The following is a 57,671-nucleotide window of genomic DNA, read 5'->3' on the forward strand; positions in this document are numbered from 1 at the left end:
GGAACCACGATGAGAGCGCGTTCGGATGGGTGTTCGAGCGCGGACGACAGCGACACGAAACACGATCATGGCGCTCGGACGGATGTCCGGCCCGCGCACGAACTCAGGTGGAGGTTGGCATGGCGGCCATGCTCGAACATCCGGAATCGGCCAGGCGAGCCATCGAGCCCGGCGATCTGTCCTCGCGGGCAGCCGCCGAGGCCTATGTCGGCGGCGTCTGCTTCAAACTTGGACCACCGACGCTGATCGGCGCCGAGCTCGAATGGCTCACCGTGCAGGGTGAGTGTTCGGCGTCCGGGCCCGCGGCAGGGCCTCGCCCGCAGCTGTCTGCCTTCGCAGCCGCCCTCGGACCGTACGCTCCGCGGTCCATCGCCCCCGATTCACCCGCACTACCGCTGCCGGGGGGAAGCCGGGTCACTCTCGAACCCGGCGGTCAGATCGAGCTCTCCAGCGCACCGTATGCCGCCGCCGCCGAACTGTGCGAACGCCTTGTCGGTGATGCCCGCTACCTGCGCGAGTTGCTCGAAACCCGGTGCATCCGAATCCTTTCCCTCGCCGCCGACGCGGACCGCCGCCCGAAACGGGTGTTGCAGCTTCCTCGCTATCGCGCCATGGAGCAGTCCTTCGGCGGCATCGGCCCCTTCGGCAAGCTGATGATGTGCAACACCGCGGCCGCCCAGGTCAGCGTCGACGCGGGCGCCGACCGCGCCGAGGTCACCGCCCGGTGGACCGCGCTGTACGCCATGGGCCCGGCCCTTGTCGCCGCCTTCGCCTGTTCCCCCACGCTCCGCGGCGCACCCGACGGCGCCTGGGCCTCGCAGCGGATGCGCGCGTGGCTCCGCCTCGACAATGCCAGGACCCGCCCGCCGGTGCAGGAATGGTCAGACCCCGTAACCGCTTACGGTCGCTGGGCGCTCGATGTCCCCCTGCTGTGCGTGCGCAGACCCGATGCGCCCGCGAACGGAAACGGTCTCGGATGGACGGCACCGCCGGGCGCGACGTTCGCGGACTGGTTGTCCGGCGCGTTGGACGACGAAATCGGCCGCCGCCCCGACACCGCCGATCTCGACTATCACCTGACCACCCTGTTCCCGCCGGTCCGCGCCTCCGGACACCTGGAGGTCCGTTACCTGGACGCGCAGCCGGGCGACACCTGGACGGTCCCGATCCACGCCATCGACGCGCTGCTGTCCGCGCCCGCCGTCGTCGCCGAGGCGACCGCGCTGGCCGCGCCCGTGGCAGGCCGGTGGTTGCAGGCCGCCCGCTACGGTCTGGCCGACGCCGAGATCGGGAGGGTGGCCGTCGACCTGCTGGCCCTCGCCGCCGACCACGCCCGCGGGCCGTCGGCAGCCCGCGAACTCGACGACGCCTCGCAACGATGTCGTCGCGGCCGCACTCCGACCGATGCCAGGGTGGAGGCCGCGTCGTGAACCCAACCGCAGCGCGTGACAGTCACGCGCACAGCATCATTCGACGAGGCCGCGGCATGTCCGGTCCGTCCTGCCGCACTACCGCCCGGAGAGCGTTCCCGTGACCACTTCTGCTGTCCCCACCGACCATTCCGGCACCGAGCGACTCCGCGACCGGATCGCCGAGGTGCTCACCACCGCCCGCACCAGGACCCTCGGCCTGACCGACGTCGTCGACGAGGCCGAACTCGTCGCCCAGCATTCCCGGCTGATGAGCCCGCTGGTCTGGGATCTCGCGCACATCGGCAACCAGGAAGAGCTGTGGCTGGTGCGCGACGTGGGCGGGCGCGAAGCCGTCCGCGCCGACATCGACGAGCTCTACGACGCCTTCAAACACAAGCGGGTCAATCGCCCCGAACTGCCGCTGCTGAATCCGACCGAGGCCCGCGGCTACGTCGGCACCGTCCGCGACAAGGTGCTCGACGTGCTCGACAGCAGCGCGTTGCGCGGAAACCCGTTGGTGGACGGCGGTTTCGCGTTCGGCATGATTGCCCAGCACGAGCAGCAGCACGACGAGACCATGCTGGCCACCCATCAGCTGCGGACGGGGGCCGCGGTGCTCGCCGCGCCGAGCGCTCCCGCGGCCGCCGTTCCGGTCTCCGGCGAGGTGATCATCCCGGCGGGCGAGTTCATGATGGGCACCTCCACCGATCCGTGGGCGCTGGACAACGAACGCCCCGCGCACCCGGTGCATGTGCCTGCCTTCGCGATCGACGCCGCGCCGATCACCAACGAGCAGTATGTGGCCTTCGTCGAGGACGGCGGCTACGAGCGCCCCGAGCTGTGGTCCGAGCGCGGTTGGGCGCATCGCGTCGAGGCCGGTCTGGTCGCGCCCCAGTTCTGGGACCGGGATCCGGCCGGGCACTGGTGGCGGCGGGTTTTCGGCGTGATGACCCCGCTGCGGCCGCAACAGCCGGTGCTGCACGTCTGCTGGTTCGAGGCCGAGGCGTACGCCAACTGGGCGGGCAAGCGACTGCCCACCGAGGCCGAGTGGGAGAAGGCCGCGCGGTACGACCCGGACACCGGCGCCGCCCGCCGCTACCCCTGGGGCGACGCCGAACCCGCTACCGCCACCGCCAATCTCGGTCAGCGCCATCTCGAACCGGCCGAGGTCGGCGCGTACCCGGCGGGCGCCTCGCCCGCGGGCGTTCACCAGCTGATCGGTGACGTCTGGGAATGGACGTCTTCCGGTTTCGAGCCCTATCCCGGCTTCCGCGCGTTCCCATACCGGGAGTACTCCGAGGTGTTCTTCGGCGGCGACTACCGAGTGCTGCGTGGCGGTTCGTTCGGCACCGATCCGGTGGCCTGCCGCGGCACCTTCCGTAACTGGGATCACCCGATTCGCCGCCAGATCTTCTCCGGCTTCCGCCTCGCCCGCGACCTGGGCCGGGACGAGATCTGATGTGCCGTCACCTGGGGTATGTCGGCCCGCCCGCGTCGGTCGGCGAATTGCTCACCCGTGGTACGCATTCCCTGCGCACCCAGGCGTGGGCACCGAAGGACATGCGCGGCGGCGGCACCATCAACGCCGACGGCTTCGGTGTCGCGTGGTGGCGCGACGGCGCGGGGGGCGCGCCGGAGGCGAGCCGCTATCGCAACGCCGACCCGATCTGGACCGATCCGGCCGTGGAAGAGGTACTGCCCCAATTGGTGTCGGGCGCGGTGCTCGGCTCGATCAGATCGGCCACGGTGGGGATGCCCATCGAACGGGCCGCGTGCGCGCCGTTCACCGACGGACGCTGGGCGTTCAGCCACAACGGCGCGGTCCCGGAATGGCGGAAGGTGCTCACCGCGGTGATCTCGGATCTGGACGTGGCCGCGACCAGGGCGGGCGCCACCCGCCTTTTCGAAACCGCTCGGCTGCTCGAGGCCGAATCGCCCACCGACGCCGCAGCGCTGTGGGTGCTGCTGCGAGACCTGTTGCGCTCCGCGGAATCCGGTGGTTTCGCGAGTTCTCCGGCGACCGCGCTGCGCCTGCTGGTCGCCGCCGTGCTGCGGCACATGCCGACGGCCCGGCTCAACCTGCTGATCGGTGACGGCGAACAGGTGTGGGCCACCACGGTGCACCACGCGCTGTCCGCGCTGGTCACCGACGACGTGGCGATCCTGTCCTCCGAACCGTACGACGACGACCCGCGCTGGCAGCCGATTGCCGACCGAAAACTGGTGTACGCCAAGCCCGGCGTGCTCTCGATCGAAGAGCTGACCCCGCCCGACGACTCCGTCTGACCGACCGCGAAGCCGCGAGAGCCACCGCACCCAGTCCGGCCCGCGCTTCCGACCCCATCCGAGCCATACCGAAAGGCCTACGCAATGACCGCACCGACGCTGGATGTGTACCTATCCGACGAGGACCTCACCGCGGCACTGCGGTCCGACGCCAGGCGCGGACTGACCGCCGACCCGAAGTGGCTGCCGCCCAAATGGTTCTACGACGCCCGCGGCAGCGAACTGTTCGAACGCATCACCGAGCTCCCCGAGTACTACCCGACGCGCACCGAACGCGCGCTGCTGGAACGGGTGGTGGGCGACATCGCGCGGACAGCGCAGGCCGAGGTCCTCGTCGAACTGGGCGCGGGCTCGGCGGCCAAGACCCGCCTGCTGCTCTCCGCGTTGACCGCCGAAGGGCCGTTGAAGACCTATGTGCCGCAGGATGTCTCGTCGGCGGCGCTGCGGGACGCGGCCGAGCAGGTCGCCGCGGAGTTCCCCGCGTTGGCCGTACACGGCGTGGTCAGCGACTTCACCGACACCCTGCACAACCTGCCGCGCGGCGGCCGCCGCATGATCGCCTTCCTCGGCGGCACCATCGGCAATCTGGTGCCCGACGAGCGCGCCGCTTTCCTCGCCGGCATACGGGACGTGCTCGAGCCGGGCGAGCGGTTGCTGCTCGGCGCGGGGCTGGTCATCGAACCCGAGGTGCTCGTGCCCGCCTACGACGACGCCGCCGGGGTCACCGCCGAGTTCAATCGGAACGTCCTGCACGTGCTCAACCAGCGGCTGCGCGCGAACTTCGAGCCCGAGAAGTTCACGCACGTCGCGCTGTGGGACGCCGAGCGCGAGTGGATCGAGATGCGGCTGGCGGCGACCGAGGACATGACCGTCACCGTCGCCGACCTCGACCTCACGGTGCGCTTCGCGCGCGGCGAGCAGTTGCGCACGGAGATCTCTGCGAAGTTCCGCGTCGACGGCCTGGACGGCGAACTCGCCGCCGCGGGTTTCCGCACCGAGCGGGTGTGGACCGATCCCGGCGATCGCTTCGCGTTGGTTCTCGCGGCGCGCGTCTGAACCCGCGGCCTACGCGTTCGCCGGGCCGACGATCGCGGTCATTCGATCGATGAACGGCCGCATCGTCTCCCATGCCTTGCGCACTTCCTTCGCGGCGCGCGGCGTCTCCAGCCATTCGGGGGCGCCGAATTCGCGGCTGCTGGTCAGGGACTTGTGGCGCAGCAGATCGAGACGCGGGTGGTCCGCGTCGTAGCCCTTGGGCTTGGTCTTGAGCTTCTCGCCGCCGATGGTGAAGCCCGCCTTGGTCAGCTTGGCGAGGATCTTCTCCAGCTCCGGGCCGCGCACGTCGTCGTCGATCGCGGTGCGCAACTGCGCGACCTGCGCGGACGACCCGGAGTAGAAGCCGCCGCCGACGAACAGCCCGGCAGCGCTGATCTGCACGTACCAGCCGACGCCCGGCGCGGTGCCGACCACCGCGCCCTGCGCCGTCTTGTACGGGGACTTGTCCTTGGCGAAGCGCACGTCGCGGTAGGGGCGGAAGATCTTGGCGGATCCGAAATCGGCTTCCAGCTCCGCGGTGAGCGCGACCATCGGCGCGCGCACCGACTCCTCGTACACCGACTTGTGCGCGTTCCAGAACGTCTTGGAGTTGTCGGCCTCCAGGTCCTCGTAGAAATCCAGCCCGGCCAATGGAAACCCACCGAAACCACTCATAGCCGAGAACTTACGACGGGCCACCGACTCAATTCTGGTCGGGGACCATCTCGGTGTTCAGCACCAGGAAGCTCAGGACGAGTCCGGCGACCAGCGCGACACCTGAGGCGATGGCTGCCCAGCGGCCCAGCGGCTCGCCCTTGTTGTGGCCGAGGATGCCGAACACGATCCCGGCCGGGCCGAACAGGATCGGACACAGGACCAGTGCGAGCGCGGCACACACGAAGCCGAGAATCGACATGGTCTGGGTGCCTGGCTTGCGCGGCTGCCCGGTGTCGCCGAAGGGCTGGCCCTGCTGCGGATAGGAAGGGTAGCCGCCTCCATATGGCGGCTGCGCCCCGTACGGAGGTGGCGGCTGCGCCGACGGGTAATCGGCCTGTCCGCCGGACGGATAGCCGGACTGGCCGCCCGGGTACGGCTGCCCACCACCGGGATAGGGGGGCTGTTCGCCGGGCTTCTCACCTGACGGGTAGCCGGGCTGTCCGCCGGAGGGATACTCGGGCTGCCCGCCGCCGGGCGAGCCAGGCTGGCCGCCACCGGGATACGGGGGCTGTTCGCCAGGCTTCTCACCCGAGGGGTAGCCGGGCTGACCGCCACCGGGCGAGCCGGGCTGACCACCGCCGGAGTCGCCGGGCTGGTCACCCGAGGAAGACCCGGACTGTCCCGCTGCGGGGTATCCCGCCTGATAGCTGGGCTGTCCGCCGGGCGGATACTCGGGCTGACCCGCCCCCGGCTGATTCCAACCCTCCGGGCCGGTCGACTGTGGCGCCGCGCCCGTTACGGGCGGTTCCGACGCGCTGCCGGACGACGAGGACTCGCCGCCGCCCGGGGACGACATCGACGGCTGAGTCGTCTCGCCGGGGAACTGCTCGGCCGATGCGGGCGTCGCCCATTCGGTGCCCGTCGGCTCGGGTTCCTCCGCCTTCTTCGGCTGCGAGGACGAGGCCGCGGACTCCTGCCCCGACTGCGGTGCGCTACCGGTCAGCGGTGTCTCGGACGACTCGTCGGGATTCTTCGGTGTGGTCATCAGCGGCCTCCTGGTCGTGTTCGCCTCGCCAACCCCCGGGTACCACGTGATTCGAGCCTGTATCACCATAGGCGCAGCTGCGCCTGACGGGCGCTGCCGGACGTAGTCCGTTCTCAGGCCCGTGCTCGGCCGGAGCGAAACCTAGGAATCCGAATCTTCCAATTCGGAGTCGTCGATGATCGCCATCGCCGCCTCTTCGGCGGGCAAGGTGGATTCGGCCGCGTCCTCGGCGCGCTGACGGCGACGCGTCCAGCGCTGGTCGAGGTCCTCGCCGATGCCGAGCCTGCCGTCGTCCTCGCTCTCCCGATCTCGGATCGTGAGGTTCTGGGGCGGGTTCTCGATGTAGCGCTCGTATGCGCGGATCTCGTCTTCCTGGTTGTCGTCTCCCATGTCCATGTCCAATCGGTCACGGTTCATGGGTCCCAGTATCGTCCCGCCGGTGCCTGGACGGGGCCAACCGAGTCCAGGAATTCGCGGATCGGTCGAGCACGCGACTAAGAGGAGACGCTCGCTATTCCGACCACGAACACGACCAGCAAGATCGCCAGTACCAACACCACGGCGTTCGCGATGGCCGCCCATTTGCCGAGCGATTCACCCTTCGAGTGACCGACGAAGCCGAGAATGATGCCCGCCGGTCCGGTGAGCAGGATGGGGAAGAAGCAGAACCCGGCGCCGACCACACTGAGCCCGAGGCAGACGAAGCTGATGATCGACAGCGTCTGCGTCTGCGTTGGCGTGTAGGGCCCATACGGCGCGTAACCGCCGGACTGCGGTGCGGCCGGATACGCCGGTGCCGCCGGATAACCCGGTGCGGCCGGATAACTTGGTGCGGCCGGATAGCCAGGTGCGGCGGCGGGATACGCGGGCGCGGCCGGATAGGCGGGCGGCGCGTCGTACGGGCTCGGCTGCTGCGGATAACCCGTGGGCGGCGTGCCCGCCGGAGCGCCGTCGAGCGGCGGATACCCGTAGACGCCACCGGCCGGATACTGCGGGGGCGGGGGAGCGGCGGGGTAGGCGGACGGCTCCGGCGGCTGATAGACCGGCGCCGCGGGGACGCTCGCCGAACCGTGTTGGTACACCTGCGTTTCCGGCGCGGTGCTCGACCCGTACACCTGCCCCGGCTGGTATACCTGCGTCTCCGGCGCCGTGCTCGGCGGCTGGTAGACCTGAGTCTCCGCCGACCGGCTGTCGTCCTGCTGCCCCGACTTGCCGAAGTCGATGCCGGGTCGCGGTTCCTGCGGCATGGTCACGGCGACGCCCCCCTCTACGTGTTCGATTGCCCCACATGGGTATCACGTTCGCCCGGCCAACTCCAGCGCGGGCCCAGGAGGCGCTGCCGGATACAGTCCGTCAGACCTGCGCATGGCCGGAGCGAAGGCGGAGTACGCCCTAGGGGGTAGTCCGTCTACAGACCTGCGCATGGCCGGAGCGAAGGCGGAGGTACGCCCACCCGAACGCGCACCGGCCGACGAAACGACGGCGGCCCGGGCAGTAAGCCCGGGCCGCCGTCGGTAGCTATGCGATCGTCACGCGTTGCCGTTGAACAGGCCGGTGACCGAACCGTTCTCGAAGACCTCGCGGATGGTGCGGGCCAGCAGCGGCGCGATGGACAGCACCGTCAGCTGCGGGAACTTCTTGTCCTCGGTGATCGGCAGGGTGTTGGTCACCACGACCTCGCGCGCGCCGCACGCGGTGAGGCGCTCGGCGGCGGGGTTGGAGAGCACGCCGTGCGTCGCCGCGATGACGACGTCGCCTGCGCCTGCCTCGCGCAGCACGCGCACGGCCTCGGCGATGGTGCCACCGGTGTCGATCATGTCGTCGATCAGGATGCAGGTGCGGCCGTCCACGTCACCGACCGGACGGTGCGACTTCACCTGGTTGGGCACCAGCGGGTCGCGGGTCTTGTGGATGAACGCCACCGGCGCGCCGCCCAGCGCGTCGGCCCACTTCTCGGCGACCTTCACGCGGCCCGCGTCGGGCGAGACCACGGTGATGTTGTCCAGGCTGTAGTTGGCGCGCACGTGCTCGGAGAGCTGGAACAGCGCGTGCATGTGGTCGACCGGACCGTCGAAGAAGCCCTGGATCTGGTCGGTGTGCAGGTCGACGGTGATGATGCGGTCGGCGCCCGCGGTCTTCAGCATGTCGGCGACCAGGCGAGCCGAGATCGGCTCGCGGCCGCGGTGCTTCTTGTCCTGGCGCGCGTACGGGTAGAACGGCAGCACCGCGGTGATCCGCTTGGCCGAACCGCGCTTGAGCGCGTCGATCATGATGAGCTGTTCCATCAGCCACTGGTTCACCGGCGCCGGGAAGCTCTGCAGCACGAACGCGTCCGAACCGCGGACGGATTCCTCGAAGCGAACGAAGGTCTCGCCGTTGGCGAAGTCGCGGGCGATCTGGGGCGTGACGTGGACGTCGAGTTCCTTGGCGACCTGCTCGGCCAGCTCAGGATGGGAGCGTCCCGCGAAGAGCATCAGGTTCTTCTGGTTATCGATCCATGACGCGGTCACTGCTGTTTGCCATCCTTTTGCTCGATTGCCTGACCCGACATCTCGTCGGCCGCGATCGCCGCCGCCGCCGCGATCGCCGCCGCGGTCCCCGGCCGGTACCGCTGCACCCAGTTCTCAATATTGCGCTGTGCGCCACCGGACACCGCGAGCGCGCCCGGTGGAACGTCTCTGCGCAGTACAGTACCCGCCGCCGTATACGCGCCGTCACCCACGGTCACCGGCGCGACGAACATGGTGTCGCTGCCGGTGCGCACGTGTGAACCGACCACGGTGTGATGCTTGCGCACGCCGTCGTAGTTGACGAAGACGCTGGAAGCGCCGATGTTGCTGTGCTCGCCGATCGTCGCGTCCCCGACGTAGGTGAGGTGCGGCACCTTGGAATGCGCGCCGATGGTGGCGTTCTTGGTCTCGACGAAGGCGCCGAGCTTGCCGGAATCGCCGACCACGGTGCCCGGCCGCAGATAGCTGAACGGTCCGATGGCCGCGCCGGGCCCGATGGTGGACTGCTCGCCGTGCGTGCGTATCACCTTCGCGCCGTCGCCGACCACCACGTCGGTGAGCGTGCTGTCGGGTCCGATCTCGGCATCCTCGCCGATCACGGTCGCCCCGAGCAGCTGGACGCCCGGCCGGAGCACGGCGTCCCTGCCGATCCGCACGCTCGCGTCCACCCAGGTGGTTGCCGGGTCGACGATGGTCACGCCCGCGCGCATGTGGCGTTCCAGGATGTAGCGGTTCAGGGTGCGGGTGGCCAGCGAGAGCTGCACCCGGTCGTTGACCCCGGTCACCTTGGCCGCGTCGATCAGGCGGGCGCCGTGCACCGGGTGCCCTGCCTCGCGGGCCAAGCGCAGCACGTCGGTGAGGTACAGCTCGTGCTGGGCGTTGGCGGTCGACAGCCTGCCGATCATGGTGCGCAGCACCACGGCGTCGAACGCGTACACGCCGGAATTGACCTCGTTGATCGAGGCCTGCTCGGGGGTCGCGTCGGCGTGTTCGACGATCTCGACGACCTGACCGTCCGCGTCGCGGATGATCCGGCCGTACCCGTTCGGGTCCTCGGGGACGAACGTCAGCACCGTGACGCCGGGACGTTCCGGGTAGCTGCGGTGCTCGTCGAGCAGCGCGGCCAGCGTGTGCCCGTCCAGCAGCGGCACGTCGGCGGAGGTGACCAGCAGGTCGCCGGTGAAGTCGTCGGGCAGCGAGCGCAGCGCGCACTGGACGGCGTGGCCGGTGCCGAGTTGCTCCTCTTGGAGCGCGGGGGTGATGTCGCGGCCGAGCTCGGCGGCCACTTCGGCGACCGCGGCGCCGACTTGTTCTCTGTCGTGGCCCACCACCGTGATGAGGTGCGCGGGGTCGATCTCGTTCGCCGCATGCAGCGCGTGTGCGAGCATGCTTCGGCCGGCCAGCGAATGCAGAACTTTGGGGGTCTTCGACCGCATTCGCGTCCCGGCTCCGGCGGCGAGAACGACGACGGCGGTCTGCTGTGGCATGGATCTCCCTCGGCTGCCTGTCATCGTGCTGGCTGTAACGTGCTTGGTCAGCGATGTGCGGGGCCAACGATAGTCACCGTGCCGGTGTGCTCCGCCGCCAGGACTCGAACCTGAACTATCTGAACCAAAATCAGAGGTGCTGCCATTACACTACGGCGGATCGCCACACCGGCGGACCAATGAACCGCCGCTGTGCCTCGGCACGGGTTGAATCCTCGCACGAAGACCCGTCTCACGTCGAACCGATACCACCTCCGCGCGCGTTGCCCGGACCGCAGGGCGGCCGACGGCTGCGGAGGCACTCGCTGTCTGGAACAGTCGTCCTCGCGCGGTAAGGTTCTGCGCGAGGGCGCGGTACCCCACAGACGCCCCAGGCAAACGACTGATTTCGCAAGCACATGGACAACTCGCCAGGAACGCCAGAAACCCGGCACGGCCAGCTCGGTGGCCAGGCGCGGAACCGGCGAGCCACGCACGACCGGCGACCTGACACGGAGAGGCGGAACAGCGTGTCTCGTCCGCGGATGACGGGAACCCAACGGCGCCAGCAGTTGATCGAGATCGGCAGGGCGCTGTTCGCCGAACGCGGGTACGACGCGACCTCGATCGAGGAGATCGCGCAGCGCGCCCAGGTCTCCAAACCCGTGGTGTACGAACACTTCGGCGGCAAAGAGGGTCTCTACGCGGTGGTCGTCGACCGCGAGATGTCGATGCTTTTGGACATGATCACCTCCTCGCTCACCCAGAATCGTTCCCGGGTGCGGCTCGAGCAGGTGGCGCTCGCGCTGCTCACCTACATCGAGGAGCGCACCGACGGCTTCCGGATCCTGGTGCGCGACCAGGTCGCGACCACCGACGACGGCCGCTACTCCAGCCTGCTCAACGAGGCCGTGAACCAGGTCGCGCACATCCTGGCAGGCGACTTCGAGCGGCGCCATCTCGACACCAGCCTGGCTACGCTGTACGCGCAGGGTTTGGTGGGTATGGTCTCCACGGCCGCGACGTGGTGGCTGGACGTGCGCGAACCATCCAAAGAGGTTGTGGCAGCGCATCTGGTGAATCTCTGCTGGAACGGTCTGAGCCACTTGGAGGCCGATCCGCAGCTGAGTTCGGAATGGCCCGCGGGCGCGCCGGACTGACCGTTGTTAACCAGCGAATTGCGATGGAGGCTCGGCCGAATGCTCGAATTGACTGTCGTGCGCCCACCTGGTGGTACGGTTCACCCATCCTCTGGGTGCTGTTCGGGCGGTATGTCGGTCTTACTTCGGGATGTCGGTCTACTTCAGGATGGCTGGTTTTAGGGATGACAGGCGGATCTGATGGCTAGGCAAGCGCGCGCGGAGATCACCCGCGATTCCGTCCTTGCGGGCGCTGCCGATGTCTTTCTGCGCTTGGGATATGCGAACGCGAGCCTGAGCGAGATCATCGCGCAGTCCAATGTGACCAAGGGCGCCTTGTACTTTCACTTCGGTTCGAAGGAAGAACTGGCGCGCGCCGTCGTCGATCAGGGCAACGAGCGACTGATCAGCTCGTGCCAGGGCTTCTTCGATCCCCGGGTGCCCGCGCTGGAGGCGTGTATCGGCATCACGTACGTGGTCGCCGACCTGTCGATGAACGACCCGATGGTCGGCGCGATGCTCAAGCTGACCCACCAGATCGGCGACTACCGCGGCGCCCAGGGCGACAACATCGCCAAGACCTGGGGCGATACGTATCGCCTTCTGGCCGAACGGGCCATCGCCCAGGGCGATTTGGAATCCGACCTCGATCCCGAGGTCGTCGGCCTGCTGCTGCAAGAGGTCACCGCGGGCGTGCACATCGTCGCGGTCGGCACCGAGTCGATGGACCAGATGGCCACCCGCATGGAACGTGCTTGGTACTTCCTGCTCCCGTCCATCGTCCCGACGGAAAAGCTTTCGTACTTCCGCGAATTCGCCGCCCGCCGCCTGCGCCGCTACGTGCCGTAGCGCCGGAAGCGCAGGTGCGCAACGGGTTAGGTGCGCTGGAAACTCAATGATCCCGTGCGCCAACGGGTGTGGTGAGGAGGAGCAGCGGGAGGTATCCAGGCCGAAGTCGGCTCGAATGCAGTCTCCGATTCGCTGCCCCTATGCTCGTCGTGCGCCGGTCGTCGATGCCTCATGCGCACGCGATCGTCGGTGCCGTCAGGGTCTGTGCGGGCCGTGACCCGCTCCCGCACCGCACCGCGGATGGCCGCCCGCCATCGTTGGCCCGCCTGAGCCGAACCGCGCGATACACGCCATCCCAGCCACCTCGAGGGCGAGTCTTACGAGCCCGTTCGCGGCCGTCTCGCTTCCCAGCGGTCGAAGCGCATGCGACGAAGTCGCGAGTCTCGACCGCTGGGAAGCGAGACAAAAGGGGCCGCGAACCCGCGCGCCCCGGCGCGCCGTAAACTCAGCTCGCCGCTCGAAATGCCCGCTTGAGCTCAGGAGTTGTCGATGTCCACCCACCGTCCACCACTGGCAGGACTGGTCGCGGCGGCCGGAGCGGATGCCGCGCTGCGGACGGTCGCCGAGCTGATCGGGAAGTCGTCGGTCGAGTTGGTGGCGCCTTCCGCGGTGCGCCCGTTCGTGGCCGCGACGGTGGCGGCCGCGCGGCCGCTGGTGGTGGTGACCGCGACGGGCCGCGAGGCCGACGATCTGACGGTCGAGTTGCAGGAGATCCTCGGCGAGGCGGTCGCGCAGTTCCCGTCCTGGGAGACCCTGCCGCACGAGCGGCTGTCGCCGGGCGCGGACACGGTCGGGCGCAGGCTGGAGGTGCTACGCAGACTCGCGCTGGATTACGGCACCGCGAAGCGGTTCGATGAGGGGCGGTGGTCGGGCGACGGGCGGGCGGACCCGGTGTTCCCCGAGCCGCTGCACGTCGTGGTGACCACCGTGCGTTCGCTGATGCAGCCGATGGCGGCCGGGCTCGGCGATATCGAGCCGATCGTGCTGCGGGTGGGCGCTGAGTTCGATTTCGACGAATTGCTCGTTCGCCTGGTCGAATTCGCTTACACCCGGGTGGACATGGTGGGTAAGCGCGGCGAGTTCGCGGTGCGCGGCGGCATCCTCGACCTGTTCCCGCCGACGGCCGACCATCCGGTGCGCGTCGAGTTCTGGGGTGACGAGGTGACCGAGCTGCGGCCCTTCGCGGTCGCCGACCAGCGGTCGCTCGGCGATCTCCAGGTGGACGTCGTGGTCGCGCCGCCGTGCCGTGAGCTGCTGCTCACCACGGAGGTGCGGGCGCGTGCGGCGGAGGTGGCCGAGGCGAACGCGGCCGACGCGGCACTGGTCGAGATGTTGGAGAAGCTGGCCGAGGGCATCCCGGTGGACGGCATGGAGGCGCTGCTTCCGGTGTTGCAGCCCGGTGAGCTGCGGCTGCTCACCGAACAGCTGGCCGAGGGCACGCACGTGCTGCTGTGCGATCCGGAGAAGATCCGCACCCGCGCCGCCGACCTGGTGCGCACCGGGGAGGAGTTCCTGGAGGCGTCCTGGACCGCGGCCTCGTTCGGCGGCGCCGCGCCGCTCGGCGGGCACGGCCTCGACTTGGCGGCCTCCTCGTACCGGGCGCTGCCGGAGATCCAGGAGAGCGCCGACCGGCACGGCCTGCCGTGGTGGAGCCTGAGCCCGTTGGAATCGGGCGATCCCGCGGAGGTCGTGCTTCCGGTGCTCGCCGGTCCGGCGGCCCGCGGCTCCGACGAACTGGTGGCGACGATCTTCGCCTCGCTGCGCGCGCACGTGGCCACCGGCGGGCGGGCCGTGGTGGTCGTGGCCGGTCACGGCACCGCGCAACGCGTGCTGGAGCGGCTCGCCGACGCGGACGTGCCCGCCGCGGCACTGGACACCGGCGCGGAGCCGACCTCGGGTGTCGTCGGCGTGCTGTGCGGTTCGTTGCACGACGGCTTGGTGTTCGAGGACGCCGGGCTGGTCGTGGTCGCCGAGTCCGACCTGACCGGTAACCGGGTCACCGCGCCCGCCGAGGGCAAGCGGCTGCCGGCCAAGCGGCGCAACCAGGTGGACCCGCTCGCCCTCAACGCGGGCGACATGGTGGTGCACGACCAGCACGGCATCGGCCGGTTCGTGGAGATGATCGAGCGCACCGTGGGCGGCGCGCGGCGGGAATACCTGGTCATCGAGTACGCGCCGAGCAAGCGTGGCCAGCCCGGCGACCGGTTGTTCGTGCCGATGGAGTCGCTGGACCAGCTCTCCCGCTACGTCGGCGGCGAGATGCCCAGCCTCTCCAAGCTGGGCGGCTCCGACTGGGCGAACACGAAACGCAAGGCGCGCAAGGCCGTTCGCGAGATCGCGGGCGAGCTGGTGCAGCTCTACGCGGCCAGGCAGGCGGCGCCGGGGCACGCCTTCGCGCCGGACACACCGTGGCAGCAGGAGATGGAGGACGCGTTCGCGTTCACCGAGACGGTCGATCAGATGACCGCCATCGCCGAGGTCAAGTCGGACATGGAGAAGCCGGTTCCGATGGACCGCGTGGTCTGCGGCGACGTCGGCTACGGCAAGACCGAGATCGCGGTGCGCGCCGCGTTCAAGGCGGTGCAGGACGGCAAGCAGGTGGTCGTGCTGGTGCCGACGACGCTGCTGGCCCAGCAGCATCTGCAGACGTTCACCGAGCGCGTCGCCGGGTTCCCGGTCACCGTGAAGGGCCTGTCCCGCTTCACCGATCCCGCCGAATCGCGGGCGGTGCTGGAGGGCATGGCCGACGGCGCGGTCGACATCGTGGTCGGCACCCATCGCCTGCTCCAGACGGGCGTGCGGTGGAAGAATCTCGGCTTGGTCGTCGTCGACGAGGAGCAGCGCTTCGGCGTCGAGCACAAGGAGCACATCAAGGCGCTGCGCACGCACGTCGATGTGCTGACCATGTCGGCGACCCCGATCCCGCGCACCTTGGAGATGAGCCTGGCGGGCATCCGCGAGATGTCGACCATCCTCACCCCGCCGGAAGAGCGGCACCCGGTGCTCACCTACGTCGGCGCGTACAACGACAAGCAGGTCACCGCCGCCATCCGCCGCGAGCTGCTGCGTGACGGCCAGGTGTTCTACGTGCACAACCGGGTCTCCTCGATCGACAAGGCGGCCAAGCGGATTCGCGATCTGGTGCCGGAGGCGCGAGTGGTGGTCGCGCACGGTCAGATGAACGAGGACATGCTCGAGCAGACCGTGCAGGGCTTCTGGCAGCGCGAGTTCGACGTGCTGGTGTGCACCACCATCATCGAGACCGGCCTGGACATCTCGAATGCCAACACCCTGCTCGTGGAACGCGCCGACGCGCTCGGTCTTTCGCAGCTGCACCAGCTGCGCGGCCGGGTCGGGCGCAGCAGGGAGCGCGGCTACGCCTATTTCCTGTATCCGCCGGAGAAGCCGCTCACCGAGACCGCCTACGACCGGCTCGCCACCATCGCGCAGAACTCCGACCTCGGTGCCGGCATGGCGGTGGCCATGAAGGACTTGGAGATTCGCGGCGCGGGCAACGTGCTCGGCGCCGAGCAGTCCGGCCATGTCGCGGGCGTCGGCTTCGACCTGTACGTGCGCCTGGTCGGCGAGGCCGTCGAGGCGTATCGCGCCGCGGCGGACGGGAAGCCGATCAGCACCGAGGAGGTCAAGGAGGTCCGCATCGACCTGCCGGTCGACGCGCACATCCCGCCCGATTACATCGCCAGCGATCGGCTGCGCTTGGAGGCGTACCGCAAACTGGCTGCCGCCCAAGACGATCCGGCTCTCGCCGCGGTGGTGGAGGAGCTGGTCGACCGCTACGGACCGCTGCCGGTCGAGGTGGGACGCCTGGTGTCGGTGGCGAAGCTGCGGCTGGTGGCGCGCGAGTACGGTGTCACCGAGATCGCCGTCACCGGAACGACTTTGAAGGTCTCGCCGCTGCTGAATCTGCCCGACTCCAAGCAGTTGCGGTTGAAGCGGCTCTACCCGAGCGCTGGCTACAAGGCGGCCAGTGGCGTCGTGCAGCTGCCGCTGCCCAGGGTCGAGGACAGCGTCGGCGCGGAGCGGGTCCGCGACGTTCGGCTGTTGCAGTTCGTCGCCGACCTGCTGCTCGCGCTGGACGGAAAGGCCAAGGGGGCAGTGGATCTCACGGTGGACACCGAGGCGACGGCGGCTCGATGAGTACTCCGGACGCCGCCGCAGGAGCGGAGCCAGGGCGATCCGAGGGTTCCGCCGCGGGTAACGGCACATCGGAGAGCCGAGGCGCGTCAGCCGGTGCCGGAGAATCCGCTGTCGAGGACCGGGTCGCGTCGTCGGGGAGCCGAGGTGCGCGGTCCGGGGCAGACGTAGCCCTGGTTGCCGCGGGTTTGGCGGGTGCCGTCGAGGTCATGGACCGGCTGTGGAACTTCGGTGGCTGGGAGGTCACCCAGACCCACGACTCCCTGCGGCCCTACCTGCTCGAGGAGACCTACGAACTCCTCGACGCCATTCAGCACACCGACGCCGAGACCATCAAGGAAGAACTCGGCGATCTGCTGCTCCAGGTGCTCTTCCACTCCCGAATTGCCGAAGCCGCAGGCGAATTCACCGTCGATGACGTGGCGGCCGCCCTGGTCGCCAAGCTCGTCAACCGCAGCCCGCACCTGATCGACTCCGGCATCGCGCCCGACGCCACCGTCGAAGAGAAGATCGCCGCCCAGGAGCGGGCCTGGGAAGAGCGCAAGTCCGCCGAGAAATCCCGCCGATCCTGCCTCGACGGCATCGCCATGGCTCAGCCCGCGCTCGCGCTCGCCGAGAAGATCATCGCCCGCAGCACCAAAGCCGGACTTCCGGACGACCTGATCCCACCCGACCTGCGTGTCGTCCACCTCGGTGGTCCCGACAGCGCCGAAGAACGCCTCCGCAAGGCCACCCTCTCCTTCGCCACCGCCATCCGCGCTGCCGAAGACGCCGCCGAGTCCGCCCGCGGCACCCGCGGCCAACTCGACTCGGCGGATTGGCGCCACCACTGGCCGCACTGACGAACGCGCGAATCGCTGGAATCGGCGGTTCGGGCGAATCCGACCGGTGGCATTGCCGCCGAGTCGGCCGCTCGATGCCCGGGTAGACGAACTCGACTGCCTGATGGGCTCCGGAAACCTGGATCTGCCAGGCGCCGTGAACTGGTACATGCCGGACCTGGCCGTTATTCCGACCCGCACGATCTCGGCTACGGCGAGGTGCACGGTCCTTACTCGTTCGGCACCGCCATCGCGTTGCCCGCGCCGTTCGATCTGAGGCTGGACACCATCGGGTTCTGAGGCCGCATCGCGGTCCACGGGCGGCGCCTCCGGGCGGGGGTGTGAATCGACGGTGCTCCGCGGGCGCGGGCGCGTAGCGTTGGTGGCAAGTCGATGGCGGACAGCTGGGGTGCGCTGGGGAATCGGTGCCCCTCGAGTTGGGAGGTGCCGGATGATGCTGAGTGTGTTCTCGTCGCCGGGGCACTATGTGCAGGGGCGCGATGCGACGACGGCGTTGGGGCAGGAGCTGCGCCGGCTGGGGATCAGGGGGCCGGTCTTGATCGTGGCGGGGAAGAGTGCGCGGCGGCTGCTCGCCGCGACGTGGGAGCGGTCCTTGGGTGCGGCGAGTATCGAGTATTCGGTGCATCCCTCGGGTGGAGAGTGCAGCAGGGCGGAGCTCACGCGGATCACCGAGGCCGTGCGGGCGAGCGGCAGCGCCGCGGTGCTCGGTGCCGGCGGCGGGAAGGTGATCGATTCGGCGCGGGCGGTGGCCGACGATCTCGGGCTGCCGATGGTCAGCTGTCCGACCACCGCCTCCAGCGATGCGCCGTGCAGCGCGCTCTCGGTGATCTACACGGAGGAAGGCGAATTCGAGGCGTACCAGCTGGTGCGTCGCAATCCCGCGCTGGTGCTGGTGGACACCTCGACCATCGCGCAAGCTCCCGCGCGGCTGCTCACGTCGGGCATGGGCGACGCGCTCGCCACCTGGTTCGAGGCGCGCACCTGCCTCGACGGGCACGTGCGCAATATGCGCGGCGGCGCGTCCACCCACGGCGCCGCGGCGCTCGCCGAATTGTGTTACCGCACTTTGCTCGCCGACGGTCAGCAGGCGTTGGCGGCGGTCCATACCCAGACCGTCACCCCGGCTCTCGAACGTATCGTCGAGGCCAACACCCTGCTGTCCGGGCTCGGATTCGAGTCCTCCGGCCTGGCGGCCGCGCACGCGGTGCACAACGGTCTCACCGCCGTTCCGCAGACCCACCCGTACCTGCACGGCGAGAAGGTCGCGTTCGGCGTGCTCACCCAGCTGGTGCTCGAAGGCGCACCCGACGACGAGATCGGCGCCGTCCTGGATTTCTGCGACCGCGTCAGCCTGCCGACCTCGCTGGCCGACCTCGGACTTGCCGACGCAGACCAGAAAACGCTGACCGCCATAGCAACCCGCGCCACCGCCCCCGGCGAGACGATCCACAACGAACCGTTCCCGGTGGACGCCGCGATGCTCCGCGACGCCCTGCGCGCCGCCGACTCACTCGGCGGCCGCTGACCTGATCCGCGCGCACGGTGAGTGCCGCAACGTTCGGTCCGACCGACGAGCGTTTGCGAAAGCTCGCTGCTCCGCGTGGCTCCGCAGGCAGACCGACCTGCGCGGGGCACCCCTCGGCGCGGGGATGTATCGCTAGGCGCGCCCGGAACTCACCGTTTGCGCCCGCAGACGCGCAGACAGACCGACCCGCGTGGGGTCAGCCGCTCCGGCGCGGGACGCAGCGTGCGATGTAACGCTCGGTGGGACGCATCGCTTCGGGCCGGACGCATCGCTTCGAGTGGGATGTGTCGTTCGGCGCGTGACGCGTCGCTCAGTGTTGGGTGAATCACTCGATGCCGGACGCATCGCCCCCTGTTGTACACACCGCCTCGCGCACCGATCCCGCGATCCCGCGCACCCTCAGAACCGGTCGAAACCCCGCTGGAACGCCGGTGTGCACCACTGGTCCGCGGCTGCGCGGAGAGGCGTCTCGTACACCGAAACCTCACCTTCCCGCAAGCTTGCCGTCACAGCTTGGCGGGAAAGCTGTCAGTAGAGGTTCGCTATCCTGGCGGGAACCCGAAGCCGATGGCGGGCCATCCGCCGGGAGGGACGTTCGGTCCGGTGCGCATCACCAGAGTCGCGGAGCATCCGCGACCGGATCACGTGTTGTTCCATTTCAGTGACACCCACCTCATCGCCGGTGACGGCGAGCTGTACGGGGATGTCGACGCCGAGCAGCGGTTGCGTAAGCTGCTCGGTCACGCCGCGGCCAGTCGCATCCGCCCGACAGCGCTGGTATTCACCGGCGACCTCGCCGACCGTGGCGAGCCGGCGGCGTACGAGAAGCTGCGCGCGCTGGTCGAGCCGTTCGCGCGGCACATCGGCGCGCCGGTGGTGTGGGTTATGGGCAATCACGACGATCGCGGTGTGCTGCGCCACATGCTGCTCGACGAGCCGCCATCGACCAAGCCGTTCGACCGCGTGCACATGATCGATGGACTGCGCATCATCGCCCTGGACACCTCGGTCCCCGGCTATCACCACGGCGAGATCTCCGACGAACAGCTGGCTTGGCTGCGCGACGTGCTGGCCGAGCCCGCGCCGTTCGGCACCATCCTGGCCATGCACCACCCGCCGGTGCCGTGCGTGATGGATCTGGCCGTCACGGTCGAGCTGCGCGACCAGCGCAGGCTCGCCGACGTGCTGGACGGCACCGATGTGCGCGCGATCCTCGCGGGTCACGTGCACTTCTCCACCTACGCGACGTTCGCCGGCATCCCGGTCTCCGTCGCCTCGTCCACCTGTTACACCCAGGATCTCGCCGTCGCGACGGGCGGCCTGCGCGGCCGCGACGGCGCGCAGGCCTTCAACTTCGTGCACGTCTACCCGGACACGGTGGTGCATTCGGTGGTGCCGATCGATGCGGGCGCGACCGTCGGCGAGCCCGCCACCCCGGAGGAGGCGGCGGCGAAGCTCGCCGAGGCGGGCATCGCCATCCCGCCTGCCGGTCGCATCCCGCACGTCATGCAGCGCCGGGAGCCGACTCCGGAAGTGGACGACGAGGCGGTGTACTGAACCGCTCCCACGGCGCCGGGACCGGGAACCAGTCCGCGAGGAACTCCGAAACTCGCTGCACCCGTTCGGATTCCGGTGCCTCGGGGAAGCTGCCGTCGTTGAGGCAGAAGAAGTCGACGTCCCGCCGCGCGGTCAGTTCGTCGAGCAGCGCGAGCCCGGCGCGAGTCGTGGTGTCGACGTAGCGCATTCGCCCGGTCTCTTGCGGCACCGCGCGCCCGGTCAGCAGCGCGTAGTAGTGGTACAGCGAGTTGGTGACGGAAATGTCGGTGGCCGAACGGAATCGGCTCGCCATGGTGCGGCCGAAGTCGGCGCCGAACTCCGCCTCCATCTCCAGCAGCACGCTGCGCCGCAGCGGCGCGGGCGTGTGCTCCAGGTGCCGGGTGATGACGTGCCCGAAGTGCTCGGCGAGCAGCGCCCGATTCACCCGCGCCGCGTTCTCGAAACCGCTGCGGCGCTCGTTGTTCCGGCCCGGCCCGATCCGCGTGTCCGCCTCGATGAACCGGCTGATGCCGCCGGGGGTGAAGAACATCGAGGGACGCACCGGCCTGGCGAAGAACATGTCGTCGTTCGAGTACAGGAAGTGCTCGCTGAGCCCCTCGATGTGCTGCAACTGCGATTCCACCGCGTGCGAGTTGAAGGTGGGCAGCGCCGCCGGGTCGCCGAAGTGGTCGCTCGCCCGCACCACCGTGACCTGGGGGTGTTCGTCGAGCCAGTCGGGCACCGCGGAATCGGTGGCGACGAAGATGCGCCGAATCCACGGCGCGTTCTTGTGCACCGAGCGCAGGGCGTATCGCAGTTCGTCGATCTGGCGGATTCTGGCGTCCGCGTCGTCGCCCTCGCCGACGACCACCTGCGCCATCAGTCCCGCGCGCCGAGCCCGGAATTCCGGATCCGTGCCGTCCACCCAGGAGAAGACGATGTCGATGTCGAAGCCGACATCGGTGACGTGCGGCGCGAACATGTCGGTCAGCGTCGGCCAGCCGCGGTCGAACAGCCTGACCTGGGTGAATTCCACGTCGGCCAGGTCGAAGACCGCGCGGGTCAGCGCGTTGGGGCGCGGGCATTCGACGGTGTCGCCGTGGTACTCCCACAGCTCGAGCTCGACGTGGTGTGCCGGATCGGCGTCGCGGCCCAACCGCAGAACGTGGTGGCCTGCTTCAGCGACGGCGAAGCCCGCGGCGCGCGCGGCATCCGTCACGCGTCGCACCATCGCGAGGTGCGCGGCGTCGGCGGCCAGGATCAACCGGTGCCCGCAGTCCCTGACCAGCAGGAACGGCACCTCCGCCGCGGCGAGCTGGCCGCGCAGGTAGCCGAGGTCGTCGATCATCGCCGCCGAGACCGCCAGATTGCCCGCCGCGATCGCGACGGTGTCGTATCCGATCCGGGCCGTGTTCGTCTCCCAGCCCCCTGGATTCACTGCCCCCATGTCCATGTTCGCCTCCCGTTTCGTCGTTCCGGCCATCGCCCGCGCTCGCACCGCACCGGGTATCGGCCGGTCCAGCAGACGCCGCATTCGTCGCCGCGGGACCCGCCCGGTGCGGTGCGGATTCAGAAATGGGGTGTGCTGCCGTAGTGCAGGAACGCGGTGATCCGCGGAAGTCCTGACGATCGGTACACCATCGTTCTCACCTCACTCACGGCCGGACGCGAGAAGCGTCATGGGGAAAGTGCTGACCGGAGCCACGGGAAATGTGAACCGGGCGCGGCCGGGAGCAGCACGCACGGCCGGACAGACGTCGGCCGGCTGCTTGGAGAACCCCTGCTGAACAGGGTCGTCACTGAATGATGCATCCGCGGCGAGCGTCCGTCAATCGGAAACCGCGCCGGTGTCCCGGACGCGGGGAGCGTCACAACCCGGCGTCGCAAATTAGGGTAGCCTTTCCAAAGAATGGCGAGAACTTCGGTGCACGCTGAAGCGGTGAGGGAAAGGAGCGGGCGCGGTGCGCGTAGTCATTCTGTTCGGGTCGGAGATGGGGACTTCGGAAGCCGCGGCCGAGTGCGTCGCGGACGAGCTGACCGGCGCGCACGATGTCTCGGTCTACGACATGGCCGACTTCGATGTCGACGATCTGGACGCCGCGGACTTCCACGTCGTCGTCTGCTCGACCTACGGCGACGGTGACCTGCCGACCGGCGCCGAGCCGTTCTTCGACGCACTCGACGCGCGCACGCCAGATCTGACCGGACTGCGATTCGCGGTGTTCGGCCTCGGCGATTCCGTCTACGGCGACACGTTCAACCGAGGCGGTGAGATCGCGGCCGAGAAGCTGACCGCCCGCGGTGCGGTCCAGGTCGGCGAGCACGCGCGCCACGACGCGTCCACCGAGGTCCGCGTCCGCGACATGGCGCGCGAATGGGCCCGGTCCCTGTCGATTCCCGAATTCGCTTCGGCCTGAACGATCCCCCCGTAGCACCGCCCGGGCGGACAAGTGTCACAGCGTCAGCGGGTGAGTAGCACAGCGTCAGCGAACAAGTGCCACAGCGCCAGCGCGCAAGTGTCCCAGCACCTTAGACTGCTATCAGCGCGACACAGCCCGTCGCGCGCGACGATCCATGAGGTGACGAAGATGGCAGCCGGAGCGAGCCCCGCGCAACATCGCGACCACTCGACCGATCATCCCGAGCTGGACGCGCTACCGGAATGGCCGCGGGACACGATCGCGGTGCTGGTGACCACAGACCCAGCGCCGCATGCGATTCCGGTGTCCTGGCCGGTGCGCGCCGGTGATCGGCGCATCCTGATCAGCCTGAAGTTCGACCGCGGTTCGCTGGCCAGACTGCGGGAACGTCCCGAGGTCGCGCTGCTGATCCTCGGCGGCGGCAATGTCGCGCTGTGCGCGCGCGGCACCGCGAAGGTGATCGCCGAACAGATGCCGGACGCCGAGGATTACGCCGCGGTGCAGATCGACGTCGCGGTGATCGACGACCACCGCCAGTCGGCGTTCGCGGTGGACAAGGGCATTCAGCGCACCGTGCTCGATGCGAGCGAATTGCACGCGTTGCAGGGCCGCGTGGAGACCCTGCGCGGCTGGTCCGACGACCAGAACTGAACCGGTACAACGAGAAAGGCGGCGCCCGCGCGCCGTACGGGAAGGGATCATGAGCGTCACACTCGCCAAAGGCGGAAACGTTTCGCTGTCCAAGCAGGCGCCGAACCTGACCAAGGTCGCGGTGGGACTCGGCTGGGACGTGCGCACCACCACCGGTGCGGATTACGACCTCGACGCGAGCGCACTGGCCACCGGCCCGAACCTGAAGGTGCTCTCCGATCAGCACTTCGTGTTCTACAACAATCTGCGTTCGCCGGAGGGCACCATCGAGCACACCGGTGACAACCTCACCGGTGAGGGCGAGGGCGACGACGAGGTGATCAACGTCGATCTCGCGGCGACGCCGCCGACGATCACCAACATCTTCTTCCCGGTGTCCATTCACGACGCCGACGCCCGCGGGCAGTCGTTCGGCCAGATCCGCAACGCCTTCATCCGCGTCGTCGACGCCAACACCGGCGCCGAACTGGCCCGCTACGACCTCACCGAGGACGCGTCCACCGAGACCGCCATGGTGTTCGGCGAGCTGTACCGGCACAGCGGCGAGTGGAAGTTCCGCGCCATCGGCCAGGGCTACGCGTCCGGTCTCGCTGGCATCGCCCGCGATTACGGCGTCAACCTCTGAAATCGGTCGGCCCCGGCGATCAGCCGGGGCTCGACAGGGTCTCCGGCAGGCGCCGCGGGTACGTGTGCGCCATGCCGTCGAGCAAAGCGAAGTACCGCCGCACCATGAGGACCGCGGTGGTGGCCAACCCTGCCGTCAGTCCCCACCAGACGCCCGCGGCGCCGAGGTGGAGCGGGAAAGCGAATAGCAGGGCGGTGGGCAGGCCGACGAGCCAGTAGCCGATCAGTGACAGCCGGAAGCCCGCGTTGGTCTCCTTCAGCCCGCGCAACAGCCCGGTGCCGATGTTCTGCGCGGCGTCGAAGAATTGCAGCACGATGCCGATGAGCAGCAGGGTGCGCGCGATCTCGATGGTCGCGGTGTCACCGGGCTCCAGGAAAGGCCGCAGCACCGCGTCCGGCGCGAGCACGTACACCGCGCCCGTGATCGCGGCGACGACCGCGGCGTACCGCAGCGCCAGCCAGGCGAGCGCCTTGGCGTGCTGGTATTCGTCGCGCGCGGTCGCGTGACTGACCAGGATGGACGCGCCGTGCGAAAGCCCGATCGCCACCTGGAAGACGATGTAGATGATCTGGTAGACGACGTTGTGGGCGGCCAGCGCGGCGGGGCCGATGCTGCCCATGACGAGCGCGAGCACCGAGAACATGCCCGCCTCCGACCCGTAGGTGAGCGCGATCGGAGTGCCTAGCTTCAGTTCGGAGACGACGGTCGAACGGTGGATCGGCCACGGCCGGATCGACAGCGTGGGACCCAGTCGCGGATCGTGGTGCACCATCGCCCAGAACACCCCGAAGGTGATCAGGAAGACCAGCGAGGTGGCCACGCCGATACCGGTGAGGCCGAGCGCGGGCAGCCCGGCCCAGCCGTGGATGAACGCAAGGGCCAGCGCCAGATTCAGCGCGACAGAGCCGAGCGTCACCAGCAACAGGGCCTGCGGACGTTGCATGCCGACGGTGTACTGCCGCAGCACCTGGAACCACAGGCAGGGCAGCAGCCCGGGAGCCAGCGCGACCATGAGCGGGCGCGCGTCGGCGAGCACACCGGCGTCCTGGCCGAGCCACTGCAACGACCAGCCGAGCCCGATCAGCACGGCGCCGCCGAGCAGGCCGGAGATCGTCGCGATGAGGAAACTCGACCGGACCACCTCGCGCACCTCGCGGTCGGCGGAATCGCCCCGCTTGTCCGCGGCGCTGACCGCCGAGGCGATCTGGTTGCCGGTGCCGGTGATCAACCCGACGCACATGGTGCGGATCTGGTTGAACAGCACGATCGCCAGGCCGCCCGCCGCGACCTGGCGCACCCCGAGCGTGCCCATCAGCGCGATATTGGTCGTGGACACCGCGATCTGAGCCAGCTGGGTCAGCGCGATCGGCGTCGCCAGCGCGGCGAGCCTGCGTCCGTCGGCGCGAAATTCGCCCAGGTTCACCGCGCCTCCACCAACTGCTTTCGGCGGGCGGGCGAGTAGCGGTCGAGCAGACCGAGCACCTCGCGCTCGGTGTCGCCGTCGAGCAGGTCGCGGTCGTTCATCCAGTCGTCGTCGAAAACGGTGTCCAGGTACTTCTCGCCGCCATCGCAGACGATGGTGACCACCGTCGAGCCAGGCGGGAACTCCTCGAGTCTGGTCAGCCCCGCGTACACCGAGCCGCCCGCCGAGCCGCCCAGCATCAGGCCGAGCTTTGCCGCGATGGCGCGGGCGGTGGCGAAGGCCGCCACATCGGACACCTTCACGCCCTCATCGAGCAGCGAGTAGTCGACGGCGGTGCCTATGGTGGCGCCCGGCGGTGTGCCGGTGCCGGATTGCCAGTACGGCCCGCCAGGCCCGCCGAAGGCGATGGAGCCCACCGGCTCGACACCGATCACGTAAGGCGGGCAGCCCAGCTGCCGCAGCCTGGTCGCGGTGCCGAACAGCGAACCGCCGGTTCCGACCGACGAGAGCAGGATGTCGACCCGATCGACGTCCTCCAGCAATTCCTCGGCCACCGCGTAGTAGCCGACCGCGTTGGCATCGTTGTTGTGCTGTTCGGTGAAGTAGGCGTCGGCCTGCGCCGCGGCCATCGCCTCGGCGAGGTCTTCTCGCGCCGAAGTGGCCAGGTTGTCGTCGCCCTCGTCGGCGACGTACACCAACTCCGCACCCATCGCTCGCATCGCGCGCAGCTTGTCCTTACATGCGTGGTGGTCGACCACGGCGGTGAAGCGATACCCGCGTTCGGCGGCAACTACCGCGAGGCCGAGCCCGGTGTTACCGGACGTGGATTCGATGATATGCCCGCCACTGGGCAGCAAACCGCGGCGCTCGGCGTCGAGCACCATCTCGCGGGCCATCCGGATCTTGGCCGCGCCCGTCGGATTGAACTGTTCGAGTTTCAGCAGTAGTCGGGTGCCGGTCGCGGTGGTGGCCAGTTCGAAGAGCGGGGTGCGACCGATCAGGTCCGTCACGCGCGTGACGACAGGCATGCGAGTCTCCTATCCATGGGCGATCCCGCCTCGGGTGTCGCCTGCCCCGCGCTGCTGATTCGCGGTGAGTGCGGGGCGATGCTGAGTTGTGGTCGTCGTTGTTGATTACCCGGCGTCGAGCGTCCAGCGCAGTCGATCTCCGTGACCGTCGAAGAGCACGACCTTCGGTGGTATCGGCAATTCGTGGAAGGCCGATTCGTTCGAATCCATTTGGTACCCGGCGGTGTTCGGATAGACGAGCAGATCGCCCTGCTCGGCCCGCCGCGGCAGCGGGACGCGCCGCCAGCTGAGCATGTCCGATTCCAGACAGCTGGCCGCGCCCACGCTGGTCGGCGTCGGTGCGCCCGAATGCCGCGCCGATTCGCGCTCTGGCCACAGCACCGGGTCGGGCAGGTACTCGCTGTCGAACCACTGCTCGGACAGGCTGAGGCTGGTGCCGTCCACGGTGAGCAGCTGGTACGGCTGTCCGTCCGCGTGCCTGGTCTTGCTGCCCTGCACGCGGAAGACGGTGCTGCCCGCGCGGTCGAGCAGGGCGCGGCCCGGTTCGACGGCCAGGCGAATGTCGTTGTCGCGCAGGCGCCGAGCCAGTTCGCCGTGGGCCAGGATCCCCGACAGCATGGCCGCTCCCGGCACCGGGAAGTGGTACGGGTAGTAGGAGCCGAACGATTTCCCGGCGTGGAACCAGGAGTGGTCGACGCCCTCGGTGAACTCCCGCCACGCCGCTTCCGGCACGTAGTCCACGCCGAATCCGCCGCCGATCGAGATGATCCGGGCCGGATGCCCGAGCTCGCGCGCCGCCGTGCAGCGGGCGATCAGGTCGGCGGCCTGCTCGGCGCGGGTGATCGCGTCGTAGCCGGGCAGGTGAAAGCTGAAGCCCTCCAGCTGAACTGGCTCCGGTCCGCGCGGTCCGGACGCGGCGATCACCGACTGCGCCCTGGCCAGCTCGTCGTCGGTCATCCCGAACCGGCTGGCCGAGCCCGCGGGCAGCACCCGCAGCAGCGCCCTTGCCGGGGCGGCCGCGGAGGTGATCGCGCCGAGGCGGTCGAGCTCGTCGAGGCTGTCCACCGCGATCAGCGCACCGTGGCGCACGGCGAGCCACAGCAGATCGTCCGACTTCGCGGGGCCGGTGACCATCAGTTCGCCGCCGCGCACACCGGCGGCCAGCGCGGCCGTCAGCTCGCCGACACTGGAGACGTCGATGCCCGCGCCGTTCTCCGCGCAGGCGCGCGCCACACACGCCGACTTGTTCGCCTTCTTGCCGTAGTAGACGACCCCGTCGACCCCCGCCCGCGTGAACGCGTCGCGGAATTCGCGGATGTTGTGCGCCACCCGAGCGGGATACATCAGGTGGAAAGGGCCGCCGATCGCGAACGCGATGTCGGCGAGCAGATGCGGGTCCGCCAGCACCCGCCGCTCCCACTCGTCGGTGTGCGCGGGCATGGGGGAGGCGGCGATGCTGGAGGTCCGGCCCGCCGGGTCCTCGATGATTTCTTCGATGAGCAGTTCGGCGACTTCCTCCACGAGAAGCTCGATGAAGACGTCGTCGGAATCGGTGTCGTCCCAGCCTGATTCGAGGTAGTCGTCTACGTCGTTCTCGTTTGCGATGTGCCCGTTGGTGGGATCGGTGTACGGCTCGGAGGACGCCGCCGCTTCGACCTGCGGTGGAACGGTGTGGTCGACGTCGAGTGCCTCCGGCTCGGTGTCCTCACTGAGGCCCGCCCACGGGCTGCCCTCCGTCGCTGGTTCGTCGAAATCGGAAGTCGGCAGCGCCCCACCGTCTTCGGGCGAAGGAGCTGCTGCGTGGAGCGACGGCGCGGCGGGGGCCGGTGGCGCAGGCACTAGCGGCGTCGCGTCGATCGTATGTAGTTCGTCGCCGAGCAGCGGCCGGTCCGCCTCGTGTGCTATCGGTTCGGCGTTGAGTCGCATCGGGTTCGTATCGGGCGTCGCCGGTTGGGCGTCGAGTGGCGGCGAGTCGGCATCGAACCGTGACGTGTCCGGCTCGAACGTCTCCGCGCCGGTGTCGAGCGGTGATCTCCCGGTCTCGTGCGCCGGCGAAGCGGTGGCGAGGGTGTCGGCGGTTTCGGATGCGGGATGTTCAGGCCCGGTTCGGCTCACGCGCGCACCGGCTTTCGTCTTCCGGGGCGCGGCGATGTCGAACAGCACCATGGCTGCCGGATCGGCGAGCTCCGGTTCGGGGTCGACGGCGGCCTCTAATCCCACAGGGGCACCTCCGTGCCGCGGCCCTCGGCGATGGCGCGTTCGGCGAGCGCGTGCGCGACGGCGACGTCGGTGAGCACAAGGCCGCTGTTGTAGACGAAGATCTTCTCCTCGTCCGAGCGGCGCGCCACGGCCCTGCGATTGAGGATCTGCGGCAGTTCGGCGTCGACGGTGCGCAGCGTGCCGTCCGGGCCGACCATGTCGGTGCCGGTGAGCTGCATCTGTTCTGCGCTCGTCGCCACCACCCGGTCGGCCTGCACCAGCGTCGACGGCGCGAGGCCGTAGCCGACCAGCACCGCGGTCGAGCCGGGCGCGAGATCCTCTGCCTCCAAGGCGACTTCGGTGCCGGGGCCGGCCGTCGCCAGCACCACGTCGGCGGCGGCCGCGGCGGCGCGCGGGTCGGCGACGGTCTCCAGCAGCGCCTGCGGATGGTGCTCGGCCAGGTGCCGGTGCACCGCGGCGAGGCCGTCCGGGTGGGTGCCGTACACCATCAGCTTGCGCAACTGCGGATTCGCGGCGAGCAGGTGCGGGAGCGCGTTGCGCCCCTGGGTGCCGGTGCCGATCAGCAGCACGCTCTCCGCCCCGCGGCGCATCGTCTCGCGCACCAGCAGCGCGGACACGGCCGGCGTGCGCAGCGCGCCGACCCGTGCGCAATCCATCATGGCGATGGGCGCGCCCGTGGCGTCGTCGTAGAGCGTGATGGTCGTGTAGTAGCGCTTGGTGCTGCGATCGTGGCCCGGATCGAACTTGTACGAGGTCTTCATGGCGACCACGCGGCGTCTGCCGTCGCGGCCGAGCATGGCATAGGCCACCGACCAGCCGTCCGGATTGGCAACGCTCAGCTTGCGCGGATTGTCCGAATCTCCCGCCGCGAACGCCAGATACGCGTCTTCGACCGCACGCACCACATCGCCCGGCGTGATGGGGACGTCGGCGAGGTCGCTACGGCTCAGCACGCGCAGCGGCGTGCTCCGATCACGAGTGTTCAACGGTTCCTCGTTCATCTGGTGTTGTGTCCCGCTCTGCATCCGCTCGGCCAGTTCCCATTCGGAACGGGGCGACTGTTCGCTGCCCGTAACCATTCTCGTCGGCCTCAGCGGTTCGGCGCCGACGTTCGGGCAGGCGGATGTTGACCCGCTTGAGCCAGCGGTCGGTGCCGTCGTAACGCGCGGTGAACGGTACCCGACCGTGCACGGCCACGTCATTGTCCACCAGCAATAGCTCGCCGGGCGCCAGCGCGGCGGTGTGGCACACCCGCTCGAGTTCCGCGGTGAGCCGGGCGTAGGCGTGCCTGAACTCGGCGTCGGCGGTGTCGAGCGGTGTGTAGGCCGGGTCATAGCGCAGTGTCGGATTCGTTGTGCCGGACAATGATTCGGCCGCGTCCCAGATCGTCGGCAGCGGTGGCGGGGTGAAGCGCTCGTGGCCGTCGCCGTAGGAGACGTCGGGCAAGATCGGCAGCGTGGGGGTGCTCAGCAGCCGGTACTCGTCGTCGGTCAGCTCGACCTGCCGGATCGAGGACACCGTGGTGCCCACCAGATCCGGATTGCGCAGGCAGGCCAGCATCAGCAGGTTCGCGCGGTCCGGGTGGAAGGCGTCTTCGGTGTGCGGGCTGAGCAGGGTCTTGCTGCTGGCTCCCGACTGCTCGTGCTCGTGGCCCGGCGTTGGCACGATGTTGTTGACCAAGCGTCCGTCCTGTTGGCCGTACCAGCCGAACGGCTCCCCCGCGCAGCGCGCCAGCAGCAGCATGACGACGTCGAGCTCGAATGAGTTGCCGCGCTTGGGATCACCGCTCCACCGGGCGGCTTCGCGCCAGCTCGGCGGCGTCGGCCCGAACTCGTCGTCGGTCAACGGCAGCCTGCTCACGATGGTCGCGCCCGTTGGTCCCGCGGGCGGGCGCACGGCCAGCCGCACCGCTTCGGGGAGTTCACCTGCGCGTTCCTCGATCGACGCGATGAGCGCCGGATCGGTCAGCGTCGGTGTCACGGGCGTCGCGCCGCGGAGGCTGCGGTGGACCGAGGTACATATCTCACGGGCGAGCTCGCGTACCGCTCGCCCGGCGTCCGGGGGCAGCTCACGTCGTTCGACATCCTGTGGGTGAAGCGTCTTACGTTCGGGGAGAACGCTTTTCACCGGGGATTCCCTTCTTCGCATCGGGTCGAAAAGCGGGTGGGGACGATTCGATCTGCGAAGCTAGTGCCTCGGACGCTGTTAAGCAAGGCTTACCTAAGCGAGTCGCGAAAAAGAGTTGGACGCATCGAAAAGATTAAGTCCCGTCCGGACCGGACGGTGTGTATTCGTCGGCTACGGGTCCCGATGGGGAACGCGCGGATTCGCCATTCGGTGGATCCGCACAGGTGGACAGCCTATTTAGGCTAGCCTGTCCTAGCCTTGTAGTGTCGGGTCTCTGGCCCGCAGCGAACGATGAGGGAAGGCGGCACCTATGGGTTTCAACCGACGGCAGCTTCTGCGCTCGAGCGTCGGAGTCGGCGCGATTCTGGTCGCCGCCGCGTGTACCGACGGCGCCGATCCGGGCGGCCCCGCACGGCGCGGCGGCACCCTGCGGGTCGGCGCGCTCGGCACCGCGGCGCGCATCGAACGCGATCCGCACGCGAACCTCACCAACGAGAGCGATTTCCTCGTCACGTCGCTGGTCTACGACGCGCTGACGGTACCGGGCTCCGCGCCGAATACCGCTGCGCGCCTTGCGAGTTCGTGGGAATCGGACACGACGCAGCGCCGCTGGGCCTTCACGATCGCCGAGGGCGCCACCTTCCACGACGGCGCGCCGGTGACCGCCGACGACGTGGTGTGGTCGTTGCGCAGGCTGCGCTCGGTGGGCGGCGCGTCGAAGATGCCCGCGGCGGCCGAGGACATCACCGCGGACGGTCCGAACCGCGTGGTGCTCACCGTTCCGGAGCCGAATACCCAACTGCCGCTGTTGGTTCGGCTGATGACCTTCACTGTGAAAAAAGACACAACCGACTTCTCCTCGGCCATCGGCACCGGACCGTTCCGGCTCGAGTCCTATCAGGGCGGCAATGCGAGGCTGGTGCGCAACGACAACTGGCACGGGGCGGGAGCGGACCCGCGGTTGCCGTTGCTCGACGCCATCGAGGTCACGATGTTCGAAAGCGTGACGGCACTGGGCAATGCGGTGCTGAGCGGGCAGATCGATCTGGCGTCCAACGTCGGCGCGATCGCAGGCCGCACCGCGGAGGGTCGCGGCGACCTGCGAGTGGTGCGGCGCGCCAACGACACGATGCTCGGCGTGGCGATGCGCACCGCCGACGGGCCGTTCGCCGATCCCAGGGTGCGTACCGCTGTGCGGCTCGGTGTGGACCGCAAGGCGCTCGTCGATCAGGTTCACTCGGGCTACGGCACGATCGCCAACGACATCCTCGGCACCGCCGACCCGCGCTACGACGCGAGCATCCCGCAGCGCACCCGCGATGTCGAACGCGCGAAAACCCTGCTGCGCGAGGCGGGTTTCGACGCCGCGCGCAGCTACCCGCTGGTGACCAAGCCGGAGGCGCCCGGCGAGGTGGAGTCGGCGAAGGTGATCGCCACCCAGCTCGCGGACATCGGCCTCCGGCTGGAGGTCGTCGAGCAGGAATCGAACGCCTTCTACGACCGGACCTGGTTGCAGGCCCCGCTCTACACCGTCTCCTGGGGCACCAACGATTCGACGATGTTCTACGCGAGCAGACTCATGGCGAGCGGCTCCAATCGCAACGAAACCGCTTTCCGCGATGCGGAGTTCGACGCCGCGACGGCCGCGGCGCTGGCCGCCTCCAACCCGGCGGAGGTCGAAAAGGCGAGCCGGCGTGTGCAAGCCATCGAGCACGAGCGCGGCGGCTACCTGGTGTGGGGCATGGCCGACGGCGTCGACATCGCCACGACCGCGGTGCGCGACCTGCCGACCCTCGGCGGTTTCGGACGGGTGCAGCTCGAGCGGGCCTGGTTGGCGTGACGACCTTCGCCCGGCTCCTGCTCCGGCGCGTCACGCTGCTGATCGCGCTGCTGGCGGCGGTCTTCGTAGCCGTGGATCTGCTGCCAGGCAACACCGCCCGCGCGGTGCTCGGCCGCGAGGCTACGCCGGAGCAGGTGGCGGCGAAGGAACGCGAGCTCGGACTGGACCGCCCCGTCGCCGTGCGGTTCATCGATTGGATCTCGGGCGTGGCGACCGGCGATTTCGGCCGCACCGCGCGCGGCAGGTCGATCGACGAACTACTCGCGGACAAGTTTCCGCCGACGCTGCTGCTCGGCGGCCTCGCGCTCGCGGTGACGGTGCTGGCCTCGGTGCTGCTCGGTGCTTGGTGGGCGACGCGCTCGCGTGGCGCGGCGGCGCGGGTGTTGCAGCCGGGCACCACGGTCGCGGCGGCCGTTCCGGAGTTCGTGCTGGCGACGCTGCTGATCATGGTGTTCTCGCTGGCCACGGGCTGGCTGCCCGCGGTCGCCATCACCGGCCGCTCCGGCTTCCCGGTGAGCGCGGACATGCTCGTGCTCCCCGTTCTCGCGCTGGCCATTCCGCAGATCGGCTGGAACACCCGGGTGGTGCGCGCCGCGCTCGCCGACGCCGCGCGTGCGCCGCATGTGGAAAGCGCGGTGCTGGACGGACTTTCGACGCCGCACGTGCTGGCCCGCTACCTGGTGCCGTTTGCCGCGCCCACCATCGTGGCCAGCTTCGCCACCACCGTCGGCATGCTGCTCGGTGGCGCGCTGGTGGTCGAAACCATCTTCAACTACCCGGGTCTCGGCGCGGTGCTGGCCGGATCGGTGGCCGACCGCGACACGTCGGTGGTGGCGGCGGTGGTCGCCCTCTCGGGACTGGTCATCATGCTGATGCTCGCCGTGGCCGACGGCATTCGGGCGTGGTCGTTGCGGGGGCGTCGATGAGATCGCCAACGGCGCCGCATCGCTCGGTCCGGTCGGGTCGGCGGCGCCGCGTCGTTTCCGCTCGGTGCGGGACCGCTGCCCGCGCGGCGATATCTGCTGCGACGGAGTGGAAGACGTGGCGGTGGGACACAGCGCAGTGGCAGGGGACGCGATGAATCGACTGCGAGTGCTCGCCCTGTTTCCCGCGCTGGTGGTGATCGTTCTCGCCGCGCTCGGGCCGACCTTGGCGCCGCGGCCCGCGGAAAGAGCCGTCGGAATACCGTTCGCGGACCCGGGCGGTGAGGCCTGGCTCGGCACCGATCGGCTGGGCCGAGACGTGCTGAGCCACTTGCTGTACGGCGGCTGGGGTCTGCTCCTGCTCGCCGCCGTCATCGCGGTGCTGGTGACGGTGACGGCGTGCCTGCTCGGCGCGGTCGTCGCACTGCGCCCGCGGATGGGCGCGCTGATCGAGACCGCGACCGATTTCGCCATGCTGGTCCCCGTCGTACTCGGCATCCTGCTCGTGCTCACCAGCTGGCCGGACGCGGGCGTATACGGCTTGATCGCGATGGCGATGATGTTCGGGGTGCCCTACTGCGCAAGGGTTTTCGCCGCCGCCGCGTCCGGTGTGGCGGCCAGCGGGTACGTCGAGGCGGCGCGCGCGAGCGGGGAGTCACTCCCGCACTTGGTGTTCCGCGAGGTCGTGCCGAACCTGCGCGAAGTATTCGCCGCCCAGCTCGGCCTGCGCTTCGTCGAGGCGGTCTACCTCGTCAGCACCGCCTCCTTCCTGCACCTCCCGACCACACTCGGCACCGGCAACTGGGCGGTCATGGTTCGCGACAACGCCTCCGGCCTCCTGCTCAACCCGTGGTCCGTCCTCGCGCCGAGCATCGCCATCGCCATCGTGGCCGTCAGCGTCAACCTGGCGGTCACCGAATTCGGCCGGGGCACTCGGTCCTCGGTGGATGCGGCGAGCGTTCGCCAGAGCCCGGATCTTGCAGGCAGCCCCGGCCGGGCCCGGAATTCGCCGCCGGGCGGCGTTGGTGCCGAGGGAAATTCGTCGGCCGCGGTATCGGCTCGGCTACCCGTGGCGCCAGGCGGCGGAGCCGATGTCAACGGCGCGCCTCAGGCATCGAATGTGAGTGCGGGCTCGGAATACGAAGCGATCGGCGGTCACTCGGGCAGTGGCGGTGGTGCGGCGGGTTCCGTGGACGTGCTGTCGGCTGCCGAGCCGCCGGTCGTCGCGGATGGTGCGGTGGCGAACAACGGTGCACATCCGGCGTCGGATATCAGTGCGGCCACTGAATCTGCGGCGGTCGCAGCCCACCCCGGTGGCTGTCGTGCGGCGGGTTCTGTGGACGCGCTGTCAGCTACTGATCCGGCCGTCGTCCCGGATGGTGCGATCGCGAGCAACGGCGCGCATCCGGCGTCGGATACCAGTGCGGGCGCTGAATCCGAGGCTGTCGCAGCACGCCCCGGCGTCGGTGGTGTGGCGGGTTCTGCGGACGTGCTGTCAGCGACCGAACCGCCCGTCGTCGCGGACGCTGCGGTCGCAAGCTATGGTGCGCGCCCGGTCCGGGATTCCGGTATCGGCGACGTGCCGCGCCCGATCGTGGTCGTGGACGGGCTGTGCGTCCGAGGCCCGAGCGGTCAGGAGCTGGTCGGGCCCCTCTCGTTTCGGATGTCGCCGGGCGCGATCACGGCGCTCACCGGCCCGTCGGGCTCCGGCAAGACGACCGTGATGCGAGCGCTGCTCGGCCAGTTGCCGTCCGGCGCGGTGCGTGCCGCTGGCACGGTCGAGGTGGCGGGGCGCGAGGTGTTCGCGCTGGATTCCACCGCGCTGCGGCGTTTTCGGCGGACCGAGATCACCTACGTCGGCCAGGATCCCGGCTCCGCGTTGAATCCGCTCATGCGGGTGCGGACGCTGCTCGCCGAAGTCGCGCGCGATCGCGCCGAGCCCGCCCTCCTCGAAGCCGTGCGCGCGGTTGGCCTCTCCGCCGAGCATCTGCGCCGCCGCCCCGGCGAACTCTCCGGCGGTCAGCAACGCCGGGTCGCGTTGGCCAGAGCCTTGGTCCGCGGCACCGACGTCCTGGTGCTCGACGAACCGCTGGCGGGTCTGCACGGCGCGCTTCGCTCCGAAATCGGCGCCCTGCTCGTCGATCTCGCGAAACGTGGCACCACCATCCTCCTTTCCGGTCACGACACCGCCGCCATCCACACCATCGCCGACCAGGTGATCGAGGTCGGCACGCATCCGAAAGCACCGCTGCCCTCTCCCGCATCAGACGCGAACGGGGCCAGCACCTTTCGGCCGGAGAGCGCACCTTCGCCCGAAGTCGCCGACCGCATCGCCGTCGATCGTGGGTCGTCCGCACGTGCGTCGGTCGCGCCCACTGCCGCGGAGTCGGCGATGGACAACTCCGGACCCCCGATCGCCCTGCGCGCCAGCGGCATCAACGCGACGATCGGAAAGCACCGAGTCCTCGCCGACATCGACCTCGCGCTCACCGCAGGCTCCGCGCTCGCCGTCGTCGGCGCTTCCGGGGCCGGAAAAACCACTCTCGCCAGGGTGATCGCCGGTCTCCGCGCGGCCGAGGGTGGCGCGCTGGCGCTGGCGGAGAAGTCGATCGAACTCGGCGGGAAGCGCAGGATCGGGCGCGGCGGTGACGGGATTCAGCTCGTTCCGCAGAACCCGATGTCGGCGCTCAATCCGCGCCGCACCGTCGCTCAAACCCTCGGCAGACCACTGCGCCGTATCGCTCGGGTCCCGAAAAGTGCCGCACCGCAACGGATCACCGAGCTACTCGACGCCGTGGAACTGCCCCCGGTGCTGGCGGCCAGGTACCCGCACGAACTGTCCGGCGGCCAACGCCAGCGGGTGGCGCTGGCCCGCGCCCTCGCCGCCGAGCCCTCGGTCCTGATCTGCGACGAGATCACCTCGGCCCTCGATCACGCGACGGCGGCCTCGATCATGGCCCTGCTGGACCGGATTCGCGCCGACCGCGGCACGGCACTGTTGGTGATCACGCACGATATGACCCTCGTCGCCGGGCACTGCGCCGAGCTCGTGGTGCTGGATCACGGCCGGATCGTCGAATCCGGCCGCACCGCCGAGGTTCTCGCGAACCCCGTCGAACAGGCCACCCACGATCTGCTGGTCTGACAGTGACGTCCGACACGCGGCGGCGCGGAACGGGCCGGGAGCACTGCGCCGGATCTGGATGATGGAAGAGTGCTCCCGAAGAAGACCGGCATCCTGGCCGTCGCCTTGGTGGTCTCGGCGCTCGCCGGTTGCGGCATCGGCCCAGACCTGCCGCCCATTCCGGAAGGCATCCCGCCCGGCCCTGGCACCCCGCTGCCGTTGATCGATGTCGACGGCCCGGGCCGCACCGCGCTGCAATTGCGCGGCTGGGCCGGAGACCAAGCCGGTACGCTCGGCATCCCGCCGGTCGCCCTGGAGGCGTACGGCTACGCCGCCGCGGTGATGGCCAGTTCCCGCCCCGGCTGCGGCATCGCGTGGACCACGCTCGCGGGCATCGCCAGCGTCGAGAGCAAGCACGGCACCCATCGCGGTTCCGACGTGGACGACCACGGCACCGTCGTCCCGCCGATCATCGGCATCCCGCTGGACGGCTCGCCCGGCGTCGCGCTGATCCGCGATACCGACGGCGGCAGACTCGACGGCGACCCGGTCTACGACCGTGCCGTCGGCCCGTTGCAGTTCATTCCGGAAACCTGGCAGCGCTGGGGCGTGGACGCCAACGGCGACGGCGTGATCGACCCGCAGAACATCGACGACGCCGCACTCACCGCCGCGCGCTACCTGTGCGCGAGCGGTGGCGACCTCACCTCCGAACGCGGCTGGCAACAGGCGCTGATGACCTACAACCAGTCCACCCGCTACCTGCTCACCGTCCGCGACCGCGCCGCCGCCTACAGCGTCGGCCGCCGCGTCTGAGCGCCGCGCGAAGCCATCCCCTCGGAGTGCCGGTTACCTCGGACGCGGCGAGGGCGCTAGGCTCGGCAGCGCACGGGCCCATCCGTGAGACCTACCGTGCCAGCAGCCGAAGGAGTGTCGTTTTCGTGGCCATCATCGAACAGGTCGGAGCTCGCGAGATCCTGGATTCGCGCGGAAACCCCACTGTCGAGGTCGAGATCGCCCTCGACGACGGCACGCTGACCCGCGCCGCGGTGCCCTCCGGCGCCTCCACCGGTGAGCACGAAGCCGTCGAGCTGCGCGACGGCGGCGACCGCTACCTCGGCAAGGGCGTGCAGAAGGCCGTCGAGGGCGTCCTCGACGAGATCGCGCCCGCCGTCATCGGCCTGGACGCGGTCGAGCAGCGCACCGTCGACCAGACGCTGCTGGATCTGGACGGCACCCCGGACAAGTCCCGCCTCGGCGCGAACGCGCTGCTCGGCGTCTCGCTCGCGGTGGCCCGCGCCGCCGCCGAGTCCTCGGGCCTCGAGCTGTTCCGCTACCTGGGTGGCCCGAACGCGCACGTGCTTCCGGTGCCGATGATGAACATCCTCAACGGTGGCGCGCACGCCGACACCGGCGTCGACGTCCAGGAGTTCATGGTCGCCCCGATCGGCGCGCCGACCTTCAAGGAGTCGCTGCGCTGGGGCGCCGAGGTCTACCACGCGCTGAAGTCGGTGCTGAAGTCCAAGGGCCTGTCCACCGGCCTCGGCGACGAGGGCGGCTTCGCCCCCGATGTGGCGGGCACCCGTGAGGCGCTCGACCTGATCAGCGTCGCGATCGCCAAGACCGGCCTGAAGCTGGGCACCGACGTCGCGCTGGCGCTGGACGTCGCGGCCACCGAGTTCTACACCGCGGGCACCGGTTACAAGTTCGAGGGCTCCGACCGCACCGCCGCCGAGATGGCGCAGTTCTACGCCGAGCTGCTCACCGCCTACCCGCTGGTCTCCATCGAGGACCCGCTGTCGGAGGACGACTGGGACGGCTGGGTCGCGCTGACCGACCAGATCGGCGACAAGATCCAGCTGGTCGGCGACGACCTGTTCGTCACCAACCCGGAGCGCCTGGAAGAGGGCATCGCCAAGGGCGCGGCCAACGCGCTGCTGGTGAAGGTCAACCAGATCGGCACGCTGACCGAGACCCTGGACGCGGTCGAGCTGGCGCACCGCAACGGCTACAAGACGATGATGTCGCACCGGTCGGGCGAGACCGAGGACACCACCATCGCCGACCTCGCCGTCGCGGTCGGCAGCGGCCAGATCAAGACCGGCGCCCCCGCGCGCAGCGAGCGGGTCGCCAAGTACAACCAGCTGCTGCGCATCGAGGACGCGCTGGGCGACTCCGCCCGCTACGCGGGTGACGTGGCGTTCCCGCGCTTCGCGTTCGAGGGCTGATAGCTAGGGGGACGATATGACGGAGCGACGTGCGCGCGGGACCAGTCCGGGCGGACGCGGGGACCGCCGCACGTCGCGCGCCGCTCGATCACGCCCGAGAGCGGGCGCGGACACCGAGATCGCTGCCCGTCCCGCCGCGGCCAAACGCCCGCGTCGACGTAGCGAGACCGCGGAGAAGGCCCAACCGCGCAAGATAGCGCCGCGCGCGGGTGGCGTGGACAAGCAGGAGCGCACCGTTCTCGGCTTGTCGACCGGCAAGGCCGTGATCCTGGCCGGTGTTGTGTGCGCGTTGGCGCTGACGCTGTCCGTGCCGATGCGCACCTACTTCAGTCAGCGCGCCGAGGCCGCGCAGCTGGCGCAGGAGCGCATGCAGCTGGAGGCCGATGTGGCCCGGCTGCGGGATCGCCGTGCGCAGCAACAGGATCCGGCCTACATCCGCTCGGAGGCCAGGGATCGGTTGCGGTTGGTGATGCCGGGGGAGACGCCGTACATCGTGCAGGTTCCCGGCATCGAAGCCCCGCCGCGCCCCGCCGCACCGCCGCGATCCAAGGCGCCCGACCCGTGGTACACGGATCTGTGGCGCACCCTCTCCGAACCGCAGCCCACGTCCGCCCTCGAGCCGCCGGCCGCGGGCTTGCCGCCCGCCGTTCCGCATCAGGAAGGACCCAGGTGACCGCACCGACAGACCGCGATCTCGAGATCATCGCCGAACAGCTCGGTCGTGCGCCGCGCGGCGTGCTCGCCGTCGCCTACCGCACCCCGGACGGGTTGCCCGCGGTGGTCAAGACCGCGCCGCGGCTGCCGGACGGCACCCCCTTCCCAACCCTGTACTACCTGACCGATCCCCGGCTGACCGCCGAGGCGAGCAGGCAGGAGTCCGCGGGCGTGATGCGTGAGATGACCGAGCGCCTCGCCGCCGATCCGGAACTGGCCGCGGCCTATCGCGCCGCGCACGAGAGCTACCTGGCCGAGCGGAACGCGATCGAATCGCTCGGCACCGATTTCACCGGTGGCGGCATGCCCGAGCGGGTGAAGTGCCTGCACGTGCTCATCGCGCACAGCCTGGCCAAGGGGCCGGGTGTCAACCCGTTCGGCGATGAGGCGGTGGCGCTGGCCGCCGAGCACGGGCTGCGCGGCACCGCCATCCCGGCCGACTGGCCGAAGTACCCGCCGAAGGACGGAGCAGAGCATGAGTGACCGGGTCGCCGCCATCGACTGCGGAACGAACTCCATCCGACTATTGGTCGCCGACGTGCGCGAGGACGGCCGCCTTGCCGACGTGCACCGCGAGATGCGGATCGTGCGGCTCGGTCAGGGCGTCGACGCCACGGGCTCGCTGGCGCCCGAGGCGATCGAGCGCACCAGGGTCGCGCTCGCCGAGTACGCCGGGCTCATGCGCGAGGCCGGGGTCTCCCGGGTGCGGATGGTCGCCACCTCGGCCACCCGCGACGCGTCCAACCGTGAGGACTTCTTCGCCATGGCGCGCGCCGAACTCGGCACCGTGGTACCGGGCGCGGAGGCCGAGGTGATCAGCGGCGACGAAGAGGCGCGCCTCTCGTTCACCGGCGCGATCGGCGAATTGTCCAGCGCGGCAGGTCCGTTCGTGGTCGTCGATCTCGGCGGCGGCTCCACCGAGCTGGTCTTCGGCGACAGCGACGGCGTGCACGCCGCGTTCTCCGCCGACATCGGCTGCGTGCGCATCACCGAGCGCTGTCTGCCCGGCGACCCGCCCACCGCCGATCAGGTCGCCGCGGCCCGCGAATTCGCCACCGAGCGGCTCGACGAGGCGTTCGCCAAGGTGCCCGTCGAGAACGCGCACACCTGGGTCGGCGTCGCGGGCACCATGACCACGCTGGCCGCGGTCGCCCTCGATCTGCCCGAATACGACTCGGACCGAGTGCATCTGACCGCGCTCACACTGGACCAGGTCCGCGAGGTCTGCGACCGGCTGATCGGTATGAACCACGAAGAACGCGCCGCGCTCGGACCGATGCACCCCGGCCGGGTCGACGTGATCGGCGGCGGCGCGGTCATCACCGAGGTGCTCGCCTACGAACTGTCCCGTCGCGCGAACATCACCGAGCTGATCGTCAGCGAGCACGACATCCTCGACGGCATCGCACTGTCCATCGCCTGAGCGTCCCCGGCTGCGGCGAAGAGCGCGGGATCGAGCAACAGCGTGAGGAATTGCGGCCTCGCGCGTAAGCGGCACGGCGAGTAGCGGATTCGACGGCCCCAACGTGCGCAACATCGTCCTGCAAGATCTGTGCCCGACGGACTACACCGAGCACTACGAACTGACGGCCGACCCGGTGACGGTGCGCGAAGTGCTGAACGCCCTCGACCCGGCCGATGCCCGGCCCGCCGACTGCGCGGTGGTGCTGCCCTACATCGGACCCTTGGGCCGATAGCGCTCGTCGGCGCGCCCCATGATGAGGGCGGCCAGTCGGGACAGCGACTCCTGGTTGCGCGGCTTCAGCGCCACCCGCTGCAACTGGCTCGGCAGCAGCGTCGCCGGCCCGCTCATGGCGTACTCGGTCATCCTGATGTGCGTGGTGTGGGGCTGGATCTCGGTGAGCTCCAGCATGATTCGGGCCGAGCCGAACGGCCACAGCCGGGCCTCGAGCTCGATCATCCGCGGCGGATCGACATCGCGGACGGTGGTCACGTCCCGCGCGTTCAGCGGCCACAGGCCGACACTGTGGTGGATTCGGGTGCCCACATCGGGCCAGCCCGGATCGACTTGCCGGATGTGCGATGCCCCGACCACCCAGCTGGAATACAACCAGCCGTCGGCGAGGGTCGTGAACGCCTGTTCAGGGTCGACCGGCACGGTCAGTTCGGCATCCAACATGTGCGCCTCACTTCCTTCCGGCACCGTTTCTCACGTTGCTGGGTTCGCGCTCGTCCGCCTCTTCAGGGTAAGTGCGAACCGCTCGGGCCGCCCAGCAATGCGTGCGCGCTATCCCTGCCGTGCGCAAACGCCGCCTGAACGCCGCGTGTGGGGTGAGTTGCTGCACAGTTGCGGTTTGTGACAAGGTGCTGGGCATGTCCCAAGTAGTGGAATCCGAGCGGCCGATCCCGGCTCGGACCCTGTTCGGCCATCCGATCGGATTGGCCAACCTGTTCGGCGTGGAGCTGTGGGAGCGGTTCTCCTTCTACGGCATGCTCACGATCCTCGGGTACTACCTCTACTACTCGGTGACCGACGGCGGTCTCGGTCTGCCGCAGAGCACCGCGGTCGGCATCGTCGGCGCCTACGGCGGCCTGGTGTACCTGTCCACCGTGCTGGGCGGCTGGATCGCCGACCGGCTGCTCGGGATGGAGCGGACCGTCTTCTACGGCGGCGTGGTCGTCATGGCCGGGCACATCGCCCTCGCCGTGCTGCCGGGACTGGCGGGCGTCGCGGTCGGCCTGGTCTTGGTGGCGCTCGGCAGCGGCGCGCTGAAGGCGAACGCCTCCTCGCTGCTCGGCACGCTCTACCCGAAGGACGACGCACGCATCGACGGCGGCTTCACGCTCTTCTACCTGGGCATCAACATCGGCGCGTTCACCGGCCCGTTGCTCACCGGCCTGCTCCAGACCCACCTCGGCTTCCACTACGGCTTCGGGGCCGCTGCCATCGGCATGGCGCTCGGCCTCGCCCAGTACGTGATCTTCCGGCGCAACCTCGGCACCGCCGGTCGCGAGGTGCCGAACCCGTTGCCGCGCAGTGCGATCGGTCCGACAGTCGGTGTGGCGCTCGGTGCGGCGGCGGCGGTCGCGGTGGCCTTCGCGACCCGGCTGGTCACGCTGGACAACCTGCCCGAGGCGACGACGGTCGTGATTGCCGTGGCCTCGCTCGGGTATTTCGCGGTCATGCTCACCAGCGCCAAGGTCGCACCGATCGAACGAAGCAGGGTGCGGGCGTTCATCCCGCTCTTCCTCGCCAACGCGGTGTTCTGGTCGCTGTTCCAGCAGATCTTCACCGTGCTGGCCGTCTACTCCGACGAGCGGATGAATTGGACCATCTTCGGCTGGACCGCGCCCGCCAGCTGGATCGGCTCGGTGGAGCCCGTCTGGATCATCACGCTCTCGCCGCTGTTCGCGCTGCTGTGGACCAAGCTCGGCAATCGCGCGCCGAGCACACCCCAGAAGTTCGCGCTCGGCGTCGTCGGCATGGGCGCGGCCTTCCTGCTGTTCGTGCCGCTCGCCGGATTCGGCGACAAGTCCGTGCCCACGCTGGCGGTGCTGGTGATCATGGCCGGGTTCGCGGTCTCGGAACTGCTGCTCTCCCCGATCGGGCTCGCGGTGACCACCCAGCTCGCCCCGGAAGCGTTCCGGGCGCAAATGATGGCGTTGTACTTCTTTTCCGTCGGTATTGGTACGTCGATGTCGGGCGTTCTTGCTCGTTTTTACGCCCCTGAGCACGAAGTCGCCTACTTTGGCATCACCGGTGCCGTGGCGATCGCGGTGGGACTGATCGTCGCGGCACTGGGACCGTGGATCAGTCGCTACATGGCCGGCGTCCACTAGCAAACCGGCGGCACCCGGCAATCCCGGCGTCCTGCCTGATCATTTTGAAGGAGAACACGTGGCGATTTCGAGCTCTTCTCGGCGAAATGGCTTGTTCCGAACCAAATCCGTCGAGCAATCGATTCGCGATACCGACGAGCCCGACTCGAAACTACGCAAAGATCTCACCGCCTGGGATCTCACTATCTTCGGTGTCGCGGTCGTGGTCGGAGCAGGTATCTTCACTCTCACCGCCCGCACCGCGGGGAACGTTGCCGGACCGTCGGTTTCGCTGGCCTTCGTGTTCGCCGCCATCGCCTGCGGCCTGACGGCGCTGTGCTACGCGGAGTTCGCCTCCACAGTGCCGGTGGCGGGCAGCGCCTACACCTACTCCTACGCCACCTTCGGCGAGCTGGCCGCGTGGATCATCGGCTGGGACCTGATCCTCGAATTCGCGCTCGCGGTGTCCGTGGTGGCCAAGGGCTGGTCGCAGTACCTCGGGGAGGTGATGCGCACCGGGCCCGCCGTCGTCGACCTCGGGCCGGTCACCTTCGACTGGGGTGCGGTGACGCTCATCGCGGTACTCGGCGTGCTGCTCGCCGTCGGCACCAAGCTCTCCTCGCGGGTGTCGGCGATCGCCGTCGCGATCAAGCTCGGCGTGATCGCCGTGGTGCTGGTTGTCGGCGCGACCTACTTCGACAAGTCGAACCTCTCGCCCTACATCCCGCCCTCACAGTCGGGCGAGGGCGACCAGGGCATCCACCAGTCGCTGTTCTCCTTCCTCACCGGAGCAGGCAACAGCAACTTCGGCTGGTACGGCCTGCTCGCCGCGGCCAGCCTGGTGTTCTTCGCGTTCATCGGGTTCGACGTCGTCGCCACCACCGCGGAGGAGACCAAGGACCCGCAGCGCAACGTGCCGCGCGGCATCCTCGGCTCACTGCTGATCGTCACCGTGCTGTATGTCGCGGTCGCCCTGGTGCTCACCGGCATGGTTCCCTACACCGATCTGTCCGGCAACGACGCAACGCTCGCAACGGCTTTCGCGTTGCACGGCGCGGACTGGGCGAAGAACATCATCTCCATCGGCGCGCTGGCGGGCCTCACCACCGTGGTCATGGTGATGTACCTGGGGCAGACCCGGGTGCTGTTCGCCATGGCCCGCGACGGACTGCTGCCCAAGCGTCTCGCGCACACCGGCGCCAAAGGCACCCCCGTCCGCCTCACTGTCATCGTCGGCGTGGCCTGCGCGCTGCTCGCCGGTTTCGTGGACTTCGGCACCCTGGAGGAAATGGTCAACATCGGCACGCTGTTCGCCTTCGTGCTGGTCTCGCTCGGCGTGCTCGTGCTGCGCCGCACCCGGCCCGACCTGCCGCGCGGTTTCCGTGTTCCGCTGGTCCCGCTCATTCCGATCCTCGGCGTCCTGTCCTGCCTGTGGCTGATGCTCAACCTCTCGGTCGAGACCTGGCTGCGATTCCTCATCTGGATGGCCATCGGCCTGGTGATCTACTTCGCCTACAGCCGCAGGAACTCGCTGCTCGGCAAGTCGCTCGCCGAGTAACCAACTGCTCGCCGTGCCCTGCCCGCTGGCAGGGCACGGCGTATCCTGACAACCCGCCCATCCCACAACCCGAGACCAGCCGCGCCACGATTCCGGTACAGCCGTACGAGTCGGTAGGCTGACCGAACGGCCCCTATAGCCCAATTGGCAGAGGCAGTGGACTTAAAATCCATTCAGTGTCGGTTCGAGTCCGACTGGGGGCACCACGAGTGGGGGATTCCGAGGGGCGGCCGATGTGTTCGGCCGCACGCCATTCGACTGAGGTCGCGCTTTGCGCGGGAGTGCTGATCGAATGGTGCGCACGCTGGTAGAGCCGCCGTTTCTCTTCCGTCGATCTGCGGGGTGCGAGTCGGTATTCGAGCCGGCGTCGGGGGTCCGCGTCGGCCGCCCATGGGACTCGCGCCAACGAAATTCGGGGCGCTGAGCAGGGGCGTCTTCTCGTAACGGGGTTCTGTGCTCGCCGATGTCACAACCGGATCGCGGGACGGAAGGCGGGTCATGCGGAATTCCGTGAAAAGTGTTGTGGCACTGGTTATCGCATTTTGTTTGTGGACGGTAGCCGGTGGTTTCGGTGGCCCGGCGGCAGCGGAACCCGGTGGGCTGAAGCATTGCGAAATGCCGCAGGGGCGGCAGTTTCCGACGGCGACTCCCGAGGAGGTCGGGTTGGACTCGGCGGCGCTGCGCGATGCGATCGCGGCGGCTTCATCGCCGACCCGGCTGAACTTCAAGGTGTTTCGCAACAATTGCCTGATCGCTGCGGGGCCGCAGAACGAGCGAACGGGCGGATTGCCGTGGAACCTGTGGAGCGCGACCAAGAGCGTGGTCTCGCTGGTGGCCGGTATCGCCGTCGACGAAGGGCTGCTCGGGCTCGACGATCCGATCGGCGACCATCTGCCGCCCGGCCTCGGCGACGCCGAGCATCGGGCTGTTCGCGTGCGCAATCTGCTCACCGAGTCCTCGGGTATCGAGGTCGCGGTGGTGTCGGAAGGGGTGACCGGGCTCGGACAGCTCGATCCCAATGTGGTCGCCCAGGCATTGGCGATGCCGATCGAGTATCCGCAAGGCACGACGTTTCGGTACAGCCAGCGCGCCGTGGATCTCATCGCCTATGTGGTGCAGCAGGCGGTCGGCGAGGACTTTCAGGCGTATGCGCAGCGAAAGCTGTTCGATCCGTTGGGTATCCGGGCCAGTAACTATTACTGGGCGCGTGATCGGAGCGGAAACACCTATGGCTACGCGCATCTGGTGATGGCCCCGGACGATTTCGCGAAACTCGGTCTGCTGGTTGCCAATCGCGGGAACTGGGCAGGGGCGCAGGTCATTTCCGTGGAGTACCTGATCCAAGCTGCCGAATCCTCGCCCGGGCACGAGTGCTACGGCTTCCTGTTCGTCGTCAACGGTCCCGGTTGCGGTCCGGAATTCCATGGTTTGCCCGCCGACGCGGTGAAGATGAGCGGCATGATGCGCCAGGACAATTACATCGTCCCGAGCCTGAACCTGCTGGTCAGCTGGACCGGAGTCACCGTTCCCGGTGATGTCGGCTTCGCGTACCAGGTGCTGCGCCCCCTCGTCGGCGCGTTCCGTGAGCCTGCGCTGCCGGACCCGGGTCCGTTCGTGCCGCTGCCCGACGTCAGCATCACCGACCCGATGATGACCAACCCCGATGCCACCCTCGCCGCGCTCGGAATCGGGCCCTACGCCTATCCGGGCTGCGATCCGATCACCTGCCTCGGCAAGCCGTTGCCGCCGCCGTTCGCGGACTGGCCGGTGGGCTGCTTCGTCGTCGGATGTTCCACCCCGACGCCCGGGCGCCGATAGCGACAACGCTGGCTCGAACCTGACGGTGGGTCTGACCGAGCCCTCCCACACACCGTCTGCACGGGTCACACAACGCGTACCTGTGTGACGCGTGTAAGGAGTATGTGGCGACTCCCGAGAGCGCGGGGGAACACCCTCGGTTGCCACGACGTTCCCACCAACCGGGGCGATGACGAAAGCGAGGACGACCGTGCGGGTCGAGATCTGGACCGATATCAACTGCCCGTTCTGCTACCTGGGCAAGGCCAGGTTCGAGCAGGCGTTGGCGGAGTTTCCGCAGCGTGCGGAGGTCGAGGTGGTGCACCGCTCGTTCGAGCTGGATCCGACGCTGCCCGCGGACGAGACCGGTCCCGTCGTCGCGAAGATCGCCCGCAAGTACGGCATCAGCGAGGCGCAGGCGGCCGCCAACGAGCGCGGCATCGGCGCGCAGGCGGCGGAACTCGGCCTGCCGTACCTGACCGAGGGACGTGACTACGGCAACTCCTTCGACATGCACCGCCTGCTGCATTTCGCGCTGGCGAAGGGCAGGCAAGACGAACTCCTCGACGCGCTCTACCACGCGAATTTCGCCGAGGAGGCGTCCCTGTTCGGCGATGCGGAGCGGTTGGCCGGGATCGCCGTCGCGACGGGTTTCGAGGAATCCGAGGTCCGCGCCGTGCTGGCCGATCCCACCGCCTACGCCGACGCGGTGCGCGCCGACGAGCGAGAGGCGTCGCGGCTCGGCGCGAACGGGGTGCCGTTCTTCGTGTTCGACAACAAGTACGGCGTGTCCGGCGCGCAGCCTCCGGCTCTCTTCGCGCAGGCGCTGGAGCGAGCCTGGGCCGACCGCGAGCCCGCGTTGCAGATCGTGGGCGACGCGGAAGCGTGCGGTCCCGAGGGCTGCGCGGTACCGAGCCGCGACTGACCGGCTCGGCGCACACTATCGACGGTCCCGCTCAGCGGACGCCGAGTGTCGGCTACGAGTTGTCCGATCGACTCCGGCCGCGGCCCGTTCTCGCTATGGTTCGCAAATCTCCAGCGAATACAGCCTCCCGCGGACGAAGGGGAACACCATGGCGAGCTACCGGGACCTGAAGGCACTGTTCATCAACTGCACGTTGAAGCGCTCTCCGGAGATCAGCAACACCCAGGGGCTCATCGACCTCAGCGCCCACATCATGACCGAGCAGGGTGTCCAGGTCGCCCAGCTGCGTGCCGTCGATCACGACATCGCCACGGGAGTCTGGCCCGACATGACCGAGCACAGCTGGGCCACCGACGAATGGCCCGCACTGCAGCGCCAGGTGATGGACGCCGACATCCTGGTGCTGGCGGGCCCGATTTGGTTGGGCGACAACAGCTCCGTCACCAAGAAGGTCATCGAGCGTCTCTACGGCAACTCCTCGATCCTGAACGAGTACGGACAGTACGCCTACTACGGCCGGGTCGGCGGATGTCTGATCACCGGTAACGAGGACGGTGTCAAACACTGCGCCATGAACGTCCTCTACAGCTTGCAGCACTTGGGGTACACCATCCCGCCGCAAGCCGACGCGGGCTGGATCGGCGAGGCAGGCCCCGGGCCCTCCTACCTCGATCCGGGATCCGGCGGCCCGGACAACGATTTCACCAACCGCAACACCACCTTCATGACCTGGAACCTGCTGCACCTCGCCAGAATGCTGAAGGACAACGGCGGCATCCCCGCACACGGCAACCAGCGATCCGAATGGGACGCGGGGTGCCGCTTCGACTTCGAGAACCCGGACTACCGCTAGCCCAGCAAGAGGTGGACCTGGAGTTCGCCGACGGGAATCCGAGGACGCCGCCGATGGCGACCGACTTCCATTCGTCCCGTTTGAAGGCGGGGCGCAGCAGTCCTTCGTCTTCGGTTCTAGGTTTGTGGCCCGTAGTTCCGCAGCACGAGAACCAGACAACCCGCCGCGGCCACGGCCAGCCCGGTGTACATCGCCGGGTAACTGAACCCCACATGCTGATGCAGAAACGACAACCCCGCGGGGACGGCGAACCCCAGATAGCTGACCGAGTAGAACACCGCCGTGAGCCCGGCGAGTTCCTCCGGACGAGCGATGCGCTCGATTTCTTGTAGACCGGCGACAAGCCCGATGCCGTACCCCGCGCCGAGGATGGCGGCGGTGAGGATGGTTGCGCCGAGTGTGAGCGCTGCGGAAGCCCATGTCGCGGCGAGCATTCCGCAGGTGACGAGGGCGAGGCCGAGGGCGGCGGCGCGGGCGGTGCCGGGCTGGTCGATGCGGCGGGCGACCGACTGGATCGCGAATCCGCAGCCGAGGGTGATCACGGTGATCAGCGCCGAGAACGCGATGGGTGCGCCGTGCACGTGCGGCAGCATGAGCGTCGGCATCACCGCGTAAGCCGTTGCGGCGGAGGTGAACAACCACAGTGCCGCGGGCAGTGCGATGCAGCGGAAGCGGCGGTGACCGGCGGCGGGAATCTTCAGGTCGTCGACGAGACGGCGTGGGTTCCCCTGCGGCGGGACGGTTTCCGGAGCGCGAGACATCCACGCTGCTGCCGCGAGGCAGAGTGCGGAGTTGATCAGGTAGGCGAGCGTGTTCGGCAGCGGCGCCCACTGCGCGAGCACCCCGGCGGTTCCTGCCCCGATGGCGAACCCGCCGGTGAGGCTCATCGCGGAGCGGCGCGCGCCGGTACCGGCGGGCAGGGCGGGGCCGTGCGGCGGTTGCGAGAGTTCCTTCAGCCAGCTGCTGCCCACCGCCATCGCCAGGCCGAGCGCGACACCGCACAGCACTCGTCCCGCCGCGAGCGCGGGCACCGAGCCGGAGCCGAAGGCGAGCAGCAGCGATCCGCTCGCGGTGATCAGCGGGGCGGGCAGCAGAAGCCTGCGGCGGCCGTAGCAGTCCGAGAGCGGGCCGCCGATCAGCAGCGCGGGCACGATGCCGAGCACGTAGTAGAAGAGCAGCAGATCCACAGTGGTCGGTGCCAGCCCGTGGCTCTTGTACATGACCAGCAGCGGAGTGAATTCGTTTCCGCCCCAGGCGATGGCGAACACCGCGGCGGCGACACCCCACCAGTGCTCGGTTGCGGTGGCCGATCGGGCGGGGCGTAGGTCTGTCAGGGCCGTCATCACAGGCCCCGTAGTTCCAGCTGGTGCACCCCGGCGAGGTGTTCGATCAGCGCCGCCGCGAAACCGACGACGTCGCCGCCGGTGATCAGCTCCGCAAGCCCGGCGTGCTGGTCGATGATCCGGTCGATGTCCAGCGGACCGCGCCGCAGGGCGACGCTGTTCATCCGGCGCTGCCGCTCGCGCAGCGAATCGTAGAAGCCGCTGAGCAGCGGGTTGCCCGCCGCGACGACGTAGGTGCGGTGGAAGTCGGTGTCCTCGATGGCGAAGGCGTCCAGGTCCTCGGTTGCCGCCAGCGTGCGCTGGCGGTCGAGCGAGGCGCGCAACGGGGTCGCGACGGCGTCGGGGTCCGCGGCGACCAGTGCGCGGACGGCCGCGGTCTCGACGACGTACCTGGCGTGCGCGACGTGCTCGGCTTCGTCGGGCGGGATCGGCACGACGAGCGCGCCACGCTTCGGGTAGAGCCGCATCCACCCCTCGGTCTCCAGCCGGAGAAAAGCCTCGCGCACCGGTGTGCGGGAGGTGCCGAGCGCGGCGGCGATCTCGCCCTCGCTGATCAGCTCGCCGCCCGGCAGTGCACCCGTGAGGATGCGCTCCTTGACCTCGCGATAGGCGTGCTCAGCTGATGAGTACGTCTTAGACACAAGTTGTATCTTAGGGGCGCACGGCGTTCATCAACGAGTGTGGTCGGCCACCCGGGTCAGATCAGCGACACGATTATCGCAATCGCGACCACCGTGAATAGGACGACCAAGGCGATCGTCACGGCCATCGCGGCGATGCCGGTTCCAGGGAACCGGTGCCTGGTGCGCGGCTCCGGCGCGGAAAGGCCGGAGGTCTGCGCTGTTTCCGGCGGAGTCGCACCCGGGGCGACGCCACCGCCCGGTTCCAGATCCGGGGTGCGTGCGGGATCGGGGTCCATTGCCGCCATGAGAATCACTCCCCGTCGTTGCCTGGGGACTCCGGCGCGTGCGGTCGACGTCCGGACATCTTGCGAGACAGGACCACCGCGCCGACGAGCACGGCGATCCCGATGATCACCAGTAGCTCCATGCATGCCGGTTACCCGCGATCGGCCCCGCCAATCACGGGGCGGCGCGTTGTGGGATCTCCAGCCCGGCGCGCGCCGCACTGGTGATTTCCCCAGCGATTGCCGATCGCGTTGCCGGGCGTGCTTCGCGGCTGGACGATCGAAAGAGAGCGCGACGCGGCGGCTCTATATCGCTGCCTCGCGGTCGATTCCACAAGCCTGCCGACCCGTGGAAGGTGGATGGCGACGATGACATTGCGGCAGAACTTCGTGACCTATCGGGAGATGTACCGATTCCCCGTCGCGATCATGGGCACCCAGGTGGTCCTCCGGGTGGGCGTCGTGGGGGTCGTGACCATGCCCGAGGTGCTCGGTGCGCGCCTACAGGCCTTGTTGCAGCCGGCGCAGCACGCCGGTCCCGTCTTCGTCGACCCGGACACCGGCCGGTGGGTCTTCCTCACCGCGGGCCTCTGCGAATCGCCACACCGGGGCCTGCTCTCCGAGGCCGATGTGCGGATCGCGGAATGGGGCGAACACATCGCGCTGCCGCTGCTCAGCGAATCGAGCAACCCGACGTCCGACGAACGCCGCTGGCTCTGGCCACCGGGTTACGAACTGCCGCAACCTGGTCCGTTCGTCGCCGAATTGCTCGGCGCGGTACACAGATTCGGCCATCGCGGTGACCTGCGGGGTCGCGCGCTCGCCGGGTGATATCAGTCGAGGCTCTCGATTGCCTTGCAGTGCGGTCGCGTTGGTGCGGACGGTTTCGCCGCGGTGAGTTGGGATACCCAACCGGCGAGAGTATCGCGCACGATCCGAACGAGGTGGTCGCACCATGGCATCCGACGGCACGTGGGAGATTCCCCCGCTCGACGACGCACCGGACATCGCCCGCACCCCCGGACCTCAACCCGGGGAGACGATGGCCGACACCGGGAATTGGGCGGGCTTCGTGCTGGTCGGAATCGGATTGCTCACGGTGATTCCGGCCGTCGCGCTCGCGGGGCTCGGCGCCGAAGGGTGGGCGCCGCTCGTGGCGTTCATCGCCTGCGTCGCGTTGTCGGCCGGCGCCGCCCTGCTCGTATTGCAGCGCAGGAATCAGCGTGCGCGGCAACAGGGTTCGAGCGCGGAGCAGACGACCGCGGCCTGGCAAGGGAGCGTTCCACGGCCCTGAGCCTGGCGGTAGCCGGTGACTCGGGTCAACGGCCTCGGCAGGCCTCGCGTGCGGAGTTCTTGGTCGCGTTGAACTTGTCGATGGCGGCGTTGAGCGTGTCCACGTCCACGCGGCGTTCGAGCAGGTCGGCGAGTGCGTTGGTGTCGTCCCGGTAGACGCGCAGAGTGCTCGCGACATTCGGCGGGACGTCCCTGCTCAGCTTCTGGTCCACGTCGCGGGCATTGGCGCGCAACGTGCTGACTGCGGCGGTGGCCTTGGCGTCGGCGTCGGGCGCGTTGTTGTTGCTGGCGTCGATGTAGGCGTTGAACGAATCCACCGAGCTGTCGTTCGCCGCCGCGAAGGCGCCGCAGGCGGCGTCGGTCGCGCGTTCAACGGCCGCCGCCCGCGATGATGACGCGGCGGCCGAGGAGGCGGCGACTTCGGACGTGTACGCGGCCAACTCGGTCTGGTTGACCTGGGGGTTGCCGGTGACCTGCGTCGAGCAGGCGCCGATGAACGTGATGCCGGTCGCGGTCGCCGCCGCGGCGGCGGTCAGGCCTGCGCGTTCCAGTCGTCGCATGTCCGTTCGCCTTTCCCCTCGGTGCGTCCGGCGCGGAGGAGACCGGACCTTACGACGTTACTGTGCGGGTCGTGCCCCGTCAGCGTGGCGTGCCTATATCGATGGTCAACCGATACCGCCGGGCGTGGACCGGTCACGCGGTCAGTTCTGGCCGAGCATGGTGCGCATAGTCGCGATCTCCGCCTCCTGTGCGGTGATCACCGAGCGGGCAAGCGCCTGCGCGTCGGGGTTGACGCCGTCGGCCAGTTCGGTCTTCGCCATGTCGATCGCCCCGGCGTGGTGTTCGATCATCATCTCCAGCCACATGCGGTCGAACTCGGCGCCGGACGCCGCCTGCAACGCCGACATCTCCTCGGCCGGCATCATGCCGGGCATGCCGTGGGCCTCGTGTCCGCCACCGGTCGTCGGCGCGGGTTTGCCGAAACTCCGCAGCAGGGAGCTGATCTGCTCCATCTCGGGCGCCTGCGCCTTCTCGACCTCCGCGGCGAGCGCGAGCAGCTGCGGGTTCTTGGTGCGACCGGGAACCAGCTTCGCCATCTCGACGGCCTGGGCGTGATGCGGGTACATCATCTGAAGGAACGTGACGTCGGCGTTGTCGAAATCGGTCCGAGCGGCCGAGGTTGCCGCGGCGGCGCTCGACGACGTGGCGTGGTCCGTGCCGGACATCGACTCGGAATCGTCGCCACATCCGGCGGCGAACAGCAGCGCGCCCGTGGCGAGGGTGGCGAGGGTGATACGGGTACGGGTGATGAACATGGTTGAACTCCTTGGGAATCGCGAAAAGCACGGTGAAAAGGGCAGGCGGAACCGCGAGCGTGCGGCAGCACGGACGCGGTGGACCTGTCAGATCCGCAGAATCGACAATTCGGCCAGGGACAACACGGTCCAAGGCGGTGGGCGTTCACGTCTGGGTCGCCAGTGGCGAGGTTTCGAGCCGCCGCCATCACCGGACCGGGCGCCCGGGATTCGGTACAGAGCCACGAGCAGGACCGCCAGGGCGAGCGCGGTCAGGATGAAGACGCAGGCATGCAGACCCGCGTGGCCGTCGCCGCAGTCGGCGCACCCGGGTTCCGCGGAGGGGGTTACCAGCAGTTCGGAAGGCGGGAGTGCGTGATCGGCGGGTTGAGCGGAAGCCTGCCCCGATGGTTCGGCGGCGATCGCCGCGCGTTTCTCGCTTGTTCGGCCGCCGTCCACCGAGTGGTCCGGGATCGGCGCGAGGACGGTGCCTGCGCCCGAGGCGGTGGCGGCGTGATGCGTTGTGACCGCCGCGAAAGGGTCTCCCGCGACGGCGCTCGGGTGGTGAGCGGCGGACGCGGGCGTGGTGAAGATTCCGACTTGCATGGCCGCGATACCTGCGATCAGGGTGAGCACGCTCAGCATCCGGGTGAACCCGGATGCGTGCTGGGAAGCGTGCGGTGCGGCCACGTGGACAGGGTAGCGGGCGCCGCGCACGACTACCTATACCCCCTGTATGTATCGATGATTTGCCGCTGCTCACACCCACCCCGACCACCGCGATATGGCTATCGCAAACGCTTCACGCGCCTCGTAGAGCCTTCACGCGCTTCGCAGGGGTTGTAGCCGCTGCGAAGCGTGTGGAAGCTCTGCGGAGTCGACTTCGGCGGGTCAGGAGGATGCGATGTCGATGACCAGGCGGGTCGGGTTGGACATGGTGGTGACGGAGAAGGCGGGGCGGTCGGCGTTGACGCCGATGAAGGACTGGGTGGTGCCTTCGAAGACCGTGGTGCGATAGACGCCCGCGACGGTGGGTGCGCTCGGGTCGGTGGCCGGATCGGGACCGGAGTAGGGGGTGACGCCGCTGTCGAAGGGGTAGGCCGATCCGGTGATCTGCACTTCGAGAACGGACTGTCCGGCTACGTCGATCTCGTTGCCGCTGCCGTCCTGGATCGCGCGATCGGTGTATTGCACGATCCAGCCGGGAGTTCCGGTGCCGCCGAGGTCGTAGACGACGCGGTCGAAACCGGGATGGTGGCCGATGCGCAGATCCGTGACGGTGAGCCCCGCGCCGCTCGATGGGGTGCCGCGCTTGGGTTCCGCGTCGCCCGGCACTTGGGTCGGCGCTTCCAGGAGCGAGCCCGTGGTGGTCGTCGGCGGGGGCGGCGTCGTGGCCGAGCCGGTTTCGGCGTTGTCGCAGCCTGCGATCAGAGCCATCGCAAGCACGACCGTCGGCACCATCCTGTTGCGCATGGGGCTGATGTTACTCAGCGCGCGGTCCCTGACGGGCAACAATGCGAGACTCGGTGCGCCGCAGACATCCTTCCCGGCATTTGGCGGCGAACGCACCGCCTGCGCATTGCTCGGCCGGGGTGGCAGTTGGCGAGTCGGCGGGTTCGCGAGCGGCCACTTGGCTCGAAGCGGCCGAACTCCCGCCGTTCGATCGACGCACCCCGAGGGTGTCCGTGCGCGGCGACGCGCTGCCGCTGGTCCGCCATCTCACTCAGCCGCTGGCGGCGCGCAGAATTCGGTGATCGGTTGCTGGGCAGTTGATTTGGTGACACTCGAGCTGGTCCGCCGATCGCCGAGCCCGTGCCGCACGCGGACGTTCGGATTTCTCCGCTCGGCATTGGCGACGCGGATGGATCGGCCGGCGATCGAGTGAACGTCAGATGACATCTGCGCAAAACCGAATCGACGAACGATCCGGTGCGGATTCGTCGACAGGACACGCCGCCGCCGCCCCGCCACCGGAATCGACGGCACAGCTGCCGAAGTCGCGAGTGCCTTTGTGGCAGAACGTTTCAGAAGGAAACTGCCGAAGGCGGCAGCGAGCGGACGTGCGATTTGCCGGGGTGGACGCGACTATTCGGCAACGATCTAGCACACTTGACGTGTGGACGATGTCGAGGATGTGCTTGGCCGACTGCGGCGGTATCCGGATGTGGAGGCGCTGAACCTCTATGCCGTCGATGCCGCCGACCGGTTGATCCTCGACGTGGCCGTCGATCCGATCGAGGCAGCCGGTAGCGGGAAGATTGCCGTCATCGGCGACAACTACGGCGCGCTGACGCTCGGCGCCATCGCGCGGCACGACTTGCGCGACGTCCGCGTGCACCAGGATCTGCTCACCGGCGAACTGGCGCTGGCCAACAACGCTCGCACGCTCGGGCTCGCGGACCGCTACACCGCGCACCCGCTCGGCGAGGATCTGCTACGCGGCGTCGAGGTCGTGCTGCTGCGGTTGCCGAGGATGCTGGCGGGTTTGGCGGAAATCGCCGAAGCCATCGCGCGGTACGCCGACCCGGGAGTGAGCGTGATCGCGGGCGGACGCGACAAGTATCTGACCAAGTCGATGAACGACGTACTCAGCGAGTCGTTTTCGACGGTCAACGCCAGCCGGGGCAAGCAGAAGTCCCGCACGCTGTTCATCGAGGGGCCGAAACCCGTTGGCGATCCCCGGTTCCCGGTGCGCGAATCCTTGGCGGAGGTGGGCATCGAGGTCGTCGCGCACGGTGCCGCGTTCTCCGGCCCGCGCCTGGACATCGGCACCAGATTCCTGTTGCAGCACCTGAAGTGGATGAAGCCGGATGCCCGCGACGCCATCGACCTCGGCTGCGGGACCGGCATTCTTGCGGTGGCGCTGGCGAAGGCGCGCCCGGCGCTGCGGGTGGTCGGCACCGATCAGTCGGCCGCCGCGGTGGCCTCGGCGCGAGCCACGGCGGCTGCCAACGACGTGGCCGACCGGGTGACGGTGGTGCGCGACGACGCGATGTCATCGGCCGCCGACAACAGCGCCGATCTGGTGCTGTGCAATCCGCCGTTCCATGTCGGCGCGGCGGTGCACACCGGCTCGGCCATCAAGATGTTCGCCGAGACCGGACGTGTGCTTCGCCCCGGCGGCGAACTGTGGACCGTGTACAACACCCACCTCAACTATCGCGGCGTGGTGGAGCGGATGGTCGGGCGCACCGAGGTGATCGGGCGGAACCGGAAGTTCACCGTGACACGATCGGTGCGTGGCCTGCACGACGTCAGGCAACGGTAGAGTCCGAATTGTCCGCCTTGGCGAACGTCTCGGGAACTCGGCACGGCTGCCGGACGTTGGACCAGGCAGTTGGATATCGAGCAGCAGCTCGGCAGACAGCGGCAACGACTCCAGAAAGGCACTCACGGTGCGCACCACAAGCAATCCGGTCTTCAAAAATTTGCCCAAGCAAGAGGGCGGCGGCTACGCCAACTTCGGTTCGGGTGTAGCGGGTGCCGGGCAGTTCGGACAGCAGTTCGGTAACCAGTACCCCAACCAGTACCAGCCCTACCAGCAGGCCCCGCCCACCACCCGGGCCATGACCATCGACGACGTGGTGACCAAAACCGGCATCACGCTCGGTGTGCTGACACTGTCGGCGCTCATCGCCTTCGGCCTCACCACGGCCAACACCAGCCTCGCGCCGCTGTTCGTCATCGTCGGCGGTCTCGTCGGCTTGGTGCTCGTGCTGATCGCCAGCTTCGCCAACAAGATGGACAACCCGGCCATCGTGCTGGGCTACGCGGTCGCGGAGGGCCTTTTCCTCGGCGCCCTGTCGTTCATGTTCACCGACATCACCTTCGGTGGCGCGGGCGGTAGTGCGCTGATCGGGCAGGCGGTGCTCGGCACCTTCGGTGTGTTCGCGGGCATGCTCGTCGTCTACAAGACGGGCGCGATCCGCGTGACGCCGCGGTTCACCCGCATGATCATCGGCGCCATTATCGGCGTCGTTGTGCTCATGCTGGGCAACCTGATCGCGAGCATCTTCACCGACGGCGGCTTCGGCCTGCGCGACGGCGGTCCGCTCGCCATCGTGTTCAGCCTGGTCTGCATCGCGATCGCCGCGTTCAGCTTCCTGCTCGACTTCGACGCCGCCGACCAGCTGATCCGGG

Annotated in this window: 51 protein-coding genes and 2 tRNA genes (1 of these 53 only partly in view); 32 read left to right on the top strand and 21 right to left on the bottom strand. The window is 69.0% G+C overall.

The window, feature by feature from the left end; translation table 11 throughout:
- The first annotated feature begins 119 nt into the window (after positions 1 to 119).
- From egtA to egtD, 4 genes are all read left to right on the top strand, one after another.
- On the top strand, positions 120 to 1,430 hold the full coding sequence (egtA, locus tag AB0H50_RS15860; RefSeq protein WP_357452309.1) for an ergothioneine biosynthesis glutamate--cysteine ligase EgtA: 1,311 nt from the start codon (positions 120 to 122) through the stop codon (positions 1,428 to 1,430).
- Between the two features lie 100 nt (positions 1,431 to 1,530).
- A complete protein-coding gene (gene egtB, locus AB0H50_RS15865) occupies positions 1,531 to 2,871 on the top strand; it encodes an ergothioneine biosynthesis protein EgtB (protein WP_357452312.1) in 1,341 nt (446 codons plus the stop codon).
- Entirely contained in the window at positions 2,871 to 3,698 is an 828-nt protein-coding gene (gene egtC, locus AB0H50_RS15870; protein ID WP_357452315.1) for an ergothioneine biosynthesis protein EgtC, read from the top strand. Before egtB ends, egtC begins: the two co-directional genes overlap by 1 nt.
- A gap of 84 nt (positions 3,699 to 3,782) precedes the next feature.
- Complete coding sequence (gene egtD, locus AB0H50_RS15875) at positions 3,783 to 4,754, top strand: L-histidine N(alpha)-methyltransferase (RefSeq protein WP_357452318.1); 972 nt, start codon at positions 3,783 to 3,785, stop codon at positions 4,752 to 4,754.
- A gap of 9 nt (positions 4,755 to 4,763) precedes the next feature.
- On the opposite strand, the gene AB0H50_RS15880 is transcribed toward egtD, so the two are convergent.
- The 7 genes from AB0H50_RS15880 to AB0H50_RS15910 form a co-directional block, all read right to left on the bottom strand.
- Complete coding sequence (locus AB0H50_RS15880) at positions 4,764 to 5,408, bottom strand: DUF2461 domain-containing protein (protein ID WP_357452321.1); 645 nt, start codon at positions 5,406 to 5,408, stop codon at positions 4,764 to 4,766.
- A 28-nt stretch (positions 5,409 to 5,436) separates the two neighbouring features.
- Positions 5,437 to 6,435 carry a hypothetical protein gene (locus tag AB0H50_RS15885; RefSeq protein ID WP_357452324.1) on the bottom strand — a complete coding sequence of 333 codons (999 nt, stop codon included), beginning with the start codon at positions 6,433 to 6,435 and terminating at the stop codon, positions 5,437 to 5,439.
- A gap of 141 nt (positions 6,436 to 6,576) precedes the next feature.
- Positions 6,577 to 6,852: a hypothetical protein gene (locus AB0H50_RS15890; RefSeq protein ID WP_357452327.1), complete on the bottom strand. Its 276-nt coding sequence runs from the start codon at positions 6,850 to 6,852 to the stop codon at positions 6,577 to 6,579.
- 77 nt (positions 6,853 to 6,929) lie between these two features.
- Positions 6,930 to 7,688: a hypothetical protein gene (locus AB0H50_RS15895; protein WP_357452329.1), complete on the bottom strand. Its 759-nt coding sequence runs from the start codon at positions 7,686 to 7,688 to the stop codon at positions 6,930 to 6,932.
- Positions 7,689 to 7,964: 276 nt separating this feature from the next.
- Entirely contained in the window at positions 7,965 to 8,945 is a 981-nt protein-coding gene (locus AB0H50_RS15900) for a ribose-phosphate diphosphokinase (protein WP_357452332.1), read from the bottom strand.
- Positions 8,942 to 10,432, bottom strand: coding sequence for a bifunctional UDP-N-acetylglucosamine diphosphorylase/glucosamine-1-phosphate N-acetyltransferase GlmU (gene glmU / locus AB0H50_RS15905; RefSeq protein ID WP_357452335.1), 1,491 nt, complete (start codon positions 10,430 to 10,432; stop codon positions 8,942 to 8,944). Before glmU ends, AB0H50_RS15900 begins: the two co-directional genes overlap by 4 nt.
- A gap of 89 nt (positions 10,433 to 10,521) precedes the next feature.
- A tRNA-Gln gene (locus tag AB0H50_RS15910) sits at positions 10,522 to 10,592 on the bottom strand.
- 364 nt (positions 10,593 to 10,956) lie between these two features.
- Here AB0H50_RS15910 and AB0H50_RS15915 point away from each other — a divergent pair.
- The 6 genes from AB0H50_RS15915 to AB0H50_RS15940 all read left to right on the top strand — a co-directional run bounded on the left by AB0H50_RS15915 (position 10,957) and on the right by AB0H50_RS15940 (position 20,478).
- The gene (locus tag AB0H50_RS15915; RefSeq protein WP_357452338.1) at positions 10,957 to 11,571 is read left to right on the top strand and encodes a TetR/AcrR family transcriptional regulator; all 615 of its coding nucleotides are present in this window, start codon (positions 10,957 to 10,959) and stop codon (positions 11,569 to 11,571) included.
- A 180-nt stretch (positions 11,572 to 11,751) separates the two neighbouring features.
- Entirely contained in the window at positions 11,752 to 12,399 is a 648-nt protein-coding gene (locus AB0H50_RS15920; protein ID WP_068051861.1) for a TetR/AcrR family transcriptional regulator, read from the top strand.
- Positions 12,400 to 12,888: 489 nt separating this feature from the next.
- Positions 12,889 to 16,557, top strand: coding sequence for a transcription-repair coupling factor (gene mfd / locus AB0H50_RS15925; RefSeq protein WP_357452341.1), 3,669 nt, complete (start codon positions 12,889 to 12,891; stop codon positions 16,555 to 16,557).
- Between the two features lie 206 nt (positions 16,558 to 16,763).
- Positions 16,764 to 17,396, top strand: coding sequence for a MazG family protein (locus AB0H50_RS15930; protein ID WP_357453402.1), 633 nt, complete (start codon positions 16,764 to 16,766; stop codon positions 17,394 to 17,396).
- Between the two features lie 433 nt (positions 17,397 to 17,829).
- Complete coding sequence (locus AB0H50_RS15935) at positions 17,830 to 18,921, top strand: glycerol dehydrogenase (protein WP_357452344.1); 1,092 nt, start codon at positions 17,830 to 17,832, stop codon at positions 18,919 to 18,921.
- 603 nt (positions 18,922 to 19,524) lie between these two features.
- The gene (locus AB0H50_RS15940) at positions 19,525 to 20,478 is read left to right on the top strand and encodes a phosphodiesterase (RefSeq protein ID WP_357452347.1); all 954 of its coding nucleotides are present in this window, start codon (positions 19,525 to 19,527) and stop codon (positions 20,476 to 20,478) included.
- Here AB0H50_RS15940 and AB0H50_RS15945 read toward each other — a convergent pair.
- A complete protein-coding gene (locus tag AB0H50_RS15945) occupies positions 20,426 to 21,910 on the bottom strand; it encodes a stealth family protein (RefSeq protein ID WP_357452349.1) in 1,485 nt (494 codons plus the stop codon). The two genes, AB0H50_RS15940 and AB0H50_RS15945, sit on opposite strands and share 53 nt — an antisense overlap.
- A 508-nt stretch (positions 21,911 to 22,418) precedes the next feature.
- Here AB0H50_RS15945 and AB0H50_RS15950 point away from each other — a divergent pair.
- The 3 genes from AB0H50_RS15950 to AB0H50_RS15960 all read left to right on the top strand — a co-directional run bounded on the left by AB0H50_RS15950 (position 22,419) and on the right by AB0H50_RS15960 (position 24,153).
- Positions 22,419 to 22,874 carry a flavodoxin domain-containing protein gene (locus AB0H50_RS15950; RefSeq protein WP_357452351.1) on the top strand — a complete coding sequence of 152 codons (456 nt, stop codon included), beginning with the start codon at positions 22,419 to 22,421 and terminating at the stop codon, positions 22,872 to 22,874.
- Positions 22,875 to 23,045: 171 nt separating this feature from the next.
- Complete coding sequence (locus AB0H50_RS15955) at positions 23,046 to 23,528, top strand: hypothetical protein (protein ID WP_357452353.1); 483 nt, start codon at positions 23,046 to 23,048, stop codon at positions 23,526 to 23,528.
- 49 nt (positions 23,529 to 23,577) lie between these two features.
- Positions 23,578 to 24,153, top strand: coding sequence for a TerD family protein (locus AB0H50_RS15960; RefSeq protein ID WP_357452355.1), 576 nt, complete (start codon positions 23,578 to 23,580; stop codon positions 24,151 to 24,153).
- 19 nt (positions 24,154 to 24,172) lie between these two features.
- On the opposite strand, the gene AB0H50_RS15965 is transcribed toward AB0H50_RS15960, so the two are convergent.
- From AB0H50_RS15965 to AB0H50_RS15985, 5 genes are all read right to left on the bottom strand, one after another.
- Entirely contained in the window at positions 24,173 to 25,576 is a 1,404-nt protein-coding gene (locus AB0H50_RS15965) for an MATE family efflux transporter (protein WP_357452357.1), read from the bottom strand.
- Complete coding sequence (locus tag AB0H50_RS15970) at positions 25,573 to 26,604, bottom strand: cysteine synthase family protein (RefSeq protein WP_357452360.1); 1,032 nt, start codon at positions 26,602 to 26,604, stop codon at positions 25,573 to 25,575. The genes AB0H50_RS15965 and AB0H50_RS15970 overlap by 4 nt, the downstream gene beginning before the upstream one ends.
- 105 nt (positions 26,605 to 26,709) lie before the next feature.
- Positions 26,710 to 28,824, bottom strand: coding sequence for a Y4yA family PLP-dependent enzyme (locus AB0H50_RS15975; protein ID WP_357452363.1), 2,115 nt, complete (start codon positions 28,822 to 28,824; stop codon positions 26,710 to 26,712).
- A complete protein-coding gene (locus AB0H50_RS15980; RefSeq protein ID WP_357452366.1) occupies positions 28,815 to 29,825 on the bottom strand; it encodes an ornithine cyclodeaminase family protein in 1,011 nt (336 codons plus the stop codon). Before AB0H50_RS15980 ends, AB0H50_RS15975 begins: the two co-directional genes overlap by 10 nt.
- Entirely contained in the window at positions 29,797 to 30,951 is a 1,155-nt protein-coding gene (locus AB0H50_RS15985) for a TauD/TfdA family dioxygenase (RefSeq protein ID WP_357452369.1), read from the bottom strand. Before AB0H50_RS15985 ends, AB0H50_RS15980 begins: the two co-directional genes overlap by 29 nt.
- A gap of 310 nt (positions 30,952 to 31,261) precedes the next feature.
- Between AB0H50_RS15985 and AB0H50_RS15990 the strand changes: the two genes are divergently transcribed.
- The 9 genes from AB0H50_RS15990 to AB0H50_RS16030 all read left to right on the top strand — a co-directional run bounded on the left by AB0H50_RS15990 (position 31,262) and on the right by AB0H50_RS16030 (position 41,477).
- Positions 31,262 to 32,791, top strand: coding sequence for an ABC transporter substrate-binding protein (locus AB0H50_RS15990; RefSeq protein ID WP_357452372.1), 1,530 nt, complete (start codon positions 31,262 to 31,264; stop codon positions 32,789 to 32,791).
- Positions 32,788 to 33,717, top strand: coding sequence for an ABC transporter permease (locus AB0H50_RS15995; RefSeq protein WP_357452375.1), 930 nt, complete (start codon positions 32,788 to 32,790; stop codon positions 33,715 to 33,717). The genes AB0H50_RS15990 and AB0H50_RS15995 overlap by 4 nt, the downstream gene beginning before the upstream one ends.
- 151 nt (positions 33,718 to 33,868) lie before the next feature.
- A complete protein-coding gene (locus AB0H50_RS16000) occupies positions 33,869 to 36,859 on the top strand; it encodes an ATP-binding cassette domain-containing protein (protein WP_357452377.1) in 2,991 nt (996 codons plus the stop codon).
- A gap of 105 nt (positions 36,860 to 36,964) precedes the next feature.
- Positions 36,965 to 37,654 carry a lytic murein transglycosylase gene (locus tag AB0H50_RS16005; RefSeq protein WP_357453405.1) on the top strand — a complete coding sequence of 230 codons (690 nt, stop codon included), beginning with the start codon at positions 36,965 to 36,967 and terminating at the stop codon, positions 37,652 to 37,654.
- 125 nt (positions 37,655 to 37,779) lie between these two features.
- Positions 37,780 to 39,066: a phosphopyruvate hydratase gene (gene eno / locus AB0H50_RS16010; RefSeq protein ID WP_357452379.1), complete on the top strand. Its 1,287-nt coding sequence runs from the start codon at positions 37,780 to 37,782 to the stop codon at positions 39,064 to 39,066.
- A 16-nt stretch (positions 39,067 to 39,082) separates the two neighbouring features.
- On the top strand, positions 39,083 to 39,739 hold the full coding sequence (locus AB0H50_RS16015) for a septum formation initiator family protein (RefSeq protein WP_357452381.1): 657 nt from the start codon (positions 39,083 to 39,085) through the stop codon (positions 39,737 to 39,739).
- A complete protein-coding gene (locus tag AB0H50_RS16020) occupies positions 39,736 to 40,263 on the top strand; it encodes a DUF501 domain-containing protein (protein WP_357452384.1) in 528 nt (175 codons plus the stop codon). The genes AB0H50_RS16015 and AB0H50_RS16020 overlap by 4 nt, the downstream gene beginning before the upstream one ends.
- Positions 40,256 to 41,203 carry a Ppx/GppA phosphatase family protein gene (locus AB0H50_RS16025; protein ID WP_357452387.1) on the top strand — a complete coding sequence of 316 codons (948 nt, stop codon included), beginning with the start codon at positions 40,256 to 40,258 and terminating at the stop codon, positions 41,201 to 41,203. Before AB0H50_RS16020 ends, AB0H50_RS16025 begins: the two co-directional genes overlap by 8 nt.
- A gap of 103 nt (positions 41,204 to 41,306) precedes the next feature.
- A complete protein-coding gene (locus AB0H50_RS16030) occupies positions 41,307 to 41,477 on the top strand; it encodes a hypothetical protein (protein WP_357452390.1) in 171 nt (56 codons plus the stop codon).
- Here AB0H50_RS16030 and AB0H50_RS16035 read toward each other — a convergent pair.
- A complete protein-coding gene (locus AB0H50_RS16035) occupies positions 41,453 to 41,920 on the bottom strand; it encodes an SRPBCC family protein (RefSeq protein ID WP_357452393.1) in 468 nt (155 codons plus the stop codon). The two genes, AB0H50_RS16030 and AB0H50_RS16035, sit on opposite strands and share 25 nt — an antisense overlap.
- Before the next feature lie 194 nt (positions 41,921 to 42,114).
- On the opposite strand from AB0H50_RS16035, the gene AB0H50_RS16040 reads away from it, so the two are divergent.
- The 6 genes from AB0H50_RS16040 (at position 42,115) to AB0H50_RS16065 (ending at position 48,693) form a co-directional block, all read left to right on the top strand.
- On the top strand, positions 42,115 to 43,581 hold the full coding sequence (locus AB0H50_RS16040) for a peptide MFS transporter (protein ID WP_357452396.1): 1,467 nt from the start codon (positions 42,115 to 42,117) through the stop codon (positions 43,579 to 43,581).
- 58 nt (positions 43,582 to 43,639) lie between these two features.
- Positions 43,640 to 45,118: an amino acid permease gene (locus tag AB0H50_RS16045; RefSeq protein WP_357452399.1), complete on the top strand. Its 1,479-nt coding sequence runs from the start codon at positions 43,640 to 43,642 to the stop codon at positions 45,116 to 45,118.
- A gap of 129 nt (positions 45,119 to 45,247) precedes the next feature.
- Positions 45,248 to 45,324: transfer RNA gene (locus AB0H50_RS16050), tRNA-Leu, on the top strand.
- A 409-nt stretch (positions 45,325 to 45,733) separates the two neighbouring features.
- Positions 45,734 to 46,936 carry a serine hydrolase gene (locus tag AB0H50_RS16055; RefSeq protein ID WP_357452402.1) on the top strand — a complete coding sequence of 401 codons (1,203 nt, stop codon included), beginning with the start codon at positions 45,734 to 45,736 and terminating at the stop codon, positions 46,934 to 46,936.
- A gap of 169 nt (positions 46,937 to 47,105) precedes the next feature.
- Positions 47,106 to 47,840, top strand: coding sequence for a DsbA family oxidoreductase (locus AB0H50_RS16060; RefSeq protein WP_357452405.1), 735 nt, complete (start codon positions 47,106 to 47,108; stop codon positions 47,838 to 47,840).
- Positions 47,841 to 47,988: 148 nt separating this feature from the next.
- On the top strand, positions 47,989 to 48,693 hold the full coding sequence (locus AB0H50_RS16065) for a flavodoxin family protein (RefSeq protein WP_357452408.1): 705 nt from the start codon (positions 47,989 to 47,991) through the stop codon (positions 48,691 to 48,693).
- Positions 48,694 to 48,809: 116 nt separating this feature from the next.
- On the opposite strand, the gene AB0H50_RS16070 is transcribed toward AB0H50_RS16065, so the two are convergent.
- From AB0H50_RS16070 to AB0H50_RS16080, 3 genes are read right to left on the bottom strand one after another with little or no spacing between them, the layout of a single operon-like run.
- Positions 48,810 to 50,036, bottom strand: a complete 1,227-nt coding sequence (locus tag AB0H50_RS16070; protein WP_357452411.1) for an MFS transporter — start codon at positions 50,034 to 50,036, stop codon at positions 48,810 to 48,812.
- Positions 50,036 to 50,677 carry a GntR family transcriptional regulator gene (locus tag AB0H50_RS16075; RefSeq protein ID WP_357452414.1) on the bottom strand — a complete coding sequence of 214 codons (642 nt, stop codon included), beginning with the start codon at positions 50,675 to 50,677 and terminating at the stop codon, positions 50,036 to 50,038. Before AB0H50_RS16075 ends, AB0H50_RS16070 begins: the two co-directional genes overlap by 1 nt.
- Before the next feature lie 56 nt (positions 50,678 to 50,733).
- Positions 50,734 to 50,964, bottom strand: coding sequence for a DUF6480 family protein (locus AB0H50_RS16080; protein ID WP_357452417.1), 231 nt, complete (start codon positions 50,962 to 50,964; stop codon positions 50,734 to 50,736).
- Between the two features lie 339 nt (positions 50,965 to 51,303).
- On the opposite strand from AB0H50_RS16080, the gene AB0H50_RS16085 reads away from it, so the two are divergent.
- The gene (locus AB0H50_RS16085) at positions 51,304 to 51,774 is read left to right on the top strand and encodes a hypothetical protein (protein ID WP_357452420.1); all 471 of its coding nucleotides are present in this window, start codon (positions 51,304 to 51,306) and stop codon (positions 51,772 to 51,774) included.
- Positions 51,775 to 51,898: 124 nt separating this feature from the next.
- Complete coding sequence (locus AB0H50_RS16090) at positions 51,899 to 52,237, top strand: hypothetical protein (RefSeq protein ID WP_357452421.1); 339 nt, start codon at positions 51,899 to 51,901, stop codon at positions 52,235 to 52,237.
- A gap of 25 nt (positions 52,238 to 52,262) precedes the next feature.
- Here AB0H50_RS16090 and AB0H50_RS16095 read toward each other — a convergent pair whose 3' ends face one another.
- The 4 genes from AB0H50_RS16095 to AB0H50_RS16110 form a co-directional block, all read right to left on the bottom strand.
- Complete coding sequence (locus AB0H50_RS16095; protein ID WP_357452424.1) at positions 52,263 to 52,796, bottom strand: hypothetical protein; 534 nt, start codon at positions 52,794 to 52,796, stop codon at positions 52,263 to 52,265.
- Between the two features lie 141 nt (positions 52,797 to 52,937).
- On the bottom strand, positions 52,938 to 53,552 hold the full coding sequence (locus AB0H50_RS16100) for a DUF305 domain-containing protein (protein WP_357452426.1): 615 nt from the start codon (positions 53,550 to 53,552) through the stop codon (positions 52,938 to 52,940).
- Between the two features lie 87 nt (positions 53,553 to 53,639).
- Positions 53,640 to 54,221, bottom strand: a complete 582-nt coding sequence (locus tag AB0H50_RS16105; protein ID WP_357452429.1) for a hypothetical protein — start codon at positions 54,219 to 54,221, stop codon at positions 53,640 to 53,642.
- Positions 54,222 to 54,422: 201 nt separating this feature from the next.
- Entirely contained in the window at positions 54,423 to 55,004 is a 582-nt protein-coding gene (locus AB0H50_RS16110; RefSeq protein ID WP_357452432.1) for a hypothetical protein, read from the bottom strand.
- A 643-nt stretch (positions 55,005 to 55,647) separates the two neighbouring features.
- Between AB0H50_RS16110 and AB0H50_RS16115 the strand changes: the two genes are divergently transcribed.
- Together AB0H50_RS16115 and AB0H50_RS16120 are read left to right on the top strand one after the other, a co-directional pair.
- Positions 55,648 to 56,799 (top strand): methyltransferase, encoded by a 1,152-nt coding sequence (locus tag AB0H50_RS16115; RefSeq protein WP_357452435.1) that lies wholly within the window; start codon positions 55,648 to 55,650, stop codon positions 56,797 to 56,799.
- Between the two features lie 127 nt (positions 56,800 to 56,926).
- Positions 56,927 to 57,671, top strand: the 5' portion of a protein-coding gene (locus AB0H50_RS16120; RefSeq protein ID WP_357452438.1) for a Bax inhibitor-1/YccA family protein. Its footprint extends 110 nt past the window's final position; 745 of the gene's 855 nt are visible here — the first part of the coding sequence; it begins with the start codon at positions 56,927 to 56,929; the stop codon falls past the right edge of the window.

The sequence above is a fragment of the Nocardia sp. NPDC050793 genome, assembly GCF_040654065.1.
Lineage (GTDB): Bacteria > Actinomycetota > Actinomycetes > Mycobacteriales > Mycobacteriaceae > Nocardia.

Coding starts and splice junctions, on each gene's coding strand:
- egtA (WP_357452309.1), top strand. CDS start 120: ATGGCGGCCATGCTCGAACATCCGGAATCGGCCAGGCGAGCCATCGAG.
- egtC (WP_357452315.1), top strand. CDS start 2,871: ATGTGCCGTCACCTGGGGTATGTCGGCCCGCCCGCGTCGGTCGGCGAA.
- egtD (WP_357452318.1), top strand. CDS start 3,783: ATGACCGCACCGACGCTGGATGTGTACCTATCCGACGAGGACCTCACC.
- AB0H50_RS15880 (WP_357452321.1), bottom strand. CDS start 5,408: ATGAGTGGTTTCGGTGGGTTTCCATTGGCCGGGCTGGATTTCTACGAG.
- AB0H50_RS15885 (WP_357452324.1), bottom strand. CDS start 6,435: ATGACCACACCGAAGAATCCCGACGAGTCGTCCGAGACACCGCTGACC.
- AB0H50_RS15890 (WP_357452327.1), bottom strand. CDS start 6,852: ATGAACCGTGACCGATTGGACATGGACATGGGAGACGACAACCAGGAA.
- glmU (WP_357452335.1), bottom strand. CDS start 10,432: ATGCCACAGCAGACCGCCGTCGTCGTTCTCGCCGCCGGAGCCGGGACG.
- AB0H50_RS15915 (WP_357452338.1), top strand. CDS start 10,957: ATGACGGGAACCCAACGGCGCCAGCAGTTGATCGAGATCGGCAGGGCG.
- AB0H50_RS15920 (WP_068051861.1), top strand. CDS start 11,752: ATGGCTAGGCAAGCGCGCGCGGAGATCACCCGCGATTCCGTCCTTGCG.
- mfd (WP_357452341.1), top strand. CDS start 12,889: ATGTCCACCCACCGTCCACCACTGGCAGGACTGGTCGCGGCGGCCGGA.
- AB0H50_RS15930 (WP_357453402.1), top strand. CDS start 16,764: ATGGACCGGCTGTGGAACTTCGGTGGCTGGGAGGTCACCCAGACCCAC.
- AB0H50_RS15935 (WP_357452344.1), top strand. CDS start 17,830: ATGCTGAGTGTGTTCTCGTCGCCGGGGCACTATGTGCAGGGGCGCGAT.
- AB0H50_RS15945 (WP_357452349.1), bottom strand. CDS start 21,910: ATGGACATGGGGGCAGTGAATCCAGGGGGCTGGGAGACGAACACGGCC.
- AB0H50_RS15955 (WP_357452353.1), top strand. CDS start 23,046: ATGGCAGCCGGAGCGAGCCCCGCGCAACATCGCGACCACTCGACCGAT.
- AB0H50_RS15960 (WP_357452355.1), top strand. CDS start 23,578: ATGAGCGTCACACTCGCCAAAGGCGGAAACGTTTCGCTGTCCAAGCAG.
- AB0H50_RS15970 (WP_357452360.1), bottom strand. CDS start 26,604: ATGCCTGTCGTCACGCGCGTGACGGACCTGATCGGTCGCACCCCGCTC.
- AB0H50_RS15980 (WP_357452366.1), bottom strand. CDS start 29,825: ATGAACGAGGAACCGTTGAACACTCGTGATCGGAGCACGCCGCTGCGC.
- AB0H50_RS15990 (WP_357452372.1), top strand. CDS start 31,262: ATGGGTTTCAACCGACGGCAGCTTCTGCGCTCGAGCGTCGGAGTCGGC.
- AB0H50_RS16000 (WP_357452377.1), top strand. CDS start 33,869: ATGAATCGACTGCGAGTGCTCGCCCTGTTTCCCGCGCTGGTGGTGATC.
- AB0H50_RS16015 (WP_357452381.1), top strand. CDS start 39,083: ATGACGGAGCGACGTGCGCGCGGGACCAGTCCGGGCGGACGCGGGGAC.
- AB0H50_RS16025 (WP_357452387.1), top strand. CDS start 40,256: ATGAGTGACCGGGTCGCCGCCATCGACTGCGGAACGAACTCCATCCGA.
- AB0H50_RS16035 (WP_357452393.1), bottom strand. CDS start 41,920: ATGTTGGATGCCGAACTGACCGTGCCGGTCGACCCTGAACAGGCGTTC.
- AB0H50_RS16040 (WP_357452396.1), top strand. CDS start 42,115: ATGTCCCAAGTAGTGGAATCCGAGCGGCCGATCCCGGCTCGGACCCTG.
- AB0H50_RS16055 (WP_357452402.1), top strand. CDS start 45,734: ATGCCGCAGGGGCGGCAGTTTCCGACGGCGACTCCCGAGGAGGTCGGG.
- AB0H50_RS16060 (WP_357452405.1), top strand. CDS start 47,106: ATGACGAAAGCGAGGACGACCGTGCGGGTCGAGATCTGGACCGATATC.
- AB0H50_RS16065 (WP_357452408.1), top strand. CDS start 47,989: ATGGCGAGCTACCGGGACCTGAAGGCACTGTTCATCAACTGCACGTTG.
- AB0H50_RS16070 (WP_357452411.1), bottom strand. CDS start 50,036: ATGACGGCCCTGACAGACCTACGCCCCGCCCGATCGGCCACCGCAACC.
- AB0H50_RS16080 (WP_357452417.1), bottom strand. CDS start 50,964: ATGGCGGCAATGGACCCCGATCCCGCACGCACCCCGGATCTGGAACCG.
- AB0H50_RS16085 (WP_357452420.1), top strand. CDS start 51,304: ATGGCGACGATGACATTGCGGCAGAACTTCGTGACCTATCGGGAGATG.
- AB0H50_RS16090 (WP_357452421.1), top strand. CDS start 51,899: ATGGCATCCGACGGCACGTGGGAGATTCCCCCGCTCGACGACGCACCG.
- AB0H50_RS16095 (WP_357452424.1), bottom strand. CDS start 52,796: ATGCGACGACTGGAACGCGCAGGCCTGACCGCCGCCGCGGCGGCGACC.
- AB0H50_RS16100 (WP_357452426.1), bottom strand. CDS start 53,552: ATGTTCATCACCCGTACCCGTATCACCCTCGCCACCCTCGCCACGGGC.
- AB0H50_RS16110 (WP_357452432.1), bottom strand. CDS start 55,004: ATGCGCAACAGGATGGTGCCGACGGTCGTGCTTGCGATGGCTCTGATC.